The 55468-nt window shown below is 70.2% G+C and carries 56 protein-coding genes (2 of these 56 cut by a window edge); 32 read left to right on the forward strand and 24 right to left on the reverse strand.

The window, feature by feature from the left end; translation table 11 throughout:
* The 4 genes from OWM54_RS06235 to OWM54_RS06250 all read left to right on the forward strand — a co-directional run.
* Positions 1 to 70: the 3' end of a hypothetical protein gene (locus tag OWM54_RS06235; protein WP_267696885.1), read on the forward strand. Its footprint begins 212 nt before the window's first position; the window shows 70 of its 282 coding nt (coding positions 213-282); its start codon lies beyond the left edge, outside the window; the stop codon is at positions 68 to 70.
* 415 nt (positions 71 to 485) lie between these two features.
* Positions 486 to 647 (forward strand): hypothetical protein, encoded by a 162-nt coding sequence (locus OWM54_RS06240; RefSeq protein WP_267696886.1) that lies wholly within the window; start codon positions 486 to 488, stop codon positions 645 to 647.
* A 315-nt stretch (positions 648 to 962) separates the two neighbouring features.
* Positions 963 to 1697: a TIGR02269 family lipoprotein gene (locus tag OWM54_RS06245; RefSeq protein ID WP_267696887.1), complete on the forward strand. Its 735-nt coding sequence runs from the start codon at positions 963 to 965 to the stop codon at positions 1695 to 1697.
* Positions 1697 to 2455 (forward strand): double-CXXCG motif protein, encoded by a 759-nt coding sequence (locus tag OWM54_RS06250; RefSeq protein ID WP_267701097.1) that lies wholly within the window; start codon positions 1697 to 1699, stop codon positions 2453 to 2455. Before OWM54_RS06245 ends, OWM54_RS06250 begins: the two co-directional genes overlap by 1 nt.
* A 305-nt stretch (positions 2456 to 2760) precedes the next feature.
* On the opposite strand, the gene OWM54_RS06255 is transcribed toward OWM54_RS06250, so the two are convergent.
* Positions 2761 to 3426, reverse strand: a complete 666-nt coding sequence (locus OWM54_RS06255; RefSeq protein ID WP_267696888.1) for an SET domain-containing protein — start codon at positions 3424 to 3426, stop codon at positions 2761 to 2763.
* A 96-nt stretch (positions 3427 to 3522) separates the two neighbouring features.
* Here OWM54_RS06255 and OWM54_RS06260 point away from each other — a divergent pair, with 96 nt between their 5' ends.
* Positions 3523 to 3897 (forward strand): DUF423 domain-containing protein, encoded by a 375-nt coding sequence (locus OWM54_RS06260; protein ID WP_141326455.1) that lies wholly within the window; start codon positions 3523 to 3525, stop codon positions 3895 to 3897.
* 10 nt (positions 3898 to 3907) lie between these two features.
* Here the strand turns inward: OWM54_RS06260 and OWM54_RS06265 are convergent, their stop codons facing one another.
* On the reverse strand, positions 3908 to 4216 hold the full coding sequence (locus OWM54_RS06265; protein ID WP_141326453.1) for a hypothetical protein: 309 nt from the start codon (positions 4214 to 4216) through the stop codon (positions 3908 to 3910).
* 165 nt (positions 4217 to 4381) lie between these two features.
* Between OWM54_RS06265 and OWM54_RS06270 the strand changes: the two genes are divergently transcribed.
* Complete coding sequence (locus OWM54_RS06270) at positions 4382 to 5659, forward strand: metal-dependent hydrolase family protein (protein WP_267696889.1); 1278 nt, start codon at positions 4382 to 4384, stop codon at positions 5657 to 5659.
* Here the strand turns inward: OWM54_RS06270 and OWM54_RS06275 are convergent.
* Together OWM54_RS06275 and OWM54_RS06280 are read right to left on the reverse strand one after the other, a co-directional pair.
* Complete coding sequence (locus OWM54_RS06275) at positions 5647 to 6963, reverse strand: glycosyltransferase 87 family protein (RefSeq protein WP_267696890.1); 1317 nt, start codon at positions 6961 to 6963, stop codon at positions 5647 to 5649. The two genes, OWM54_RS06270 and OWM54_RS06275, sit on opposite strands and share 13 nt — an antisense overlap.
* 91 nt (positions 6964 to 7054) lie before the next feature.
* Positions 7055 to 8002, reverse strand: coding sequence for a 1-phosphofructokinase family hexose kinase (locus OWM54_RS06280; RefSeq protein ID WP_267696891.1), 948 nt, complete (start codon positions 8000 to 8002; stop codon positions 7055 to 7057).
* 127 nt (positions 8003 to 8129) lie between these two features.
* Here OWM54_RS06280 and mug point away from each other — a divergent pair, with 127 nt between their 5' ends.
* A complete protein-coding gene (gene mug / locus OWM54_RS06285) occupies positions 8130 to 8687 on the forward strand; it encodes a G/U mismatch-specific DNA glycosylase (RefSeq protein ID WP_324289052.1) in 558 nt (185 codons plus the stop codon).
* 15 nt (positions 8688 to 8702) lie between these two features.
* On the opposite strand, the gene OWM54_RS06290 is transcribed toward mug, so the two are convergent.
* Complete coding sequence (locus OWM54_RS06290) at positions 8703 to 9536, reverse strand: 3'(2'),5'-bisphosphate nucleotidase CysQ family protein (RefSeq protein ID WP_267696892.1); 834 nt, start codon at positions 9534 to 9536, stop codon at positions 8703 to 8705.
* 198 nt (positions 9537 to 9734) lie between these two features.
* Here OWM54_RS06290 and OWM54_RS06295 point away from each other — a divergent pair, with 198 nt between their 5' ends.
* Complete coding sequence (locus tag OWM54_RS06295; RefSeq protein WP_267696893.1) at positions 9735 to 10232, forward strand: DUF3592 domain-containing protein; 498 nt, start codon at positions 9735 to 9737, stop codon at positions 10230 to 10232.
* 63 nt (positions 10233 to 10295) lie between these two features.
* Here OWM54_RS06295 and OWM54_RS06300 read toward each other — a convergent pair whose 3' ends face one another.
* The 5 genes from OWM54_RS06300 to OWM54_RS06320 form a co-directional block, all read right to left on the reverse strand.
* The gene (locus OWM54_RS06300; protein ID WP_223746524.1) at positions 10296 to 10862 is read right to left on the reverse strand and encodes a hypothetical protein; all 567 of its coding nucleotides are present in this window, start codon (positions 10860 to 10862) and stop codon (positions 10296 to 10298) included.
* Between the two features lie 216 nt (positions 10863 to 11078).
* Entirely contained in the window at positions 11079 to 11642 is a 564-nt protein-coding gene (locus OWM54_RS06305; RefSeq protein ID WP_223746523.1) for a hypothetical protein, read from the reverse strand.
* Positions 11643 to 11687: 45 nt separating this feature from the next.
* Positions 11688 to 12026 (reverse strand): hypothetical protein, encoded by a 339-nt coding sequence (locus tag OWM54_RS06310; RefSeq protein WP_267696894.1) that lies wholly within the window; start codon positions 12024 to 12026, stop codon positions 11688 to 11690.
* Between the two features lie 627 nt (positions 12027 to 12653).
* Positions 12654 to 13220: a hypothetical protein gene (locus tag OWM54_RS06315; protein WP_267696895.1), complete on the reverse strand. Its 567-nt coding sequence runs from the start codon at positions 13218 to 13220 to the stop codon at positions 12654 to 12656.
* Between the two features lie 216 nt (positions 13221 to 13436).
* Complete coding sequence (locus OWM54_RS06320; protein ID WP_223746520.1) at positions 13437 to 14000, reverse strand: hypothetical protein; 564 nt, start codon at positions 13998 to 14000, stop codon at positions 13437 to 13439.
* Positions 14001 to 14328: 328 nt separating this feature from the next.
* On the opposite strand from OWM54_RS06320, the gene OWM54_RS06325 reads away from it, so the two are divergent.
* Positions 14329 to 14811 (forward strand): GNAT family N-acetyltransferase, encoded by a 483-nt coding sequence (locus OWM54_RS06325; RefSeq protein ID WP_223746519.1) that lies wholly within the window; start codon positions 14329 to 14331, stop codon positions 14809 to 14811.
* Positions 14812 to 14823: 12 nt separating this feature from the next.
* Here the strand turns inward: OWM54_RS06325 and OWM54_RS06330 are convergent, their stop codons facing one another.
* Positions 14824 to 15456 (reverse strand): response regulator, encoded by a 633-nt coding sequence (locus OWM54_RS06330; protein ID WP_223746518.1) that lies wholly within the window; start codon positions 15454 to 15456, stop codon positions 14824 to 14826.
* Positions 15457 to 15626: 170 nt separating this feature from the next.
* Between OWM54_RS06330 and OWM54_RS06335 the strand changes: the two genes are divergently transcribed.
* The 6 genes from OWM54_RS06335 (at position 15627) to OWM54_RS06360 (ending at position 20975) form a co-directional block, all read left to right on the forward strand.
* Positions 15627 to 16286, forward strand: coding sequence for a hydrolase (locus OWM54_RS06335; protein WP_223746517.1), 660 nt, complete (start codon positions 15627 to 15629; stop codon positions 16284 to 16286).
* A 103-nt stretch (positions 16287 to 16389) separates the two neighbouring features.
* Positions 16390 to 18246: an amidohydrolase gene (locus OWM54_RS06340; RefSeq protein WP_267696896.1), complete on the forward strand. Its 1857-nt coding sequence runs from the start codon at positions 16390 to 16392 to the stop codon at positions 18244 to 18246.
* Positions 18236 to 19891 (forward strand): MFS transporter, encoded by a 1656-nt coding sequence (locus tag OWM54_RS06345; RefSeq protein WP_267696897.1) that lies wholly within the window; start codon positions 18236 to 18238, stop codon positions 19889 to 19891. Before OWM54_RS06340 ends, OWM54_RS06345 begins: the two co-directional genes overlap by 11 nt.
* Positions 19888 to 20115 carry a DUF1427 family protein gene (locus OWM54_RS06350; protein ID WP_046712631.1) on the forward strand — a complete coding sequence of 76 codons (228 nt, stop codon included), beginning with the start codon at positions 19888 to 19890 and terminating at the stop codon, positions 20113 to 20115. The genes OWM54_RS06345 and OWM54_RS06350 overlap by 4 nt, the downstream gene beginning before the upstream one ends.
* Positions 20112 to 20270, forward strand: a complete 159-nt coding sequence (locus OWM54_RS06355; RefSeq protein WP_046712630.1) for a XapX domain-containing protein — start codon at positions 20112 to 20114, stop codon at positions 20268 to 20270. The genes OWM54_RS06350 and OWM54_RS06355 overlap by 4 nt, the downstream gene beginning before the upstream one ends.
* Before the next feature lie 108 nt (positions 20271 to 20378).
* Entirely contained in the window at positions 20379 to 20975 is a 597-nt protein-coding gene (locus OWM54_RS06360) for a tRNA-uridine aminocarboxypropyltransferase (RefSeq protein WP_141327100.1), read from the forward strand.
* A 1-nt stretch (position 20976) separates the two neighbouring features.
* Here OWM54_RS06360 and OWM54_RS06365 read toward each other — a convergent pair whose 3' ends face one another.
* Entirely contained in the window at positions 20977 to 21720 is a 744-nt protein-coding gene (locus OWM54_RS06365) for a class I SAM-dependent methyltransferase (protein WP_267696898.1), read from the reverse strand.
* Between the two features lie 95 nt (positions 21721 to 21815).
* Positions 21816 to 22406 (reverse strand): DUF4291 domain-containing protein, encoded by a 591-nt coding sequence (locus OWM54_RS06370; protein WP_223783146.1) that lies wholly within the window; start codon positions 22404 to 22406, stop codon positions 21816 to 21818.
* Between the two features lie 344 nt (positions 22407 to 22750).
* Here OWM54_RS06370 and OWM54_RS06375 point away from each other — a divergent pair, with 344 nt between their 5' ends.
* The 3 genes from OWM54_RS06375 (at position 22751) to OWM54_RS06385 (ending at position 25488) form a co-directional block, all read left to right on the forward strand.
* The gene (locus OWM54_RS06375; protein ID WP_267696899.1) at positions 22751 to 24973 is read left to right on the forward strand and encodes a M4 family metallopeptidase; all 2223 of its coding nucleotides are present in this window, start codon (positions 22751 to 22753) and stop codon (positions 24971 to 24973) included.
* A gap of 119 nt (positions 24974 to 25092) precedes the next feature.
* On the forward strand, positions 25093 to 25311 hold the full coding sequence (locus OWM54_RS06380) for a hypothetical protein (RefSeq protein ID WP_267696900.1): 219 nt from the start codon (positions 25093 to 25095) through the stop codon (positions 25309 to 25311).
* Between the two features lie 24 nt (positions 25312 to 25335).
* The gene (locus tag OWM54_RS06385) at positions 25336 to 25488 is read left to right on the forward strand and encodes a hypothetical protein (protein WP_267696901.1); all 153 of its coding nucleotides are present in this window, start codon (positions 25336 to 25338) and stop codon (positions 25486 to 25488) included.
* A 14-nt stretch (positions 25489 to 25502) separates the two neighbouring features.
* On the opposite strand, the gene OWM54_RS06390 is transcribed toward OWM54_RS06385, so the two are convergent.
* Both OWM54_RS06390 and OWM54_RS06395 read right to left on the reverse strand, forming a co-directional pair.
* Positions 25503 to 27185: a glutamine--tRNA ligase/YqeY domain fusion protein gene (locus OWM54_RS06390; protein WP_267696902.1), complete on the reverse strand. Its 1683-nt coding sequence runs from the start codon at positions 27183 to 27185 to the stop codon at positions 25503 to 25505.
* Between the two features lie 50 nt (positions 27186 to 27235).
* Positions 27236 to 28339: a glycosyltransferase gene (locus OWM54_RS06395; protein WP_267696903.1), complete on the reverse strand. Its 1104-nt coding sequence runs from the start codon at positions 28337 to 28339 to the stop codon at positions 27236 to 27238.
* A gap of 220 nt (positions 28340 to 28559) precedes the next feature.
* On the opposite strand from OWM54_RS06395, the gene OWM54_RS06400 reads away from it, so the two are divergent.
* Positions 28560 to 29456 (forward strand): alpha/beta hydrolase, encoded by an 897-nt coding sequence (locus OWM54_RS06400; protein ID WP_248546418.1) that lies wholly within the window; start codon positions 28560 to 28562, stop codon positions 29454 to 29456.
* Positions 29457 to 29466: 10 nt separating this feature from the next.
* Here OWM54_RS06400 and OWM54_RS06405 read toward each other — a convergent pair whose 3' ends face one another.
* Positions 29467 to 30234 carry an arginyltransferase gene (locus OWM54_RS06405; RefSeq protein ID WP_267696904.1) on the reverse strand — a complete coding sequence of 256 codons (768 nt, stop codon included), beginning with the start codon at positions 30232 to 30234 and terminating at the stop codon, positions 29467 to 29469.
* A 192-nt stretch (positions 30235 to 30426) separates the two neighbouring features.
* On the opposite strand from OWM54_RS06405, the gene OWM54_RS06410 reads away from it, so the two are divergent.
* The 3 genes from OWM54_RS06410 (at position 30427) to OWM54_RS06420 (ending at position 33126) form a co-directional block, all read left to right on the forward strand.
* Positions 30427 to 30681 carry a hypothetical protein gene (locus tag OWM54_RS06410; RefSeq protein ID WP_141327083.1) on the forward strand — a complete coding sequence of 85 codons (255 nt, stop codon included), beginning with the start codon at positions 30427 to 30429 and terminating at the stop codon, positions 30679 to 30681.
* A 148-nt stretch (positions 30682 to 30829) separates the two neighbouring features.
* The gene (locus OWM54_RS06415; protein ID WP_046712620.1) at positions 30830 to 31681 is read left to right on the forward strand and encodes a glycosyltransferase family 2 protein; all 852 of its coding nucleotides are present in this window, start codon (positions 30830 to 30832) and stop codon (positions 31679 to 31681) included.
* On the forward strand, positions 31678 to 33126 hold the full coding sequence (locus tag OWM54_RS06420) for a pyridoxal-dependent decarboxylase (protein WP_223746506.1): 1449 nt from the start codon (positions 31678 to 31680) through the stop codon (positions 33124 to 33126). Before OWM54_RS06415 ends, OWM54_RS06420 begins: the two co-directional genes overlap by 4 nt.
* Before the next feature lie 54 nt (positions 33127 to 33180).
* Here OWM54_RS06420 and OWM54_RS06425 read toward each other — a convergent pair whose 3' ends face one another.
* Positions 33181 to 34497 (reverse strand): carbamoyl-phosphate synthase, encoded by a 1317-nt coding sequence (locus OWM54_RS06425; protein WP_267696905.1) that lies wholly within the window; start codon positions 34495 to 34497, stop codon positions 33181 to 33183.
* A gap of 133 nt (positions 34498 to 34630) precedes the next feature.
* Positions 34631 to 35449, reverse strand: a complete 819-nt coding sequence (locus OWM54_RS06430; protein ID WP_267696906.1) for a methylase — start codon at positions 35447 to 35449, stop codon at positions 34631 to 34633.
* 83 nt (positions 35450 to 35532) lie between these two features.
* Here OWM54_RS06430 and OWM54_RS06435 point away from each other — a divergent pair, with 83 nt between their 5' ends.
* From OWM54_RS06435 to thrS, 5 genes are all read left to right on the forward strand, one after another.
* Positions 35533 to 36552 carry a hypothetical protein gene (locus OWM54_RS06435; RefSeq protein ID WP_267696907.1) on the forward strand — a complete coding sequence of 340 codons (1020 nt, stop codon included), beginning with the start codon at positions 35533 to 35535 and terminating at the stop codon, positions 36550 to 36552.
* A 51-nt stretch (positions 36553 to 36603) separates the two neighbouring features.
* Positions 36604 to 38466, forward strand: coding sequence for an OPT/YSL family transporter (locus tag OWM54_RS06440; protein WP_267696908.1), 1863 nt, complete (start codon positions 36604 to 36606; stop codon positions 38464 to 38466).
* A gap of 155 nt (positions 38467 to 38621) precedes the next feature.
* Positions 38622 to 38888, forward strand: a complete 267-nt coding sequence (locus tag OWM54_RS06445; RefSeq protein WP_223746501.1) for a hypothetical protein — start codon at positions 38622 to 38624, stop codon at positions 38886 to 38888.
* 125 nt (positions 38889 to 39013) lie between these two features.
* The gene (locus OWM54_RS06450) at positions 39014 to 39394 is read left to right on the forward strand and encodes a hypothetical protein (RefSeq protein WP_267696909.1); all 381 of its coding nucleotides are present in this window, start codon (positions 39014 to 39016) and stop codon (positions 39392 to 39394) included.
* Positions 39395 to 39660: 266 nt separating this feature from the next.
* Complete coding sequence (thrS, locus tag OWM54_RS06455; RefSeq protein WP_223746499.1) at positions 39661 to 40863, forward strand: threonine--tRNA ligase; 1203 nt, start codon at positions 39661 to 39663, stop codon at positions 40861 to 40863.
* A gap of 61 nt (positions 40864 to 40924) precedes the next feature.
* On the opposite strand, the gene OWM54_RS06460 is transcribed toward thrS, so the two are convergent.
* Positions 40925 to 41341 (reverse strand): CBS domain-containing protein, encoded by a 417-nt coding sequence (locus tag OWM54_RS06460; protein WP_223746498.1) that lies wholly within the window; start codon positions 41339 to 41341, stop codon positions 40925 to 40927.
* 211 nt (positions 41342 to 41552) lie between these two features.
* On the opposite strand from OWM54_RS06460, the gene msrB reads away from it, so the two are divergent.
* A complete protein-coding gene (gene msrB / locus OWM54_RS06465; RefSeq protein WP_141327068.1) occupies positions 41553 to 41975 on the forward strand; it encodes a peptide-methionine (R)-S-oxide reductase MsrB in 423 nt (140 codons plus the stop codon).
* Positions 41976 to 42121: 146 nt separating this feature from the next.
* Here the strand turns inward: msrB and purL are convergent, their stop codons facing one another.
* The 5 genes from purL to OWM54_RS06490 form a co-directional block, all read right to left on the reverse strand.
* Positions 42122 to 46033 carry a phosphoribosylformylglycinamidine synthase gene (purL, locus tag OWM54_RS06470; protein ID WP_267696910.1) on the reverse strand — a complete coding sequence of 1304 codons (3912 nt, stop codon included), beginning with the start codon at positions 46031 to 46033 and terminating at the stop codon, positions 42122 to 42124.
* A 163-nt stretch (positions 46034 to 46196) separates the two neighbouring features.
* Entirely contained in the window at positions 46197 to 47360 is a 1164-nt protein-coding gene (locus OWM54_RS06475) for an NAD-dependent epimerase/dehydratase family protein (RefSeq protein WP_267696911.1), read from the reverse strand.
* Positions 47361 to 47447: 87 nt separating this feature from the next.
* Positions 47448 to 48707, reverse strand: a complete 1260-nt coding sequence (locus tag OWM54_RS06480; protein WP_267696912.1) for a hypothetical protein — start codon at positions 48705 to 48707, stop codon at positions 47448 to 47450.
* Between the two features lie 11 nt (positions 48708 to 48718).
* On the reverse strand, positions 48719 to 49558 hold the full coding sequence (locus tag OWM54_RS06485; RefSeq protein WP_267696913.1) for a metal-dependent hydrolase: 840 nt from the start codon (positions 49556 to 49558) through the stop codon (positions 48719 to 48721).
* Positions 49559 to 49595: 37 nt separating this feature from the next.
* On the reverse strand, positions 49596 to 51035 hold the full coding sequence (locus OWM54_RS06490; RefSeq protein WP_223783160.1) for a hypothetical protein: 1440 nt from the start codon (positions 51033 to 51035) through the stop codon (positions 49596 to 49598).
* An 881-nt stretch (positions 51036 to 51916) separates the two neighbouring features.
* Here OWM54_RS06490 and OWM54_RS06495 point away from each other — a divergent pair.
* The 4 genes from OWM54_RS06495 to OWM54_RS06510 form a co-directional block, all read left to right on the forward strand.
* The gene (locus OWM54_RS06495) at positions 51917 to 53182 is read left to right on the forward strand and encodes a hypothetical protein (RefSeq protein WP_141332117.1); all 1266 of its coding nucleotides are present in this window, start codon (positions 51917 to 51919) and stop codon (positions 53180 to 53182) included.
* A 93-nt stretch (positions 53183 to 53275) separates the two neighbouring features.
* A complete protein-coding gene (locus tag OWM54_RS06500) occupies positions 53276 to 54103 on the forward strand; it encodes a hypothetical protein (protein WP_223746493.1) in 828 nt (275 codons plus the stop codon).
* 89 nt (positions 54104 to 54192) lie between these two features.
* On the forward strand, positions 54193 to 54525 hold the full coding sequence (locus tag OWM54_RS06505) for a hypothetical protein (RefSeq protein WP_267696914.1): 333 nt from the start codon (positions 54193 to 54195) through the stop codon (positions 54523 to 54525).
* Positions 54522 to 55468, forward strand: partial view of a hypothetical protein gene (locus tag OWM54_RS06510; RefSeq protein ID WP_267696915.1) — the 5' portion only. 211 nt of this gene lie beyond the right edge of the window; 947 of the gene's 1158 nt are visible here — the first part of the coding sequence; it begins with the start codon at positions 54522 to 54524; its stop codon lies beyond the right edge, outside the window. Before OWM54_RS06505 ends, OWM54_RS06510 begins: the two co-directional genes overlap by 4 nt.

Genomic DNA, 55468 nt, shown 5'->3' on the forward strand with positions numbered 1-55468 from the left:
CAAGTACGGCTCGCCTCTCAAGAGGCTCTTCGTGGTGGAGGACGGAGGCGACTACTACATCGGCGAGTAGGCCCCCTACTCATTGGGCGGCCACTCGCCTTCCCAACGGGTAGTCGTTCGCGCAGGCAACGCATGAGCATGTCGAGGACGGACGGGCTGGGGAGTCGCTCGCAAGGTCGCGCAAGGGGCGCGCCCATTCAATGGAATCAACTGTGGCCCGGAAGAAGGCCGTCGCGGTCGAAGGCATCAAGGCTCGGGATTGGTGGATTGATTTGCCTGCCAAGCCCTCCCGGCGTGCATTGCCCAATCGGATGTGATTGCGGCGGCCCCTCAGTCGTTCAAGACCGTTGCCGAACTCGCATACAAGCAGGCGGACGCGATGAAATTGGCCAGCGAGCCCCAGGACGAAGACCCGGCGCTGAAAGCCCACAAGCTGGATGCCGCAAAGGCCCTGGCAAGGGATGCGTGGCGGACTCCGTAGCCAGTTGCCTGACACGACTTTGGTGGTGGAGGGCACGTCTGTCGAGGCCGTGATGGAGGAGTTCAAGGACTTGGCTGAGTCGGTGTCCCAGACCGAGGACGTGGTCGAGCGTGTGATTGTGATTACGCTGGGCGTCTACGTCATCACTGCCGAATCGGTGGACTAATACGACTTGGGCACATCCGTGAAGGCAGCTCAGGCGGAGTTCTGGGTCTGATGGCCCTTGGAGTTACACCGGTCTCCTGGCTCTCCCGAGGGGCTCCACACAATGTGAGGGAGAGCCACGAGCCCGACGCAACTCCACTCGGCACGGATGTCGCGGCGGCGGACTTGCTCGGGAGTCGGGGCGGGCGATAGCGGCGCATGAGGGCCTCCTCACACGAGAAGGGGCGCCTGAAGTGCCCGATGGTGGTTCGCCGCTGGTGTCCTGCTCAATGATTGACGCCTACCACTCCCTGGCGATGGCCCATGTCTGCATTCCATGCTCTCCTTTGAAACCGGGGGCTGCATGAACGCAATCTGGAAGCGGATGTGGGTGGCAGCCGCATGGCTGCTCATCGGTTGCGCTACGACCGACTCTGGCCATGTGGCACTGCTCGGCGACGAGGCCGGGCCGTCCGCCTCGGAGTGCGCGGCGGAGGCCGACGAGGCTGGCTGCACCGTCGTCGCGTGCGAAAGCGAGACGTGTGGCCTCTACAGATGCGAGGACGTGGCCTCACCGCCGCTGGCGCTGCGCGGGAGTGCCCCCGCGAGGGCCGCGCGAGCCCCGCAGCGCAACTGGCTCCCCTCGATGCCCATGGCCGGCCGGGAGCCGGTCATGGTCTTCAAGTGGAATCGCGCCGAGGAATTGCCCAGTCAGGCCCGGCTGCGGAAGGCCTATTCGGAGTGGGCATCCCGTCCGAAAGAGAAGCACCACATCTTCCCACGGGCGCTAGAGGGGTACTTCGCGGAGCGCGGCATCAACATCCACGAGTACGCCCTCGCCATCGACGTGGCCCACCACAAGCGAATCCATGAGGGCCAGTACGGTGGCCCCTGGAACAGGGATTGGCGCGAGTTCATCGCGAGGGTCGAAGAAGACGGGAGCCCCGCGAAGAGGTGGGAGTTGATGGAGCAGGCGGGCTACATGGTGCAAAAGTACGGGCTCGTGGGCATGCCCATGTCGTACTGGCAGAAGCTCGGTGACTGGAGCCTCGCAGGAGACGGAGGGAAGTGATGCGCTTCTTTCGGCTAAGGACGTCCCTCGCGGGCACGAAGCACCAGGGCAGCTACATCGCGAAGCGGCGATGGCGCCTTCCCGGCGCGGTCTGCCCGACGTGTGCTGGCGAGTACGCGTCCTTGGGGGTGGATGCCCCGACAGTGGACCTGTCGGCCCACCCCGGAGAGAAGGAGTACCGCAAGGCTCGGCAGGTGCCCTGGGCGGAGTACGTGAGGCTCCGTGATGGCGTACTGCCGTACCTGCCAGAGGGCACCGTGGTTAAGCCCGGAATGGGCCTGGGGCCCCTCGTGGGGAGGACAAGCGGCAGTCTCCCGCCGCTCGTTCTGCAGGACCCGTGGACGCTGCTGGTCCACGGCGATGTGCTCGAGCAGATGACCGCGGCGGGACTCACGGGGCTCAATCCCACGGAGAGCCGCATCGCTGGGAACAAGCGCGGGCCGCTCTATGAGTTGGGGCTCGCCCACCAGGGCGCACTGGGCGCAGGGTGCCAGCGCGTCTACCACGGCGAGCCGTGCGTCACGTGCGGTCAGGCCGAGTACAACACCCCCAAGCCGTGGTGGCTCGACGAGAGCACCGTGCCGACGCTCGACGTGGCCCGGTTCGCCGTGATGCCGATGGTCATCCTCGTGAGCGAGCGCTTCGCCGAATTCGTCGCGCGGCTCGCCGAGAGCGGCGTCACGGTCGAGGATGTGATGGGCCCGCCTGCGCCGAAGCCGGCGCGCAAGGGTGCGCCGCCGGAGCCTCTGGTCATGTGAGGACGAGTGGCCGCCCCCTGAATGGACGCGGCCCACCCTCCTACCCCGTGGAGGTGGCGCTGGTCACCGCGCTCGTGCGAGTTCCCGCGCATCCACCAAGTCCGGCGCTGCGAGTGCGTCGAGGACTCGGTCACGCGGATGGCAAGGGTGCCCACATCGCATACCTCGTAGTCCGTCTGCGCAACTCCGGCCAATTCGGACTCATCGTCTCAGCAGTTATCCGCGCTCGGGACGCGGTCGATGGGTTCCTCCATGAACCTGGGCGAGACCCGACAACACCGTTGCCGGGCCTCATCCACCACGCCTCACCCCGCCAGGCGCTTGCGACCACCTGCGGACTTCTTGCCCTTCGTCGACTTCGCTGGCTTCGACGTCTTGCCCTTCACGGGCTTCTTCGCCGAGCGCGTCTTGGATACGGACTTCGTCCCCGACTTCGTCCCCTTCTTCGCACCAGACTTCTTCTTCGCGGACTTCGCCTTCTTCTTCGCGGGAGCGGGCTTCACCGGGGCGAGGATCGTCCCCCGGCACTTGGGCGAGCCACAGCGGCACACGTACAGCGCCTCGGACTCCGCATCCATCTCCGGGGTGCGCTCGTAGGCGTAGTCGTAGACCAGCTCCTCCCCGACCTCGATGTCGCGCAGGGCGAAGATGTAGATGCGCTTCTTGTCGATGAGCGCCTCGCAGTTCGGATCACACGAGTGGTTGATGTAGCGCGACTCGTTGTGGAGCGTGCCGGCGTCGAGCACCGTCTTGCTGTCCAGGTTGAACAGGAAGGTGTGGTGGCGGCCCATCGCCTCGTCGTCGTAGCGGCGGTCGGCCTCCGCCTGGTTGATGCGCTCACCGACGTACTCGATGAGGCGCTCATCCTTGCGGATGCGACGCGTGGCGAAGGCGCCCGTGCCCTGGATGGACGACGGACGCAGCTCGAAGGGGAGAGGCTTGGAGGAGGGAACGAAATTGGGGGATGTCATGCGGAGTATGAGCGGCCCGGAGTTCACGTCGGCCGGGACGCTCCATCAACTGCCGGTGTAGCGTGCACCAGTCGGACTCTCGATGAAAGGCGCACGATGATGCGGTGGTGGCTCGTCCTGGGTGCTGTGAACGCGTTCCTGTCCGTGGCGGCGGGAGCTTTCGGGGCCCATGGCCTCAAGTCCCGGCTCTCCCCGGACCTGCTCGTCATCTTCGAGACCGGCGCGCGCTACCACATGTACCACGCGCTCGGCCTCGTCGCCGTCGGCCTGCTGGGCACCCTGCGCCCCGCGCCCCTGCTCAATGGTGCGGGCTGGGCCATGCTCGTGGGCATCCTCCTGTTCTCCGGAAGCCTCTACGCGCTCGCGCTCTCCGGCGTGCGCGCCCTGGGCGCCATCACCCCCCTGGGCGGCCTGGGCTTCCTCGCCGGCTGGGCCCTGCTCGCCGTCGCCGCCTGGCGCTCCACGCCCTGAGCCGCCCGAGTCATTCGCGAACCAGCGGCGGCATCGGGTACATCAGGTCCAGCTCCCGGTTGTTCCGGATGCCGCACGCCTCGCGCTGCACCATGAGGTTCCACCGCTGGACCTCCGCCTCCTTGCGGACCTCCCGGTAGCGCGCATGGCGCGCCGCACGCGCCGTCCCCTGGGAACTCAGCAGCTCCCGCTCCGCGAGGGCCAGCGCCGCGAGCGCCTTCTCCAGCTTCTCGCCGGTGCGCCTGAGCGCGGACGCCTTCTCCTTCTGGAACTCGACCTCGACCGGCAACAACGCGTTGACGTTCTCGTTTCGGGCCATGCCCTCCCTCTAACCATCCGCGCGCCCACCGGCAGCGCCGTCGATGAGCCCCGCTGAAGCGGCCCCTCAGCCCCGCTTGTCCCCACACCCCCCGGGCGGCGAAGTGGCCCCTCTCCTGGTGGCGCGTCATCATCCCCTCCCCCACACCCACTCCCCGGCACCGCCATGCGCGCCCTCCTCCTCGCCCTCGTCGTCACCACGGCCTCGGCCCAGCAGCCCGCGAGCCCCACGCCGCCCAAGAGCTACGTGCTCCGCCCCACGAGCGTCTTCGACGGCGTCACCGCGAAGCCCCACGCGGGCTGGGTGGTGGTCGTCACCGGTGAGCGCATCACCGCCGCCGGCCCCGCGGGCCAGGTCCAGGTCCCCGAGGGCGCCGAGGGGGTCGACCTCGCCGGCGCCACGCTCCTGCCCGGCTTCATCGAGGGCCACTCCCACCTCTTCCTCCACCCGTACAACGAGGCGAACTGGAACGACCAGGTCCTGAAGGAGGCCCTGGCCCTGCGCGTGGCCCGCGCCACCCAGCACGCGAAGGCCACGCTGCTCGCGGGCTTCACCACCGCGCGCGACCTGGGCACCGAGGGCGCGGGTGACGCGGACGTCGGCCTCAAGCAGGCCATCCAGCAGGGCATCATCCCCGGCCCCCGCCTGCTCGTGGCCACGCGCTCGCTGGTGGCCAGCGGCACCTACGGCCCCAAGGGCTTCGCCCCCGAGTGGCACGTCCCCCAGGGCGCCGAGGAGGCCGACGGCGAGGACACGCTGGTGCGCGCGGTGCGCGAACAGATGGGCCGGGGCGCGGACTGGGTGAAGGTCTACGGCGACTACCGCTGGGGCCCCGGTGGCGAGGCGCGCCCCACGTACTCGCTCGAGGAGCTGAAGCGCATCGTCGACACCGCGCGCGACGGCGGCCGCCCCGTCTCCGTGCACGCCAGCACACCCGAGGGCATGCGCCGCGCGGTGCTCGCCGGCGCGGAGAGCATCGAGCACGGCGACGGCGGCACGACGGAGGTCTTCCGCCTCATGGCCCAGCGGGGCGTCTTCTTCTGCCCCACGCTCGCGGCCGGCGACGCGCTCTACCGCTACCACGGCTGGAAGAAGGGGGTGGACCCGGAGCCCGCCGCCATCCAGGCCAAGAAGGTCAGCTTCCGCGCGGCGCTCGCGGCCGGGGTCCCCATGTGCGTGGGCGGGGACTCGGGCGTCTTCGTGCACGGAGAGAACGGGCGCGAGCTGGAGCTGATGGTGGAGTACGGCATGACGCCGGTGCAGGTGCTCCGGGCGGCCACGTCCGGCAACGCGCGGATGCTGCACCGCGAGGACTCGCTCGGGCAGGTGAAGCCCGGGCTCCTCGCGGACCTGGTCGCCGTGGACGGAGAGCCCACGAAGGACATCTCCGCCGTGCGCCGCGTGCGCTGGGTGATGAAGGGCGGCGTGCCCTACCGTCGCTGAGCGGCGAGCCCCACGCTCGCGGGGTCCACCGGCTCCGTCGCCGCGGGGATGAAGTCCACCGACGGCACGGAGGCGTCCGGCGCGGAGGCGCTCACCGAGGCCCGGCGCCACGCATCACGCACGAGCAGCACCGCCGCGGCCATCAACAGCCCGTTGCGCGTGAGCAGGAGCAGCGTCTGCGGGATGCCCAGCCCATGCTTGTACGTGGGGCCCACGAAGACGCCTCGCGACAGGATGGCCGCCACCAGGACGAGCACCGCCACCGAGCGCGAGCCGGACAGGAGCGACAGCGCCGCGGCGCCCATCAGCCACGTGAGGAACTGGGGACTGATCACCGGGTTCAGGATGATGAAGGCCACCAGCGGCCCCAGCGCCAGCCGGGCCAGGTCCTCCACCCGCTCCGGCATCTTGCGGCGCACCGACCACATGCCCAGCGCGGCCATGCCCAGCGAGCCGGCCACCCACAGCCAGCGCGTCGTCGCCCTCACGCCCTCGGCCACGGCGCCGTGCAGCTCGTACGCCGCCGGCGCGTGCACCCAGAGCACCCCCTTCACCAGCCCCAGGTGGTGCGCCGCCCACAGGAGGGACGCACCCAGCGACTCCACCTGCAGGCCCCGGTCGACGTGGAACGACGCGAAGCCCCACCACGGCCACACGAAGCTCAGCGGCACCAGCGGCGCCACGCCCAGCGTCAATCCCATCACCAGCTTGCCCAGCGTGCCGCGCTTCCAGCACACCGCCACCGCGAGCGGCACCAGCACCACGGGGTAGAGCTTCGTCACGATGCCCACCGCGAGCGCCAGGCCCGCGAGCGCGTCCCGCCGCCGGGCCAGCGCCACCAGCGCGCCCAGCGTCAGCACCGCGGGGATGAGGTCGTAGCGCTTGAGGTAGTAGAGCGCCGCCGCCCACGACGTCACCGAGTACGCCAGGCACGGGACGACGGAGCGCCACTCGCGGCCCCAGCGCCGCGCGCCCTCGCGCAGGAGCGTCCACTTGATGAGCCCGTCCATGATGGCCAGCTGCAGGCCGAACACGGGGACGAACTCCCACTGCGTGGAGCGCAGCCACGCGGCCGGCACGAACCAGAGCAGCGCGTAGGGCGGATACTCGAAGCGGAAGTCCTGGTTGGGCGTGGCCCCGGTGAGGAACGCGCGCGCCGTCCGGAAGTAGAGGTCCAGGTCACCGACGCGCGGCGAGAACGCGTACACCACGAGCGGCGTCACGCCGACGAGGAGCGCGACCCAATGCCAGGGGCCGAGGCGGACACGGGAATCAGCGGGGAGCGGCGGAGTGGGGGCGGACACGCGAGCGCACTCTGTCCAATCCCGGCCATCCTTGTCGAGACATGCCGCCGCCCCGCCCGGCGGGCGTGCGAGGAGGCAAGGCCCACCCGGGTTACGAACGCGCCACGGGCAGCGCCTTCACCAGCGTGAACAAACGCTCGACGTCGGCCCGGGCGCACAGGTCGGTCCCCTGGGACAGGAGCGCCGCGGTGCCGGAGGCGATGCCCCAGCGCAGGGCCTCCTCCAGGGACTGTCCCCGGGCGAGCGCCAGGGTCACCCCGGCCACGAAGCTGTCCCCGGCTCCGACGGAGCTGTGGGTCTCCACCGGAGGCGGCGAGGCGCGGAGCTGGACGTCGCGGGAGGTGAGCAGCGCGCCATCGGCGCCCATGGACACGGCGAGCACCTCCGCGCGGCCCCGGGCGACCAGCTCCCGGGCGGCCGAGGCCTGGGCGTCCAGGTCCTCCACCTGCATGCCCGTCAGCTCCCGCAGCTCGCGGCGGTTGGGTTTGGCGAGGAACACGCCCTCCTCCAGGGCGGCGGCGAGCGCCTTGCCGCTGGTGTCCACCACGCAGCGCACGCCCAGCTTCTTGGCGAGTCGCGCGACGCGCGCGTAGAAGTCCTCGGGGACGCCCTGGGGCAGGCTGCCGCTGGCGACGATGAAGGCGGCGCCCTGGGACACCTCGCCCACCGCGTCCAGGCAGCGCTGCCATTCGCGCTCGGTGAGGACGGGGCCGGGGAGGATGAAGCGGTACTCGCGGGCGCTGTTGCCCTCGGCGACGGTGAAGCTCTCGCGGGTGGAGCCCTCCACGGGGATGGAGCGGCGAAGGAGGCCCTTCTCCTCCAGCAGCTCCTCGAGCAGCAGCCCCGTGGCGCCGCCGCGGGTGTAGACGGCGATGGACTCACCGCCGAGCTCGCGCACCACGCGGGCCACGTTGATGCCGCCGCCGCCCGGGTCCCTGCGCACCGAGCCGCAGCGCAGCTTGTGCTCCGGCGTGACTTCCGGCACGGACGTCGCGACGTCGATGGCGGGGTTGAGCGTCAGCGTCACGATGTGAGCCATGTGCGGGGTCTCCAGCAATCAGAAGGGGACGTCCCCACGGGGACGCATCGCGACAGAGTGCCCCAGCGGACGCGTCGGGCGCCAGCGAAGCGTTGTCACGGCGTGCGAGGGGTGCGAGAAGCGCCCCATGCCCGCATCACGGCGACCCACGCGCGAGGAGCTCGATGCCGCCATGGGCCACACCATGCCGGACCTCATCGGCCCGGGGTTGCGCGTGCTGTTCTGCGGCATCAATCCCAGCCTGTACTCGGTGGTGGTGGGGTACCACTTCGCGCGCCCGGGCAATCGCTTCTGGCCGACGATGCACCAGTCGGGCTTCACGCCCCGGCAGTTGTCGCCGTCGGAGCAGGGGGAGCTGTTGGACTTCGGGTTGGGCATCACCAACGTGGTCGACCGGGCCACGGCGACGGCGGACCAGCTCGACGACTCGGAGCTGAGGTCGGGCGCGAAGTCCCTGGAGGCCAAGGTCCGTCGCCATCGGCCGCGCTTCCTCGCGGTGCTGGGCGTGGGGGCGTACCGCACGGCCTTCGCGAGGCCCAAGGCGAAGCTCGGGCTCCAGCCGGAGACGCTCGGCGCCACGCGCCTGTGGGTGTTGCCGAATCCCAGCGGGCTCAACGCTCACTACCAGCTTCCAGACCTGGCCAGACTCTTCGCGCAGCTCCGCCAAGAAGCGGATGAAGCCTGACGCACGTCGGCGCCCCTACTCCAGCAGCCCCGCCTCGCGAGCGAAGCGGGTGACCACCGGCTGCACGTGAGGAAAGGCCGCGGCGTTGCAGGCCAACAGGCCGCGCACGTTCTGGAGCTCCGCGGTGTTGTAGCGATACGGCGTGCCGCCCAGGTCCGTGAGGATTCCGCCCGCGGAGCGCAGCACCGCCTCCGGCGCGCAGTTGTCCCAGCGGTAGCTCTTGGAGCTGACGTGCAGGTACAGGTCCGCGACGGACTCCGCGAGCAGGCCGCACTTGATGCCCACCGAGCCGGACTCCTGCTCGCGGGTGATTCCCAGCCGCGCCACCACCTGGTTCGTCAGCTTCGAGCGATGCGAGCGTGACACCACCAGGCGCAGCGCCGAGGGCTCCGCCACGTCCGACACCCGCAGGGCCCGGCGCGCGCCCGCCTCCTCCACGAAGCCGCCCTCCCCCACCACGCCCGAGTAGAGCTTGTCGCCCACCGGCCGGTAGACGACGCCCAGCCGCGCCTCGCCGCCGATGGCCAGACCGATGTGGATGGCGAACTCACCGTTGCGATGGACGAACTCCTGGGTGCCATCGAGCGGGTCCACGAACCAGCACCGCTCGAAGCGGGTCGCCACCGCGTCGTTCTCCGACTCCTCCGCCACCACGCCGTCCTTCGGGAAGGCCCGGTGCAGCGCGTCCACGATGAGCGCATTGGCGCGGGTGTCCGCCTCCGTGACGGGCCCCTGTCCGCCCGCCTTGTCCTCCACCGCGAAGGGTGTGGCGTAGACCTGGAGCAGCACAGCGCCTGCTTCACGGGCGATTCGACGGGCGGTTTCCAGCTCGGTGTCGAGGGAGGGCATGGTCCCCACAGTCTGCCCCCGTTGACGCGTTCCGGGGAGCCCCAAGCGAACGGACGTGGGGCGAACCGCCCCGCGCGGGGCGAATTGCCCCATCGCCGGATGATGGCCCCGAGGAGAGATGCTGGCGCGGCTTCTGCACTGCAGGAAGCGAACCGTGAGCCCTGGGGCCTCCCTGGGCCAGCGCGAGGACAGGCCGAGATGATGAAGGGATTGATGATGGGGTTGATGCTGCTGTTCGGCGTGATGCTGGCCTACGGAGGCGGGCGCCTGCTGTACCGCGCGCATGCGAGCGAGCAGTGGCCCACCACCGAGGGCACCGTCGTCTCCTCGTCCGTGCAGACGATGCACGACCGGCGCAACACCCGCTTCCACCCCGAGGTGCGCTACGAGTACACGGTGGGCGGCAGCCACTACACGTCCGACACCGTCTCCTTCGGCGGCAACGACACGGGCGCGCTGCCGGACGCGCAGCGACTGACGCGCCGGTATGCCTCCGGCACGAAGATGGCCGTCCACTACGCGCCGGACGACCCGGCCATCGCGTGCGTCGAATGCGGTGGCGCGGGCGTGTCCAGCTACGTCGTGATGTTCGGCGGCCTCGCCGTCGCCGGCGTCGCGGGGACGAGCATGGTGGACATGATCAGCGCCGACGCCCGCGAGCGTCGGCGCAACAAGGGCAGGCAGCTCTCCGCCTGACTCACGGACCTTTTGGTCACAGGGCGGGACGCGGGGCCACCGGCGCTTCGTCCCCCAAGAGACCTACAGCACCTTCGTGAGCACCAGGGTCTGGTTGCCGCTCATCCTGGGAAGGCCCTCAGGGGAACGGCACGCGTCCAGGTCCGTGGAGGCGAAGGTGACGGTGTTGACGGCCTGCGCGCCCTCGAACTTCCCCGACAGCACCGTCCCCGACTGCACCACCACGAGCAACGGTCCGTCCACGCGCGCCGAAATCTGCGTCAGTCGGAACGTCGAGACCTCGCCCGTGTTCCAGACGACCTGCCCCGCCGGCACCGGTAGGATGCCCAGCAGGTCCGCGCAGCTATAGCCCTGCCGGATGCCGTCCGTCCCGGACGTCCCGGACGTCACGCGCTCTCCCAGCACCGTGACGCAGTTGCTGAACACACTCTCACCATTGGTACGGACATCCTGAGGGAAGTCCCGCAGCGGCGGGGTGTAGCGGATCTGGATACCGCCCACCGGACACGTCACCACCGCCAGCGTCAGGACCTCACGCGGCGAGGCTCCTCCCTCAACGCTCGGCTCCGCGGACACCTGGCCACTCACGAGCAACAGCGACATCATCAGGCACGAAGCAATCTCACGCATGTCACACACCCCTTCCGATGACAGAGGTCCCAGGGCTTCCCGGTCCCATCCGCATCGACGCAATCAGGAACAGCGCCTAACAACAGGACACAAGACACACTCATCTCACCGCGCCACGAACAGACAGCCATTGCTTCACCAGGCGACAGGCCGCGGTGTTCTTGACAGACAGCATCGTCCCTTCGAACGATGGACGTGCTGCCTCCGCCCGGCGACTCAGAGCACCCGGGTCAGCACGAGCGTCTGGGTAGCGCTCATGCCACGGAGCCCTTCGGGACTGCGGCACGCATCGAGGTCGGTGGAGGTGAAGGTGACGTTCATGACCACCGTGGCCCCCTCGAACTTCCCCGACAGCACCGTCCCCGTCTGAACCAACACGAACAGAGGCCCATCGGCTCGCACCGCTCCCTGCGTCAGTCGGAACGTCGAGACCTCTCCCGTGTTCCAGGTGAGCTGATTCGTCACAGGGACGATCTCCAACAGATCCGAACAAGAGGCGCCCCTCTTGACGAAGTCCGCCGCGCTCGACGTCGACCTGACGTCCTCACCCAGCAGCGTGTAGCAGTTGCTGAACCCTCCCGCCCCCTGGATGCGTACGTCCTGAGGAGTGTCCCGCAGCGGCGGGGTATACGTGGTCTGGAACGCTCCCACGGGACAGGTCACCACCGCCAGGGGCAGCAGTTCCTCCCGGTCGCGGTCCACCTCGCCTCGCGGCTCCGCCGACGAAGGACTGCCCGCGAGCATCATCCATCCCATCAGACATGAGGCCATTCCGCGCATGTCACGTCTCCTTCTCAGCATCGTGAGCCAACTTGCCGACGGCGCTCACAGCAGCCCCGTCAGGACGAGCGTCTGGGTTCCCTCCAGTCGAGCCAACCCTTCGGCGGACGAACAGGCCTCCAAGTCCGTCGAGAGATAGGAGAACGTCCGGACGACCGTCGCCCCTTCGAACTTCCCGGACCGGACCGTCCCCATCTGCACGAAGACGAGCGAGAGCCCCTCGGTGCGCACTGTCACCTGGGTCTGCGCGATTTCGGAGATCTCCCCTGTGTTCCAGGTCAGGCGCGCGAGGACCGGGACAATGGCCAGCAAATCCAGACAGCTGTACCCAGGACGGAACGTCTCCGTCCGGTTGCTCGCCGAAGAAACCTGGGCCCCCAGCAATCCGATGCATCCTCTGAGTTCCCCCGCCCCACGGACCGTCACGTCTTGGGGTTCGTTTTTCAAGGACGGAGAGTACTCGCTGACCGTCGTCCCCAACGGACACGTCAACAACGGCAACGCGGGAAGGACTCCTTCGCCCGACGCGCCGAACGCCGGACCACTGCCAAGCATCGCCAGCACCCACAGCCATGAAGCAAGTCCACGCATGTCCCCCACCTCACAGCGCCAGTTGCGCTCTCTTCGGGTCAAGGCCTTTCGCGCCAGACGCCCATGACACCAGACATCAAGCACGCGCGACGCCGCCCACGCTCGCGCGCACAAAACAGACATCGCGCGTGTCCCGACAGACAATGGACGGTGTCGGGACATCCCGTCCTCATCATGACGACGCACCGACGAACCCAGGACAAGGCCCGCGTCCCAGTCCGCCGCTCCGCAGTGGTGACGAGCGCCGTGCACGCACCTCGCGCCCGTGTGAGGCTCGCCGCCCCGCACCCTCGCGCGGCCTGCGGAGGAGCCTCGCGTGACCGGCCCCCTCCGTCCCCACATGGCCCTCCGACGATCCCGCCCTGGCCTCATGGGCGCGGCGCTCGCCCACCCCAGATCCAGGTGCGTGAAACGGAGTGCTTACAGCACCTTCGTGAGCACCAGGGTCTGGTTGCCGCTCATCCTGGGAAGCCCCTCGGGGGAACGGCACGCATCCAGGTCCGTGGCGGCGAAGGCGATGGTGTTGACGGCCTGCGCGCCCTCGAACTTCCCCGACAGCACCGTCCCCGACTGCACCACCACGAGCAACGGTCCGTCCACGCGCGCCGAAATCTGCGTCAGCCGGAACGTCGAGACCTCGCCCGTGTTCCAGACGAGCTGCCCCGCCGGCACCGGTACGATGCCCAGCAGGTCCGCGCAGCTGTAGCCCTGCCGGACGCCGTCCGTCCCAGTCGTCCCGGACGTCACGCGCTCTCCCAGCACCGTGACGCAGTTGCTGAACACCCCCTCACCCTGGATACGGACATCCTGCGGGGTGTCCCGCAACGGCGGGTTGTAGCGAATCTGGACGCCGCCCACCGGACACGTCACCACCGCCAGCGTCAAGACCTCACGCGACGAAGCCCCTCCCTCAACGCTCGGCTCCGCGGACACCTGGCCACTCACGAGCAACAGCGACATCATCAGGCACGAAGCAATCTCACGCATATCACACACCCCTTCCGATGACAGAGGTCCCAGGGCTTCCCGGTCCCATCCGCATCGACGCAATCAGGAACAGCGCCTAACAACAGGACACAAGACACACTCATCTCACCGCGCCACGAACAGACAGCCATTGCTTCACCAGGCGACAGGCCGCGGTGTTCTTGACAGACAGCATCGTCCCTTCGAACGATGGACGTGCTGCCTCCGCCCGGCGACTCAGAGCACCCGGGTCATCACGAGCGTCTGGGTGGCGCTCATGCCACGGAGCCCCTCGGGACTGCGGCACGCATCGAGGTCCGTGGAGGTGAAGGTGACGTTCATGACCACCGTGGCTCCCTCGAACTTCCCCGACAGCACCGTCCCCGTCTGAACCAGCACCAGCAGGGGCCCATCCGCCCGCGCCGTCACCTGCGTCAGACGGAACGTCGAGACCTCTCCCGTGTTCCAGGTGAGCTGAATCGTCACCGGGAGGATCTCCAGCAGGTCAAAACAGTCGTAGTTCGGCCTGACGAAGTCCGTGGCACTCACCGACGATGTCACCCGCTCACCCAGGAGCGTGTAACAGTTGCTGAATCCGCCCTCCCCCTGGATGCGTACATCTTGAGGGGTCTCCCGCAGCGGCGGCGTGAACGTGGTCCGAAAGGCCCCCACGGGACAGGTCACCACCGCCAGGGGCAGGAGCTCCTCCTGGGCGCGGTCCACCTCGCCTCGCGGCTCGGCCCACGACGGACTCCCCAGGAGCATCATGAGCCCCAGCAGACACGAAGCCATTCCGCGCATGTCACCCACCTCCGGCGTCGAATATCGTCGGCCTCCCCAGCGCCGACGCGGCATCCACACCGGAACAATCACTAACACCAACCCCCAAGAACAAGCGAATCCCGACGGATTCCCATCCCACAAACCAGACAACAACCTTGTCCCTTCCGCCAATGGACGCGCCCGCCACCTCAGGGCAGCATCTGTCATTGTCCTTCCAGACAATGGACGCGGTGGACATCGCCCCCGTCCACCACCCCACAGAGATGACGCGAGGGGTGCACGCGCCTCGGGCCTGTGTGAGGCTCGCCGCCCCGCGCCTCTTGCGCGGCCCGCAGAGGAGCCCCGCATGACCATCACCCTCCGTCCCGCACAGCCCTCGGATGAACCCGCCCTGGGCCGCATGGGCGCGGCGCTCGCCCAGCTCCACCACGACTTCGACAACCAGCGCTTCATGATGCCCGACGACGTCGAGGCCGGTTACCGCTGGTGGCTGGGACGCGAAGCGAAGAAGCCGGACGCCGTCGTCATCGTCGCGGAGATGGATGGCGAGGTCGTGGGCTACGCCTATGGCCGCGTCGAGCCCGTGGACTGGAACGCCCTGCTGGACCGCTCCGGAGGCTTCCATGACCTCTGGGTGGACGCCAAGGCGCGCAAGGCGGGCGTGGGCGCCCAGCTCGCCGAGGAGCTGATGCGTCGGCTCACCGCCCTGGGCGTGCCGCGCGTCGTGCTGCACACGGCCGCGAAGAACGAGGCCGCCCAGCGCATGTTCGCCCGCCTGGGCTGGCGCCCCACCATGGTGGAGATGACCCGCGAGGCCACCAAGCCCTGAGCCCGGCTCACCTCACAGGTCGATGATGCCCCGGCGCATCGCCACCACCACGGCGTGCGTCCGGTCCCGCGCGGAGAGCTTCGTCAGCACGTTCTTCATGTGCGTCTTCACGGTCTCCTCGGAGATGCCCATCTGCGCGGCGACCTCCTTGTTCGCGTTGCCCGCGGCCACGCGGATCAGCACCTCCCGCTCGCGCGCCGTCAGCTCGTCATCCGCCACGTGCTCCGCCAGCTCCGACGCGATGTCCGCGGCGATGCGGCGACGGCCGGCATGCACGCTGCGGATGGTCTCCACCAGCTCCTTGCGCAGCATGCTCTTGAGCAGGTAGCCGGACGCCCCCGCCTTGATGGCGCGCAGCGCCTGCGCATCTCCCTTGTACGTCGTCAGCACGATGATGCGCGCCGCGGGGAACTCCGCGCGGATGGCCGTGATGGCATCGATGCCGTTCATCCCCGGCATCTGCACGTCCATCAGCGTGATGTCCGGCGTGTGCGCCCGGTACGCCCGCAGCGCCTGCTCGCCCGTCTCCGCCTCCGCCACGAGCGTCATGTCCGGCTGACCGGCAATCATCCCGCAGAGCCCTTCACGCAACATCGGATGGTCGTCGACCACCAGGATGCGGATGTTCGCGTCCTTCGAAGTCATGCGTCGCAAGGTACCCCCGTCGTCGCCCCGTGAAAAGACTCACATCCGCGAGGCTGCCCATCGAAACGGCGCATCCCCCATTCGGGTGATGCCGACACGGGCCTCCCCGTGTTTCATGACAATGACTGAAATCAATTCCCTGACACCCCCGAAGCCCCGCGAGACGCCCCATGCCCAACGCCTCCCCCACGCCCGGCAAGAGCCTGCTCACCCCGGACAACCACGCGCTCATCCTGGTGGACCACCAGTCCCAGATGGCCTTCGCCACCCACAGCATCGAGCTGCCGCTGCTGCGCAACAACACCGCGCTCGTCTGCAAGGCCGCCGCGGGCTTCCGCGTCCCCACGCTGCTCACCACCGTCGCGGAGAAGAGCTTCTCCGGCCCCCTGTTCCCCGAAATCAAGGAGGTCTTCCCCGAGGCGAAGGTCATCGACCGCACCACGATGAACTGCTGGGAGGACCCGAACGTCACCGAACAGGTCAACCGCTTCGACAAGGCGCGCGTCGTGTTCGCCGGCCTCTGGACGGGCGTGTGCATCGTCGGCCCGGTGCTGTCCGCCATCGACCAGGGCTTCCAGGTGTATGTCATCACCGACGCCAGCGGTGACGTGTCCCAGGAGGCCCACGAGCGCGCCGTGCAGCGCATGGTGCAGGCCGGCGCCATCCCCATGACCAGCCTCCAGTACCTGCTGGAGCTCCAGCGCGACTGGGCGCGCGGCGCCACCTACGCCATGACCACGGGCGTCGCGGTCGCCCACGGCGGCGGCTACGGCCTGGGCGTGCAGTACGCCAAGAGCATGTTCAACGCCTCCGAGGGCGGCGGTCACTGACGTCCGCCGTGCCCCCTTCGTACCCCGGCGGCGGACTCGAAGCCCCCTCTCGAGCGCTCCGCCGGGCCGTCGTCCCGCCTCCCCCTCAGCACGAGCTCCCCTCATGGCCGACCTGATTGTCCGCAACGCCCGCGTCACCACCCTGGACCGGGACCTCCCCCAGGCCCAAGCCCTGGCCGTCACCGACGGCGTCGTGGAGGCCGTGGGAGACGAGCGAGACATCATGGCGCTCGCGACAGCCTCCACCCGGGTCATCGACGCGGGCGGGCGCAGGCTCATCCCCGGCCTCAATGACAGCCACATCCACCTGATTCGCGGCGGGCTCAACTACAACCTGGAGCTGCGGTGGGACGGCGTGCGCTCGCTGGCGGACGCCATGGCGATGCTGCGCGAGCAGGCGGCCCGCACGCCCGCGCCCCAGTGGGTCCGCGTGGTGGGCGGCTTCAGCGAGCACCAGTTCGTCGAGAAGCGCCTGCCCACGCTCGCCGAGCTCAACGCCGCGGCGCCCGAGACACCGGTCTTCATCCTCCACCTGTATGACCGGGCCCTGCTCAACGGCGCCGCCCTGCGCGCGGTGGGCTACGGCAAGGACACGCCCGAGCCGCCCGGGGGCCGCATCGAGCGCGACGCGCGCGGCAACCCCACCGGCCTGCTGCTGGCCAGCCCGAACGCCCTCATCCTCTATGCCACGCTCGCGCTGGGCCCCAAGCTGCCGCCGGAGTACCAGCTCAACTCCACGCGCCACTTCATGCGCGAGCTCAACCGGCTGGGCGTCACCTCCGTCATCGACGCGGGCGGCGGCTTCCAGAACTACCCGGAGGACTACGACATCATCCAGAAGCTGCACGCCGACGGCGAGCTGACGGTGCGCATCGCGTACAACCTCTTCACCCAGAAGAAGGGCTCCGAGCAGGCGGACTTCGAGCGCTGGACCCGTATGCTCTCGCCCCGGCAGGGCGACGACATGATGCGCCACAACGGCGCGGGCGAGATGCTGGTGTTCTCCGCGGCGGACTTCGAGGACTTCCGCGTGCCCCGCCCGGAGCTGCCCGCGGGCATGGAGGGTGAGCTGGAGTCCGTCGTCCACCTGCTCGCCAGCAAGCGCTGGCCCTTCCGCATCCACGCCACCTACGACGAGAGCATCAGCCGGGTGCTGGACGTCTACGAGAAGGTGAACCGCGAGGTGCCGCTGGACGGCCTGCACTGGTTCATCGACCACGCGGAGACCATCTCCGAGCGCAACCTCGAGCGGGTGCGCGCGCTCAGCGGCGGCATCGCCGTGCAGCACCGTATGGTCTACCAGGGCGAGTACTTCCAGGAGCGCTACGGCCAGGACGCCCTGCGCCGCACGCCGCCCGTCCGGAAGATGCTGGAATCGGGCGTGCCGGTGGGCGCGGGCACGGACGCCACGCGCGTGGCCAGCTACAACCCCTGGGTGGCGCTGTACTGGCTCGTCACGGGCCGCACGCTGGGCGGCCTGTCCATGTACGGCGAGGACAACCTGCTCGAGCGCGAGGAGGCCCTGCGCCTGTGGACGCACGGCAGCGCGTGGTTCTCCCACGAGCAGGAGAAGAAGGGACTGCTCAAGCGGGGCTACCTCGCGGACTTCACCGTGCTGTCCTCGGACTACTTCCAGGTGCCCGAGGAGTCCATCCAGCACATCACCAGCGTGCTCACGGTGGTGGGCGGCCGGGTGGTGCACGGCACGGGAGACTTCGAGCCGCTGGCGCCCGAGCTGCCCCGGCCCATGCCGGACTGGTCCCCGGTGAACCGCTTCGGCGGCTACCAGGGCGGCACGCTGGCCCAGGCCCGCGAGGCCCTCGCCAACGCGTCACACGCCCACGGCGACGGCTGCGCCGTGCACGGCCACGGGAGGACACACGCGTCGCGCCACGAGGTGCCCACCTCCGACGCGACGGGCTTCTGGGGAGCGCTGGGGTGCCTCTGCTATGCCTTCTGAAGCGAACGTCGCGGTGAGCCCCGCTCCCGTGGCCCAGGAGGTGGGGGCCCTGGCGCCCCTGCGTCACGCCACGTTCCGCACGCTGTGGCTCGCGGTGCTGGCCAGCCACATCGGCACCTGGGTGCACGACGTGGCCGCGGCGTGGTTCATGTCGGAGCGCACCGGCTCGCCGCTGATGGTGGCCGCGGTGCAGTCGGCCACCACGATGCCCGTCGTCGTGTTCGCGCTGGTGGCGGGCACGCTGGCGGACATCGTCGACCGGCGGCGCTACCTCATCACCATCCAGGTGTGGATGCTGGTCATGGCCACGCTGCTCGCGTGGGCCTCCATGGTGGGGGAGATGACGGAGTGGACGCTGCTGGGGCTGACGTTCGCCCTGGGCATGGGCGCGGCCATGGCCATGCCGGCGCAGGCGGCCACCACCGCGGAGCTGGTCCCCAGGCCCCTGCTCGCGCCCGCCGTGGCGCTGAGCTCCATCGGGATGAACATCGCGCGCTCGGTGGGCCCCGCGCTCGGTGGGCTCATCGTCGCGCGCTTCGGCGTGGGGTGGGCCTTCTCCATCGACGCCGTCTCCTATCTGGGCGTGCTGCTGGCGCTCGTGTCCTGGCGGCGGGCGAAGGCGGAGTCCACGCTCCCGTCGGAGCCCTTCGGCACCGCGCTGCGCGGAGGGCTGCGGTACGCGGCGCGCTCGGGAGACTTGCGCTCGGTGCTGCTCAAGTCGGCCTGCTTCTACGCCTTCGCCAGCGCGCTGCCCGCGCAGCTCGCCATCGTCGTGCGCAAGGAGCTGGGCGCGGGCGCGGGCACGTACGGGCTCTTGCTCACGTGCATCGGCGCGGGCGCGGTGGCGGGCGCCGTCGTGCTGCCCCGCATGCGGGCGCGGTGGGGCGTGGACCGGTGGGTGCTGGGAGCGACGCTGCTCTACGCGCTCACCATGGTGACGGTGGCCTTCGTGCGCAGCCTGCCGGTCTTGGGTTTGGCCATGGTGGCCAACGGGCTGGCGTGGATCAGCGTGCTGTCCTCGCTCCAGACAGCCACGCACCTGTCGGTGCCCACCTGGGTTCGCGCCCGCGCGCTGTCGCTCTACATCGTGGTGTTCTCCGCGGGAATGGCCGGCGGCGGCCTGGTGTGGGGCTCGGTGGCCCAGCGCTTCGGCGTGCCCGTGTCGCTGACGGTGGCGGCGGGCGCGGCGGTGCTCGCGGGTTTCTTCTCGCTGCGCTTCCGCCTGGGCCAGGCCATGGCTCGCGACACCGCGCCGTCCGCCCACTGGCCCACGCCCCAGGTCTCCGAGGACGTCGAGAAGGACCAGGGCCCGGTCCTCGTGACGGTGGAGTACCGCGTCGCCCCCACGGGTCGCGCGGCGTTCCTCCCCCTGGTGCACCAGCTGGGCGACACGCGACGGCGCGACGGCGCGGTGCAGTGGGGCGTCATGGAGGACACGGCGGAGCCCGGGCGGTTCCTCGAGTACTTCGTGCTCGGCTCCTGGATGGAGCACCTGCGCCAGCACGAGCGCGTCACCCGCGAGGAGAAGGCGCTGCAGGAGCAGCTGCGCGCGCTGCACCAGGGCGCGCATCCCCCCGTGGTCCATCACTACGTCGGCGCCGCGCCGATGGTCCCCCGCCGCACCCCCTTGGAGAACGACGCGTGAACTGGAAACTGTGTGTGGGACTGCTGCTGGGCCTGGGCATCGGCTTCGGCTGTCGCTGGCTGGGGGTGCCCGTGCCCGCGCCGCCGGCGCTCGTCGGCGCGCTGCTCGTCGTCACCATGACGACGGGCTACACGCTCACGGACCGGCTGCTCGCCTCGCGCCCGTCGCGCAATCACATCCACTGCGGTGGGCCCACCGGCGAGACCCAGGAGAGCAGGTCATGACCCTGGCCCTCGTCGGCGTCGCCCTGGCGCTGCTCATCGGCGCCGGATGCCGCCTGCTCGACATCCCCCTGCCCGCCCCCCCGAAGCTCCAGGGCGCCCTGCTCGTGGTGGCCATGACGGTGGGGTTCCTCCTGGGGGAGCGGCTGCTGGGCTGAGCCCTCCGGCCTGTATCAATCACACCGGGGGAGCGGGCCGGGCCCCACCTCCCGGCGGGGCGAAACAACGCTTCTCTTCCGGGGAGCCACGGAACAGGATGTCGGAGGATGTCTTCGCGCGTTGCCCTCCGCCCCCGATGTGACCGCTGCTATCTCCCGTCGCACCTGTGTCTGTGCGCGGAGATTCCCCGCGTGCAGACGCGCACGCGGTTCCTCCTGGTGCAGCACGCGCTGGAGATCCGCAAGAAGAGCAACACCGGCCGGGTGGCCGCGCTCGCCCTCACCAACGCCACCCTGCTCACCCACGGCTCGCCCGCCGACGTCCTGGACAGCTCCCTGTTCGCCGAGCCCGGCACGTGGCTGCTCTTCCCGGACGGGCCCGAGCTCCCCGAGGACACCCCGCCGCCCCGGCAGGTGGTGGTGCTGGATGGCAGCTGGTCCCAGGCGCGGCGGATGAGCCAGCGGCTCCCCACGCTGCGCCTGCTCCCCCGGCTCGTGCTGCCGCCGCCGCCCCCGGGAATGCTCCACCTGCGCGAGCCGAGCCACCCTGCGGGCATGTCCACCCTGGACGCGATAGCCCGCGCGGTGGAGCTGCTGGAGGGGCCCCAGACGGCGGCCCCCCTGGCGCGCCTCGCCCAGCTGCGCGTCCAGCGCATCGCCGAGTGCGGCTCGCTCAACCGCGAGGCGATGGGCCCCAGCCGCTGAGTCACGGCCTCGGGATGAGCACCATGTCCTCGTCCTGCTCCAGCTGGTAGGTGCCGTCCGGACGCAGGCAGGCCTCCGCGTGCAGGCGCAGCTTCCGGTCCATCTCCCGCGACGCCTCCGGCCCCATCGCCGCGAGCTGCTCGGCCGTGAAGCACCCCTCCAGCACGAAGAAGCGGCAGAGGGTGAACATCTCCTCGAAGGTGCGCGCGGTGAAGCCGCTCATCGCCGGGAGGACCTCGTGCGAGAGCGACATGCGCCCCAGGGTGTCCAGGAGCAGCTGCCCGAAGTTCAGCGTGTCGGCGAAGTCGCGGCACAGCTCGAACGTGGGCCCGCGCCCCGCCGCCATGATGATGAGGGCGTGGCCTCCGGGACGCACGAACGACAGGAGCCGGTCGATGAAGCCCGGCCAGTCCGAGGGCGGCACGTGGTACAGGACGTGGGAGCACAGGACCAGGTCGAAGCGCTCGGACGAATCGAACCGCTCGAAGGGCTCGATGAGCACCTTCGCCTTCTCCAGCCGCAGCTGCGCCACCTGCTCCGGGTTGGGTTCGAGCAACGTGAGCGAGCCGAAGCGCGTCGCCAGCGCCTGGGCCACCTTGCCGGAGCCCGCGCCCACGTCCAGGAGCGACGGCGCCTGGGACATGCGCGCAGACAAGCGCTCCTCGACGAGCCGCGCGATGTTCTCCGGATGGCGCGCGGTGGATGCGAGCAGACGGAACGCGGTGGCGTACTCCCGCGGGGACATCGTGATTCCCATCGTCAGACCCCCAGCTCCAGTTGAACGGCCCCTCCCCCAGCCAGGGAAGGTGCCCCGAGCGTACAGCGGACGCTGCCCGCCGTTCACATCCCCAGTCGGCGCACCAGCTCCCGCGGCACCGGATAGACGGCCTCGCGGGGCAACAGCCGGGTGGCCTGCTCCGCGCGCCCCTCGTCCAGGTGCTTGCGCAGCTTGTGCACCAGCGGCGTCACGTCGGTGATGGAGACCACCCAGTCCTCCACGTAGCGCTGGATGATGGCGCGCCCCAGCCCCACCTGGATGCTGTCGTGCGGCAGCCCCGCGCCACGCAACGAGCGCTCCGGGTCCCACTGGACGTGGACGGGCGCCACCTCGAAGGCCTTCCTCCAGGCCTCCGGTGAGCCGTGGGCGCCGGGCTCGTACGCGGTGAGCACGCCCACCGCCAGCGCCGCCTCCCACCCCGCGCGGTGGATGCGCACCGCCAGGGTCCGCTCCTGCCCGCTCTTGCGCCCCCAGTTGGAGCGGTGCATCAGCCACAGGAAGCTGGGCTTGATCCAGGTCATCCGCCCCACGGAGAACGGCGGCCCGAAGCGCTGCGTCGCCACCGCCACGTCCGCGATGGCGTCCGGATAGGCCTGATACATCACGATGGAGCCCCGGTCGAAGTCCGCGCGAACCTCCCGCCGCGCGCTCATGACACCCGCCTCCACCCACATCCTCGTCGCATGACGCGCACCGTAGCAGCTTCGCGTCCTTTCATTCCCTGAGAATCCCAGACATGGCGGACCCTGTCCTGGAGTCCCAGACGAGCGGGTGATGGAACACGCGTTCCCAGGTCCTCCGGACACCGCGAGCGACCAACATCAGGCAACGGACGCTGTCGCGGAGGGAGGTGTTCAGGACAAGCAAACTCCGACGGGGAGGGAGAGGGCACTGCCGGGGCCTCGCGATAGATTGCCATGGGGTTGCCGGTACCGAATTCTCCTTCGGGTTGTGATTGCACAGGCTGGCGACTTCATCTCTCGCTGGGGGGTAGTGCATGTTTGTGAAACGGGGACGCGGTGTCCTGGGTGCCACGCTGTTGAGCCTGACACTGAGCGCCTGCACCGATGCCGACACACCGAAGGACCTACACGACGACGACGCCACCCAGGCAGCAGCGGCCCTCGCCCAGGGCCATGAAGTCCTCTCCGCGGACCCGGACCAGGTCCCCACCTTCCTCCGAGGCAGGTTCGGTGAGGTCCCCACCGGCAAGCTCGCCCTCAAGGGACTTCAGACCCACTCCCTCGCGCCGGTGCTCGCCCGGGTGGCGCCGCTCTTCAAGCTCGACACCGAGCAGCTCTTCTTGAAGAAGGCCTACGTCGGCTCCGACGGGGACACGCACTACCGCTTCGGCGTGCGCTACCACGGCGTGGAGGTGCTGGGCGCGGAGCTGCGGCTGCACGCGCGCGACGGCCAGGTCTTCGCCATCAACGGCAACGCGCGAGGAGGCCTTGCCGCCCTCAAAAGCGACCCCATCGGCGTGGACCTGGCGAAGGCCAACGCCCTGGCGGACAAGGGTTCGGTGCCGGGCCTCGTCGTCCGCAAGGCGCCCGCGCTCGTCTACTGGAGGGACCAGGACCAGCTCATCCTCTCCTGGCGGGTGCTGGTGACGGGCGCGAAGCAGGACGGCACGCCCGTGAAGGAGTCGGTGCTCGTCAACGCCCGCTCCGGCGAGGTGTTCGAGCGCTTCAACCACATCCACTCCGCGCTCGACCGCATCGTCTACGACGGCCAGAACACCAACGACCTGCCGGGGACGGTGGCGCGCCGGGAGGGAGAAGCGCCGCACGCGGACCCCGTCGTCAACGCGGCGTACGACAACACGGGCGCCGTCTGGCGCTGCTACAAGGAGCTGTTCGACCGCGACTCCTACGACGACCTCGGCGCGACGCTCCACTCCACCGTCCACCACCGCGTCAACTACGTGAACGCGTACTGGGACGGCGAGCAGATGGTCTTCGGCGACGGTGACGGCACCACCGCCATCAACCTGGCCTACGGCCTGGACGTCATCGCCCACGAGCTGACGCACGCGGTGACGGAAGTCGACTCGGACCTCATCTATTCGGGTGAGTCCGGCGGCCTCAACGAGTCCATCTCCGACATCTTCGGCGCCGTCTGCGAGTGGCACAGCGAGGGCAAGGTCATCAACGAGGGCACCTACCTGGTGGGCGAGGACGTGTGGACGCCCGAAGTGCCCGGCGATGCGCTGCGCTACATGAACAACCCCACCCAGGATGGGGACTCGCTGGACGACTACCACAACTACAGCAACGGCGTGGACGTCCACTACAGCTCGGGCATCTCCAACCTGGCCTTCTACCTGCTGGCCCAGGGCGGCACGCACCCGCGCTTCCCCACGCGCCCGGCCGTGACGGGCATCGGCATCGAGATGGCGGGCCGCATCTTCTACAAGGCCAACCGGGACCTGCTGATGCCCAACTCCACCTTCGACGCCGCGAGGATCGCCACCGAGCAGGCCGCCGTCCAGCTGGGCTACGACGCGTCCGTCGTCGCCTCCGTCGCCGCGGCCTGGAAGGCCGTGAACGTGGGCGTGGTGTTCGAGCCGACCGACCCCTTCGAGCTGGAGCGCAACGTGCCCGTCGTCCTCTCCGGCACGGCGAGCGGCGCCAAGGAGTACGGCTGGGCCGAGGTGCCCGAGGGCGCCACCAACCTGCGCTTCACCCTGTCCGGCACCACGGGCGACCCGGACCTGTACATCCGCCAGGGCAACTACCCCACGACGGGCCTCTATGACTGCCGGCCCTACCGCTCCGGCGCCAACGAGGAGTGCGTCTTCCCCACGCCCACCGCCGGCAAGTGGTACGCGATGGTCAACACCTATACGCCCTACACCAACGCCTCGCTGGTGATGAAGTTCGACGGCGGCTTCTTCCCGCTCGAGCCCAACGTGGTGGTGAGCGGACTGTCCGCCCCCGCCAATGGCAGCCATGGCTACATCGTGCAGGTGCCGGCGCGCGCGAACGGGAAGCCGCGCAGCGTCACCGTGCAGTTGCTGGGCGGCACGGGCAACGCGGACCTCTACGTGCGCATGGGGGCCATCCCCAACCATTACGAGTACGACTGCCGCGGCATGAAGGAGACCAACGCCGAGAAGTGCGTCATCCCCCAGGTCACCTCCGGCAAGCTGTATGTCTGGGTCGTCGGCGCGAAGGGCGGCTATCAGAACACCGCCATCCTCGTGTCCTATCCTCCCTGACACGTGACACCCGCCCTCGCGGCCTCCACCTCCGCCCGGACCGACGGGCGGCGGTGGACGGCCACGCGGGGCCCCGTGGCGTGCGTCCGCGCCCCGAGCGGGTCTACACTGCCGGGGCCATGCTCACGCTGACCGACAGGGCCGGGTTGTCTCCCGAGGCGCGCGCGGCGCTGGAGCGCGAGCTGGCGCCGCTCACCCTGCTCCAGGACGTGGTGCGCTGGGGCTTCGCGAGCACGCCGCCGCGCGACGTGACCGAGGTCGTCGTCCAGGACGAGTTCACCCACGACGTGGTGCTGCCCTGGAAGGACGGGGGCTACCTCGTCTTCGACACCACCTGACTGGGCGGTGTGATTGCGGTCTCCGTGTGGGACCGTCGACCCAGCGCCGATGACCTCCTGGACGCCCGGCTCCAGGCGGGCTGGACGCCCACGCCCACGAGCACCGTCGAGGGGGACGTCATCCTGGGTCACGCCGCGTGCAGGGTGCCGCCCGGCAAGGGCCCGGCGACACCCTGAGCGTGCGTCCTCGACTACTTGCCCTTCTCCTTCACCCACGAGTCCTTCAGGGACACGGTGCGGTTGAAGACGGGCTTGCCGGGCTGCGAGTCCTTCGGGTCCGCGAAGAAGTAGCCCAGCCGCTCGAACTGGAAGCGCGACTCCGGCGCCGCGTCGGCGAGCATCGGCTCCACGCGCGCCGAGCGCAGCACCTCCAGGCTGTTCGGGTTCAGGAACGTGGTGAAGTCCGTCGCGTCGTCCGAGTCCGGGCTCTCCACGGAGAAGAGCCGGTCATACAGCCGCACCTCCGCGGTGGGCGCGTTGCCCGGCACCCAGTGCAGGGTGCCCTTCACCTTGCGGCCATCCGGCGAGTCCCCGCCGCGCGTGGCCGGGTCATAGGTGCAGCGCAGCTCCACCACCTTGCCGTCCGCGTCCTTGATGACCTCCTTGCAGGTGATGAAGTACGCCGAGCGCAGGCGCACCTCCTTGCCCGGCGCCAGCCGGAAGAAGCCCTTGGCGGGGACCTCCATGAAGTCGTCCGCCTCGATGTAGAGCTCGCGCATGAACGGCACCTGGCGCGTGCCCATCTCCGGCTTCTGCGGGTGGTTCTGCACCTCCAGCATCTCCACCTGGCCTTCGGGGTAGTTCTCCACCACCACCTTGAGCGGCCGCAGCACCGCCATGGCCCGGGGCGCCGTCTCGTTCAGGTCCTCCCGGATGCACAGCTCCAGCACGCCCATGTCGATGAGCTGCTGCGTCTTGCTGACGCCCGCGCGCGTGGCGAAGTCGCGGATGGACGCGGGCGTGAAGCCCCGGCGGCGCAGGCCGCTGAGGGTCATCATCCGCGGGTCGTCCCAGCCGGAGACGTACTTCTCCGTGACGAGCTTGAGCAGCTTGCGCTTGCTCATCACCGTGTAGTTGAGGTTCAGCCGGTTGAACTCGTACTGGTACGGCCGGTCCCCTTTGATGAGGCTGTCGACGATCCAATCGTACAGCACCCGCCGGTTCTCGAACTCCAGCGTGCAGACGGAGTGCGTGATTCCCTCAATCGCGTCCGACAGGCAGTGCGCGAAGTCGTAGAGCGGGTAGATGGGCCACGCCTCGCCGGTGCGGTGATGGTGCGCGTGGCGGATGCGGTAGATGGGCGGGTCGCGCAGCACGGGGTTGGGCGACGCCATGTCGATTTTGGCGCGCAGCGTGTGCTTGCCGTCGGGGAACTCCCCGCCGCGCATGCGCGAGAACAGGTCCAGGTTCTCCTCCACGGAGCGGGTGCGGTACGGGCTGTCACGGCCCGGCGTGGTGAAGTCGCCGCGGTACTCGCGAATCTCCTCCGGCGACAGGCTGCACACGTACGCCTTGCCCTGCTTGATGAGCTGCACGGCGAAGTCGTAGAGCTTCGGGAAGTAGTCGGAGGCGTAGAACTTGCGGTCCGCCCAGTCGAAGCCGAGCCACTTCACGTCGCGCTGGATGGCCTCGACGTAGTCGGTGTCCTCGGTGACGGGGTTGGTGTCGTCGAAGCGCAGGTTGCACAGCCCCTCGTATTGCTTCGCCAGCCCGAAGTTGAGGCAGATGGACTTGGCGTGGCCGATGTGGAGGTAGCCGTTGGGCTCGGGCGGGAAGCGGGTGTGCACGCGTCCCGCGTGCTTTCCCGTGCGCCGGTCTTCCTCGATGATCTCCTGGAGGAAGTTCAGGCCCTGCGTCTCGTTCGTCGTCGTCATGATGGGGGCGAATCCTCGTGAAGCCGCCCGGGGCCGGCAAGGGATTCCTTTCAGAGCGAGTCCAGGAGCGCCTCCCAGGCCCCCAGCGCCTTGGCCGAGGACAGCTCCTCCGCGCGGGCCCGGGCCTTCCGGGCAAGGTCCTTGCGGTGCACCTCGTCCGAGACGGCTCGGGCCAGCGCCTGGGCCAGCGCCGGGGCGTCCTCCACTGGAACCAGCACGCCGTGCCGCCCATTCTCCAGCACCTCCGCGGGGCCGGACGGGCAGTCGGTGCTCACCACCGGGCACCCCAGGGCGAGCGCCTCCAGGAGCACCATGGGCAGCCCCTCGAACCGGGAGGACAGCGCGAACACCGCCGCGCGGCGCATCAGCGCGTGAGGATTGGACGCAAAGCCCGGCATGAACACGCTCGACTCCACCCCCAGCGAGCGCGCCAGCGCCTTCAATTCGGTCTCCAGCGAACCCACCCCCAGGATGAGCAGGTGGTGGTCCACGCCCTCCTGGCGCGCCAGGGCATGGGCGCGGATGAGCACGTCGAAGCCCTTCTGGGGCTCCAGCCGGCCCACGGCGATGACCACCGGGCGCTCGAAGACGGGGCCCGCCCAGTCCGGCACCGGCCCGTCCGCGGCGGCGCGCACCACCTCCCCGTCCACGAAGTTGGGGATGACCTGCAGCCGCTCCTCGGGCACGGGGACCAGGGACTGGAAGGAGCGCGCCGTGTCATGGCCACACGCGACGATGCGCTGCATGCGCGGGTAGAGCAGCCGCAGGCCCCACAGCTGGCGGCGCGGCTGCTCGCGGTGGAAGGCGCCCCAGTCGAAGTGGATCATCCCCACCACGGGCTTGCCGAGCAGCTTCCCGGCCAGGCAGGCCAACAGCGCCGCGCGCCCCTCCTGCCCCGCGACGATGACGTCCGCCTCGCGGGCATGGCGCAACAGGTGCCACAGGTACAGGGGCAGGTTCTGCCGGTGGTAGTCGTAGGAGTCGGTGGCCCAGGAGACCTCGGTGTTCGCGGGCAGCCGGTCCTCGCGTCCTGGTGGCGGTCGGTGGTGGAAGAACAGCCGGGTGGCGAAGCGCCGGGGGTCCAGCCCCGCGAGGACGTTGCACACCGAGCGCTCGATGCCGCCTCCGCCCAGGAACACGAGCGTGAACAGCACTCGCTTCCTCCCAGGGTCTTTCGAGGCGTCTCGTGGCACCGGCACCAGCATCCAGCCCCCCACTCCCTGAAGGCGGGTGCACCGTAACCCAAGGGTGTCACGGCCGCCAACAAGACGGACGGCTGCAACGTCTCCTGGCGACACATCGCGCGCCTCCCGGCGTACGCTCCGCCGGCGCCCGGGCAGACCGCCGGGCTCTCCCGTCCTGTCACGCTCCGTGATGACCGCGCTCCGTCCACGACTCGTCTTCCCCCTGGTCCTGCTCCTCGGCGTGCTCGCGTCCGTGGGGCTGCTCGTCGTGAAGGGGCACCGCATCGGCCAGGGCCTGCTGCACCCGCCCCACGTGCCGGTGACGCGGCCGTCCGCCGCGCCGGAGCTGGACGCGATGCGGGACGTCGCCTTCACCAACGCGGACGGGCTGACGCTGCGCGGCTGGTACGTGCCCTCGCAGAACCGCGCCGCGGTGGTGCTGGTGCATGGCTTCGCGGACAACCGCGCGCAGCTGCTCTTCGAGGCCCGCGCGCTGGCCCGGGCCGGCTACGGCGTGCTGCTGTTCGACCTGCGCGCCCATGGGGAGAGCGGCGGAGACCGCGTGACGTGGGGAGACCTGGAGCGCCGCGACGTGACGGCCGCGCTGGACTTCGTGGCGGCGCGGCCGGACGTGGACCCCGCCAGGCTGGGGCTCTTCGGCTTCTCCATGGGCGGCACCACCGCGCTGCTGGTGGCCGAGCACGACGCGCGCGTGAAGGCGGTGGCCGCCGCGGGCGCGTACCCCGCGCTGGAGGCGGACGTGTACTCGGGCTACGGCAGGTGGGGCGCACTGAGCGCGGAGCCGGTGCTGTGGACGCTGCGCCGCGCGGGCGTGGACGTGGACGCGGTGCGCCCCATCGACGGCATGTGCCAGCTCAAGGGCCGCCCGCTCCTGCTCGTCAACGGCGACGTGGACCCGGACGCGCCCGCCAAGCTCCAGGCCAGCCTGTTCCGCGCGGCCTGCGAGCCCAAGACGCTCTGGGTCGTCGAGGGCGCGGGCCATGGCGAGTACGCCCGCGTGGCCCCGGAGGAGTACGCGCGCCGGCTGCGCGAGCACTTCGACCGGGCGCTGTTGGGCGCGGGATGAGCCACGCGGCTCAGGGGCCGGGCTCGGGCTCCGGCGCGTCCGACGCGGGCACCCAATCCGGCTCCGCGTCCAGCGCGGGCCGCCCCTGGAGCAGCTCGTGCGGACGGAAGCCGCCCTTGTAGCGCAGGGACGCGCACGCCTGGACGCGGAAGCCCAGGTACACGTGGGGGATGCCCCGCGCCTTGGCCAGCTCCACCTGGAACACCACGTTGGCCGTGCCCGGGGACAGCCGCGCGTAGTCCGGGTCGTAGAAGAAGTACACCGCGCTCCACGCGCGCGGCGTCTCGTCGCAGATGCCCAGCGCCACCAGCCGGGGGCCGCCCTCCGCCGCGTCGTCGTACCAGGCCACCTCGCGCGCGGAGGGGTGCGGGAAGGAGAACTGGAGCGAGTACTCGCGCACCGTGAGCGGCGAGGGCTCCCACTCCCGCGCGGCCTCGCGCTCCGCGTGCCAGGCCCGGTAGAGCGCCAGCCGCTCCTCGTCGGCCTTGGGCACGCCCACCTCCACCCGCAGGTGGGCGCACGCGGCCCGGGCGCGGCGCTGGCTGCGGTTGGGCCGGAAGCCCTCCACCGGGACGCGCAGCGACACGCACTCCTGGCAGTCCGCGCAGGCGGGCCGGAAGTACACCGGCCCGAAGCGCCGCCAGCCGCGCACCAGCAGGTGCTCGTACTCCTCCGGCGACACGTCCCGCAGCACCAGGTTCTCCAGCGAGGCCTGCCGCTCGGGCAGGTAGCTGCAGGGGCGCGGGGGCTCGACGTCGTGTGCCAGCAGGAGGGCCATTTGCGTCCATGTTCCTGTCCGGCCCTCGGTCCGGCGTCAAGTCGCCGGAGGGCTCCCGGACGCCCACCGTGGCCGGCGGGCCGCGCCCCGCACGCCCTCCTGTCACGCGTCCGACGGCCCCCCGCCCTACCAGGTCCATGGCATGACGACTGCAACCTCTCCCCGTCAACCCCCACGCGAAGGCGGAAGCACATGGCGAGAGACTGCCTGCAGCCCTGGATGGACCGGCTGGCCCATGTCGACGTGGAGGTCCAGGACACCTCGCCCCGCGCCCGGCTGGGGGGCCGCGAGTGGGATGGCCAGGGCCTGGCGATGCGGCGCCCCCGAGTGGAGGCCCGCCTCGCGGAGCAGGACATCGTTGCCCCACGGACGGCGATTTCCCGGCAGGTCGAGCAGGACCCCGGGTGGGATTCCGACGACTTCGATTTCGCGGTGGCGAGCTACTGACGCCCGCGCCGCTTCTCAAGCTCATCCATTTTGAGAACGCACGTTCCCGCAACCCTTGCGCGTGGAGCAGGCGTGCGCGCAAGCCTGGCGGCGGCGCCAACCCGGAGGCGTCTTCTCAGGCCCCGGCGCGAACGCATATAAGCCTGACATGTCCGCAATCGATGTCTCGGTGGTGATGCCCACCCACCGACGAGAGAAGGAAGTGGTGGAGGCCATCCGCTCGGTGCTCCGCCAGGAGGGGGTCCACGTCGAGGTCATCGTGTTGGATGACACGCCGGAGGGCACCGCCCGGGCGTCGGTGGAGGGGCTGGGCGACTCGCGCGTGCGCTACGTGGTGAACGACCCGCCGTCCAAGGGGCGCCCCGCGGTGGTGCGAAACCACGGCGTGACGCTGGCCCGGGGCCGCTACCTGCACTTCCTGGACGACGACGACATGCTCGCCGAGGGCGCGCTGCACGCCATGGTGAGCGCGCTGGACGCGCGGCCCGACGCGGGCGTGGCGGTGGGCTGGGTGGTGCCGTTCGGTGACGACGCGGACTGGCTCAAGGACAAGAGCGAGTACTTCCAGTGGGCGGCCAAGGTGGGCGCCAGCACGCCCAACAGCGCGTGGACGGTGGCGCACATCCTGTTCCGCGGGACGCTGTACGTGAACTCCGCGTGCATGGTGCGCCGCGAGCACTTCGCGACGCTGGGCGGCTTCGACGCGTCCATCCCCGTCTACGAGGACGTGGACTTCTACCTGCGCGGCATCCGCGCCTTCGGCCACGTCTACGTGGACCGCCCCATCCTGCACTACCGCACCGGCCGGCCCTCGCTGATGCACAACCTGGGCAAGGACGGCACGCTGGTGATGCAGTCCAACGAGATGATCCACGGCAAGTACCGCAAGACGAACGGCGCGCTGGAGTACCGCGCGCTGCAGCTGCTCATGCGGACCCTGCCGTTCGACATCGCCAAGAAGCTGCCCTTGTGGCTGCCCAAGCAGGGCCGGGTCTCATGAGCTTGAAGAGTCGGTTCGTCGGCACGGCCAAGCGTCAGGTGAAGCAGACGCTCAGGCCCGTGCTCCAGCGGGCCATGGCGCCCGCGCGCACGCAGATTCCCGCCTCGTACTGGGGGCTCCAGCACGTCCCCGGCCAGGGGCTGAGCCTGGAGGGCGTGGCGCTCAAGTCGCTGGTGCAGCGCTTCGGCTCGCCGCTGCACGTGGTGCACCTGGCGGCGCTCCAGCGCAACGTGGAGCGCTTCCTCGCGGTGCCCCCGGGACGCGCGGGCGGGTGCGAGGTGTTCTACTCGTACAAGACGAACCCGATCCCCGGCGTGCTGGAGGTGCTGCACGGGATGGGCGTGGGCGCCGAAATCATCTCCGCCTACGAGCTGTGGCTGGCGCTGCGGCTGGGCGTCGCGCCCGAGCGCATCGTCTACAACGGCCCGGTGAAGTCGGAGGCCTCGGTGCGCGAGGCCATCGGCCGGGGCATCCAGCTGCTCGCCGCGAACCACGCGGAGGAGCTGGGCCTGTTCGCGCGCGTCGCGGCGGAGCTGGACCAGCGTCCGCGCGTGGCGGTGCGGGTGAGCACGGACAGCGGCTGGGCGGCGCAATTCGGCACGCCCATCGCGGGCGGCGCGGCGCTCAGGGCGTATGCGCAGGCGCGGGCGTCGTCGCACCTGGACGTGGTGGGCCTGCACGCGCACCGGGGCGCCACCATCCGCACCGAGGGCGAGCTGACGGGCTTCGTGGAGGCGGTGCTCGGCTTCACGGACACGCTGCACCAGGAGCTGGGGCTGGACCTGGAGGTGCTGGATCTGGGCGGCAGCCTCTGCACGCCGTCGGTGGAGCACATCGCCGAGCGCGACTGGCGCCTCAACCTCACCTTCTTCCGGGACGTGCCGGCGCCGGACCCGGCGGCATCGCTGGACATCTCGCGCTACGTGGCGCTCGTGGTGGAGATGGTGGAGTCGCACTACGCGAAGAAGGGGCGCGCACGGCCGCGCATCTTCCTGGAGCCGGGCCGCGCCATGACGGGCGACACGCAGCTCTTGCTCGGTAGCGTGCACACGCTCAAGGCGGGCGAGGACCGGACGTGGGCGGTGCTCGACGCGGGCGTGAACCATGCCGAGTGCGTGCGCAACGAGTACCACCAGCTCTTCCACGTGGACCGGCCGGACGCGCCCGCCGAGCGCGTCTACACGGTGGTGGGCCCCATCTGCACGCCGGGCGACACGCTGTACCACGCCAAGCGACTGCCCCAGCTGGTCGAGGGTGACACGCTGGCCATCATGGACGCGGGCGCGTACTTCGTGCCGTTCGCGACGTCCTTCTCGTATCCGCAGCCGGCCATCATCGCGCTGGACGGCGGCGAGGCGCGGCTGTTGCGCCGGGCGGAGACGTTCGAGGACCAGGTGGCGCTCGACACGGTGGCGAAGAGCCCGGGAAAGCCCGAGGCGGCCTGAGCGCTGCGTCGAGGTCCGCCGCCCGTGCGCTGACACACGGGCGGCGAGGGCCTGCTAGCGGTTGAGCACCATCATCCGCAGGAAGGCGCGCGGGTGGCGCGCGGAGCCGTAGAGGATCTGCGCCACCTCCACCGCGGACGGCATCGGGTCATCCGAGTCGATGAGCGGGTCCACCGCCACCTGACGGTGCGTCCGCAGCCAGCGTCGCCACTGCTTCGCCTCGTCGGCGGGCAGCGCGCCGGACAGCCGCTGGAGGTTGAGCAGCATCTCCAGGGCGATGCGGTTGCAGAACACCTCGCCGCGTCCCGTCCATGCGCGCGCCGACTGCCCCACGCGCTCCAGCGCGTCAAAGTCACCCAGCGCCGCGTGATAGGCCATGAGCGGCAGCGGCAGCCCGCGCGCGATGTCGAAGCCCATCTGCCCGTAGTAGCGCGGGTTGAAGTCGATGAGCAGGAAGTCGTCCTTCGTCTGGATGAACTCCACCTCGAAGACGCCGTGGTAGCCCAGCTTCGCGCACAGCTTGCGCAGGCCGTCGGCCAGGTCCTGGCGCACCGGCGCGGACTCGAAGCACACGCCCACGCCCAGGCGGCGCGGACGCTGGAGCACCTTCATGGCGCCGCGCACCTCGAACAGCGCGCCCGTGCGGTCCACGAAGCCCGACAGGCTGTAGATGCCCTGGGCCGCCTCGGGGTGGAACTCCTGCACCATGGGCCGCGCCACGGCCGGGTCGAACTTCACCAGCATGGGCGCGTAGCCGTCGCGCGCGAAGGCGCGGTACTCCTCCACGAGCTGCGAGGGCTCCGCGACGGGCAGGCCCTTGCGGTGCGTGGAGTAGAGGATCTGCGTCGTCGGCTTGATGAGGACGGGGAAGCGCGCCTCGCGGGAGATGCTCTCCAGGTCCGCCTCGGACTCGGGGAACCAGGTGCGCGGCAGCGTCAGCCCTACCGACTGGCCCGCCTCGAAGAGCTTGCGCTTGTTGAGCAGCCCGTAGACGGCGTCGATGCCGGGGTCGTAGAGGTGGAAGTAGCGCGACAGCTCCTTCGCGTGCACGGACACCAGCCACGCCAGCTCGTCGCTCGTCGGATACAGCACGTGGCTCATGGGCGCCCGGGCTCCGAAGTCGAGGAGCCACGCGAGGAACGCCTCGGGCTGGGACTCGGGAGGGCACTGCACGCGCTGTCCGACGAAGCGCGACCAGCTCGCGGGGCCCAGCCGTCCGGGGTCCGCCACGGTGACGCGGATGCCATTGCGCCCGAAGCACCGCGCGGCGGCGAGCGTCCCATAGAAGCCAGCGGAGAAGAGCAGCGCGGCCGGCCGCTCTCCCACGCGCTCTGTCGCCGACTGCTGCACCTTCACGTCTTCTGCCTGCACCTGTGCTGTCTCCCGTTGGAGGGCCCCACACCATATCCGCCCCCTCCGCCATTTGCCCCTCCCTCTTCGCGGCGCTTGATTGGAGGGCGAATCATCTGGGGTGGATGGGGATGGGGTTGCCCGGCCCCATGCGTCAGGACGCCACACCTGTCGGCGGCCGCCATAGCAGGTAACCGGAGTCGAGCAGCCATGAGTCCGTGGAGACGCCGTCCACCTGATGACACAAACGTGAGACAGACTCGCGGAAGGCATCCGCGGGCGCGGAGTGGCCGGCGTCGCGAGCCTGTTTCCACGCGTCGACCCAGGACATGAAGAAGGCGTGGATGGGCTCACCGGGACGCACGCGGCGGCGCAAGTCACGCGGCAGCCAGTCGCGGAACAAGAGCGGCGCGAAGCCCTGGCGGAAGTCGGTGTGGAAGAGCAGGGCCTCGCGAGCGGGCGGCGACTCGGGAGCGCTGTCGGAGCGACGCAGCAGGTGCGCGGTGAGAACGGAACCCTCCGGGTCCGAGCTGCCCTCCACGAGCAGCCCCGAGGGGAGCAGGAAGCGGCTGAGCGCGTGGTGCACCTCGGCGACGCGCTCCACGGGTCCCTGTCGCAGGAGGTTCATGGCCCGCACGAGGCGGGCGGGCTCCTCCGGGGACAGCGGCAGCGCGAAGCCGCCTTGACGGAAGTGGGTGCGAGGCCCCGCATGGGCTCGAGCGGCGAGGGCCCGCGCGTCATCGAGCTCCACGCCGATGACGACGAGCTCGGGGTGGAGCGCGCGAAAGGCGCTGGCGCTCTCGAGCGTCGTCCACGGATGTTCGCCGAAGCCCACGTCCACGAAGACGGCATGGGCCCACGGACCGTCGACGCGTGACAGCAAAGTGGGCTCGAAGCGGCACAGGAAGGCATCGAGCGCGCGCAGCCTTCCGGGTGCGGTGCGCCCCCGCGTCTTCGCGTCGAGCGTGGACATGTCCTGGTCTTCGATGAGGCGGCCCCATCGCGTCAAGCACCCCGGTTTTCGTCTGGAGCGCGGAGGCTTTAGGCTCCACCTCCGTGCGCCCCGCGTCCGCCCTCACCTGCCCCGGCTGTCAGGCGCCCCGAGTGCAGGGGGCCGAGTGTCCTCGCTGCGGTATCATCTACGCCCGCGCCGAGGCCCGCGCCGCGCGCAAGGCCGAGGAGGAGCGCGCCCAGCGCGAGGCCGCCGAGCAGGCCCCCGCGCCCTTCGAGGTCGACCCCGCGTGGCTCGCGCCTCCGGAGCCGCGCTCGGAGGTCCTGCCCGCGAGCACACCGTCAATCGACGCGGGTGAGGAGGACGCCGTCCACGAGCTGCGCCTGCGCCTCGTCGTCGTGCCCCTGGCATTGCTGGTGGGCTATCTGGTGGCCACCGGCTCCGCGCGCTTCATCGTGCGGCTGCTCACCATGTACGTCCACGAGGTCGGGCACGCGGTCACCGCGTGGCTGTGCGGCATCCCCGCCATCCCGGCCCCGTGGGTCACGCCCACGGGCTCCGAGCGCTGGTACTCGCTGGCGGCGATGCTCGCGGGAGCCCTCGGCTTCTGGGCGTGGCGCGGCTGGAAGCTGCGCCGCTGGAACTGGATGGCCTGGAGCACGGTGCTGCTCGTCGCCCAGGCCTTCTGCACGCTGGTCATCCCCCTGTGGCGCACCGAGGTGTTCATCGTCTTCGGCGGAGACGCGGGGATGCTGATTCTGGGCACGCTCCTGGTCGCGTCCTTCCACGCCCGGCCCGGCGGCCACCTCCACGCGAGAGGCCTGCGCTGGGGCTTCGTCTTCATCGGCGCGCTCGCCTTCTGGGACGGCTTCCACACCTGGTGGCGAGCGCGGACCGACGCCGAGGAGATCCCCTTCGGCCGCATGGAGGGCGTGGGCCTGAGCGACCCGAGCCGACTGGTCGAGGACCACGGCTGGTCCGAGGGTGACCTCATCCGTCGCTACGTCACGCTCGGCATCGCCTGCCTCGTGACCCTGGCCGTCTTCCACGGCCTCCAAATCTGGAAGGAGCGGGCCCGGCTTCGCGCCGCCCTGCGAGCGCTCCCCTTCTTGAATGGGCGATGAAACGTCCCGGGTTGTGACAGCGGCGTGGAACGCCGGTAGCCTCCCGGCCCAATGGCATCTCCCGTCCAGCCGCTCCCCCACCCGGAGCCCCCCTCGTCCTCGACGCCCCCCGACTCCGACAACCTCCAGCCGCGCTTCGGCTGGCTGCCTCCCGTCGGGACCTGGAAGTACCACCTGCTCTTGAGCGCGGTGGCCCTGTTCATCCTCGGGCCCCTGGGTGGCATCGCCGCGTCGTACATGAACTTCAGCGTGGGCTTCTTCGTCGGAGGCCAGGTGCTCGCCGGCATCCTCGGCAGCGCCGTCACGTACGGCTACGGCGCGGAGGGCAAGCACGGCGCCAACTACATGCAGACGATGGCCGCGTCGGTGGCCTCGCTGTGCGCCATGTCGGTGCTCATCCAGGCCATGGTGTGGCTGGGCATGGAGATGCCCCCCGCGTGGCACCTGATGCTCTTCGTCGGCTGCGTGGGCATGTTCGCCGTCGGCGTGGGCATGCTCTACACGCCGCTGCTCGTGGACCGGCTGCAGCTCGACTACCCGTCGGGCTTCGCGGTGGCCAACATCCTGCGCGCGCTGACCGACAAGCGGCTGCTCAAGGCCTCCATCTCCAAGCTGGGCGGCGGCACGCTGCTGGGCGCCATCGCCGCGTGGATGACGGAGAAGATCGCCGTCGTGGCCGCCATCGGCACCAGCGCCGCCACGCTGGGCGCGGGCATGATTGTCGGCAGCCGCATCACCATCCCCGCGGTGTTGATGGCCGTCATCGGCGCATGGCAGGTGCCGCACCTGCGTGAAATCGGCTGGCTCGGTCCCGAGGACCCGTTCCGCAAGATTGGCTTCCTCATCGGCCTGGCGATGATCTGCGGCGCGGCGGTGGTGGACCTGTCGCTGCTCGCGGTGCAGGCGGTGGCGCGCGTGAAGGCCCAGGCCGACGCGCCGAAGGACGAGGAGCCCGCGTGGAAGAAGGTCAACCTGCCCCGGCTCTTGGCCTGGGTCCTCGGCTGGGGCGCGGCGACGCTGGTGGTGGGCACCGCGGTGCTGGGTCAGCCCCTGGGCTGGCTGCTCTTCGGCCTCGCGCTGGCGCTGCTGTTCGTGCTCATCAACGGCATCTCCTACGGCATCACCGACCAGAACCCCATCTCCAGCGCGTTCGTCATCTCCATCATGATGATGTCGCTGCTGGGCCTGAAGAACCCGCTGGTGGCGCTGATGGCCGCGACCATCCTGCTCATCTCCACCTCCGTGGGCTGCGACATGCAGCAGGACCGCTCCACCGGGTGGCGCCTGGGCACCAACCGCGTCATCCAGTTCCGCTACCAGGTGATGGGCGTCATCATGGGCGCGCTGCTGTGCGTGGGCCTGGCGCGCGTGTTCATGACGGCCTACCCCGCGCTCGCCATCAACCAGCTCGACAACCCCAACGCCGAGGTGGGCCAGTGGGGCTCGGCGATGACGTACAAGCTGGTGGGCGCCATCCGCGACCTGGGCTCGCTGTCGGACACCAAGGTGAAGGCGATGCTGCTCGGCCTGGGGCTGGGCTTCGGCATCCAGGCGCTGCGCAAGGTGCTGCACGCCAACCCGGGCTACCAGCGCTACATCAAGGGCTCGCGCGCGGGCTTCGCGGTGGGCTGGACCATGGACTCGCTGGTGCTGGCCAGCCCCTATGCGTCCTCCTTCGGCGGCTTCGTGGCCTTCCCGGTGGCGCTGTGGTTCGGCGCGGGCGGGGTCATCGCGTCCGTGTGGAACACCGTCACGAAGAAGCGCGCGCCGGCCTCCGCGGGCAGCCCCGCACAGGGCGAGGCGCTCCCCGAGGACATGAGCACCATGTCCCTGGCGGGCGGCGGCCTCATCGCGGGCGAGTCGCTCTTCTTCCTCATCGCCGGGATGATTGGCCTCGCGTCGCTGCTGGCGTGAGCCGGTCGGTGGCGGAGCCGGGGCCCGAGGCGCCCGGCTCCGCGACGCCCTTGACAGTTGCGGGAAGCCCCCATTCCTGACACACCCGAAGTGAACATGGCACAGTCCCTCGCACGGTGCGGCCGGAGCCCGTGAACCCGATTCGAGGGCGTCCCATGAAGCGTGTCTTCGTGTTGTGTGTGTCGTTGTTCAGCATGGCGTGGCTGGGCTGCGGTGGCCCCACGTCCGAGGCGGACGGGGAGCGCCTCTCCACCGAGCCCACGCAGGAGGTCTCCCAGGAGCTGGTCACCTGCCCGGGGGACCTCCCTCAGTGCGCCATCTACGAGGGCCAGCGCTGCGTGCGCCGGGTGGACTGCTGCGATGGAGAGTTCCTCCTGTGGTGCGCCTGCGATCCAACGACGCGGCGCTACCACTGTCTGTAGACGTCCGCTCGCGAGCACTTCACCGCGGGGCGCGGCTCGCACAAATACGCGCTCTCATGGGAAAACATGGAAACGACCCTCATGGGTCGCAGGCGGTCCCACGTCGTTCTTCCGCGGGAGTCCTCATGAAGCGCGTGCTGGTGATGATGGTGGCAATCCTCGGCGTCTCGTTGCTGGCCTGTGGTGGCGAGGCGCTCGAGGTGCAAGTCGATGAAGGCCCGGCGGACGTCGAGCTGGCGCAAACCCGCCAGGAGCTCGTGACCTGCATGACGGACTGCCCGAACGGGACGTTCATCTCCTGCACGGGAAGTACCTGCAGCACCCTCGAAGGCCGGAGCGTGACGTGTGACGGGGTCAGGAAGCTCTGCCCGCCGGCGGTGTGTCCGGGCGACTATCGCTCGTGCTCGGCGATGGATGGACAGAGCTGCCGGGCCGGCACGCAGCCGTGCTGCCGTGGCGATGTCGAGGGCTATTGTTACTGCATCGCCGGCCGCTACGACTGCTGAGTCCCCTGACCCGTGAGGGGTTGCCCGCGGGTCTGGTTGACAATTTCCAGGCCCGCTTGCATCTTGTTCGCGTGAGCATCGTCAACGTCACCACGACCACCCGCACCACGACTCGCTACGGCGAGGTGTGGAGCGGTGCGCGTCGTGAAGTGAGCTGACGACCGCACGGCTTCTCGCCCCGCCTTCACCGGCCGGGGCAACCGTGTGTTCGCTCAGCGCTCCGTCCGGCAAGGCCTTCCCAAACCTTCCGTACCGGAGACGAAGCAATGCTCGACGAAAACGACCACCGCGCCCTCGGCCAACGCCTGGACCTCTTCCACCTGCAGGAGGAGGCGGCGGGAATGGTCTTCTGGCACCCCCGAGGGCTCTTGTTGTTCCGCCTGCTGGAGGAGCACATCCGCCAGCGCATGCAGCGCGAGGGCTACCTCGAGGTCCGTACGCCGCAGCTCTACGCGCAGCCCCTGTGGGAGCGCAGCGGCCACTGGGAGAACTTCCGCGAGAACATGTACCTCGTGGAGGACGGCGGGCGGCCGCTCGCGCTCAAGCCGGTGAGCTGCCCGGGCCACATCGAGCTGGTGCGGCGCATGTCCCTGAGCTACCGCGACCTGCCCCTGCGCATGAGTGAGTTCGGACTGGTCCACCGCAGCGAGCCGGGCGGCGCGTTGCATGGCCTGTTCCGGCTGCGTCAGTTCACGCAGGACGACGGGCACATCTTCTGTGCCCCCGAGCAAGTGGTGGAAGAGGTCGTGAACTTCGCGCGCTCGCTGCGCGAGTTCTACGCGGGCCTGGGCTTCCACGACGTCCAGGTGGCCTTCTCCGGGCGTCCCGCCTCCCGCGCGGGGAGCGACGCCGTCTGGGACCAGGCCGAGGCCTGGCTCTCGGACGCGGCGAGACAGGCGGGGTTGGAGTGCAAGTACCAACCGGGTCAGGGGGCCTTCTACGGCCCCAAGCTGGAGTTCGTCTTGAAAGACAGGCTGGGGCGCGAGTGGCAGTGCGGGACGATTCAGCTCGACCTCGTGCTGCCCGAGCGCTTCGACCTGCGATACCAGGACTCCCAGGGCCTGCGGGTGCGTCCGGTGATGCTTCACCGCGCGCTCCTGGGCAGCCTGGAGCGGTTCATCGGCGTGCTGCTCGAGCACCACCAGGGCGCCCTGCCCGCGTGGCTCGCGCCCGAGCAGGTGGTGGTGGCGCCCGTGGGTGACGCCGCGCAGGAGTACGCGCGCGACGTCGCCTTCAGCCTGCGGCGGGCGGGCTGCCGCGTCCGCGTGGACGCGCGGCAGGAGTCGCTGTCGCGCAAGGTGTTGGACTCGCACCAGGGAGGTGTCCCCTGGCTCGTGGTGGTGGGCGCGCGCGAGGTGCAGGCGAAGGGCCTGCGCCTGCGACAGCGGGATGGCGCCCAGCGGGATGTCTCGTGGGACGCGGGCCTCGCGGAGCTGGTGTCCGCGTGTGTCCCCGGAGTCCCGGCGTGATGAAGCCCCGAGGGGCGCGAGAGCGGTCTGCTCCTCGCGCCCCTCGGTTCCTGGAGGACGGCTACGCGTGTTGCAGGTGCTCCAGCACCACGCCGGCGCGCAGCACCTCCGCGGGCACGGTGGCCAGGTCATCCAGGCTCAGGATGCCCAGCGGGCGACGGGCCTCGTCCACCACGACGAGCCGGCGCACCATCTTGTCCTCCATCATCTGCTCGGCCACATCGAGCCCCGCGTCCGGCTCGCAGGTGATGAGGGCTGTCGTCATCACCTCACGCACGCGCGTGGTGTTGGGGTCCTGGCCCAGGGCGGTGGAGCGCACGGTGATGTCGCGGTCCGTCAGCATGCCCACCAGTTGTCCGCCCTCGGTGACGGGGAGCGCGCCGATGTTGCATTCGCGCATCCGCAGGGCGGCGACCCGCAGCGGCTCGTCCGCCTCGATGGTCTCCACGTTCCGCGTCATCAGTTCGAAAATCCGCATGGCGCCTCCGCTGACGGGTTGAGGGTAGGACTGCGTCCTCAACCATGAGGTCGGCGCGGCCCACCGGCAGGAAGGCACCCGGGCTCGGCGGAGCAGCGGGCGGGCACACGGCCGCCGTCATTCCAGGTTGGCCAGCGAGCGCGACGATTGGGCAGGATGCGCATCTGACTGAAGCTCCCGGGCGTGGACCCGGGCAAAGGAGCGTGACGGCATGGTCGACAAGCTCACCCTCAGCGATGCGCAGTGGCGCGAGCGCCTGACGCCCGAGGAGTACGACGTCCTGCGCAGGCACGGCACGGAGCGTCCGGGCTCGGGGTGCTTCCTGGGCACGAAGACGCCGGGCACCTATGTGTGCGCCGGCTGTGGCAATCCGCTGTTCAAGTCGGGCACCAAGTTCGAGTCCGGCACCGGCTGGCCGTCCTTCACCCAGGCGGTGGGACCGGACGCGGTGACGCAGATCGATGACCGCTCGTACGGAATGGTCCGCACCGAGGTGCGCTGTGCCCGCTGCGACGGCCACCTGGGGCACGTCTTCCCCGACGGCCCCCCGCCCACCGGCCTGCGCTACTGCATGAACTCGGTGGCGATGAAGCACGTGCCCGAGGGCCAGCCGCTGGAGCTGGTCCGGGCGTAAGCGCTGCAAGCCCCCGGCCCCGCTCGGTTCATCGAGCCCGGGCCGGGTGTTCGTCGCGAGCGCGGAGCAGGAGCGGGGACGACCTGACACCTGCCGAAACCTCGGCCCTGGCTCGCGGCATCGAGCCGGGACCTTCTGACAGCGCCTCAGCCCAGCCAGGCGCGGGCGTTGCGGAACATGCGCATCCACGGGCCGTCATCGCCCGTCCACTCGCGGGGCCGCCACGAGTGCTGCACCAGCCGGTGGACGCGCTCGGGGTGCGGCATCGTCACGGTGAAGCGGCCGTCCTTCGTGGTGACGCCCGCGATTCCGTGCGGCGAGCCGTTCGGGTTGGCCGGGTACGTCGACGCCACCTGGCCGTGGTTGTCCACCCAGCGCGTGGTGATGAAGCCCGAGCCGTTGACGCGCGCGGCCTCCGCATCGTCGGAGAACTCCGCGCGCCCCTCGCCGTGCGCCACGGCGATGAGCATCCGGCTGCCCTCCATGCCCTGGTAGAAGAGCGACGGCGTGCGGGCAATCTCCACCAGCCCCAGCCGCGCCTCGTACTGCTCCGAGGCGTTGCGCACGAAGCGCGGGAAGTGCTCCGCGCCGGGGATGATGTCCTTGAGCCCGGACATCATCTGGCAGCCGTTGCAGATGCCCAGCCCGAAGCTGTCCGAGCGCGCGAAGAAGCCGGCGAACTCGTCGCGGGCGCGCGGGTTGAATAGGATGGACTTGGCCCAGCCGCCACCCGCGCCCAGCACGTCTCCGTAGGAGAAGCCGCCGCACGCCAGCACGCCGTGGAAGTCCTTCAGCGACACCCGGCCCGCGAGGATGTCGCTCATGTGCACGTCCACCGCGAGGAAGCCCGCGCGGGTGAACGCCGCCGCCATCTCCTGCTGGCTGTTGACGCCCTGCTCGCGCAGCACCGCCACGCGGGGACGCGCGCCCTTGCCCACGAAGGGCGCGGCCACGTCCTTGGACACGTCGAACGTCAACAGCGGCGACAGGCCCGGGTTGGACGCGTCGCACTTGGTCGCGTACTCCTGCTCCGCGCACAGCGGGTTGTCGCGCAGCTTCTGCAGCTCGTAGCTGACGCGCGACCAGACGCGGCGCAGGTCCATGGTGCCCTCGGACAGGAGCACCCGCTCACCGTGCCGGACACGGACCTCCAGCTTCGGCGTGGGCCGCCCCAGCTCGTGGCAGTGCACCCCCAGCCCGTGCTGCTCCAGCACCTCGCACACGCGCGCCACGTCGCCCGCGCGCACCTGGACCACGGCGCCCAGCTCCTCGTTGAAGAGCGCCGCCACCGCGTCGGGGCCCAGCTTCGTGAGGTCCACGTCCACGCCGCAGCGGCCCGCGAAGGCCATCTCGCACAGCGTGGCCCACAGGCCGCCGTCGGAGCGGTCGTGATAGGCGAGCAGCCGCCCCTCGGAGCTCAGCGCCTGCACCGCCGAGAAGAAGCCCGCGAGCAGCGCGGGGTCCTCCACGTCGGGGACCTTGGGGCCCACCTGCGCGTGCGTCTGCGCGAGGATGGAGCCGCCCAGCCGCTGCTGCCCGCGCGCCAGGTCCACGAAGACCAGCCGCGTGTCCAGCTCCACGTCCACCAACTGCGGCGTGAGCGACTTGCGCACGTCCAGCACCGGCGCGAAGGCGGAGATGATGAGCGACACCGGGGACGTCACGGTCTTCTTCTCGCCGCCGTCCTGCCACACGGTGCGCATGGACATCGAGTCCTTGCCCACGGGGATGGTGAGCCCCAGCGCCGGACACAGCTCCATGCCCACCGCGTTCACCGCGGCGTAGAGCTGCGCGTCCTCACCCGGGCTGCCCGCCGCCGCCATCCAGTTGGCGGACAGCTTCACGTCGGACAGCTTGCCGATGCGCGCCGCGGCGATGTTGGTGAGCGCCTCGCCCACCGCCATGCGCGCGGAGGCCGCCGCGTCCACCACGGCCAGCGGCGTGCGCTCGCCCATGGACATCGCCTCGCCCGTGGTGCTCGTCACCGTGGACAGCGTCACCGCGCAGTCGGCCACCGGCACCTGCCACGGGCCGACCATCTGGTCCCGGGCCACCTGCCCCGACACCGAGCGGTCGCCGATGGTGATGAGGAACGACTTGTCCGCCACCGTCGGGTGGCTCAGCACGCGCTCGGCCATCGACTTCAAGTCCGAGGGCAGCGACAGCGGGGCGTGCTCCAGCGCGCGCGTGGTCGCGTCGCGGTGCATGCGCGGCGCCTTGCCGAACAACACGTCCATCGGCAGGTCGATGGGCGGCGTGCCCAGCCGCTCGTCGGACAGCTTCAGCACCTGGGACTCGGTCGCCTCGCCCAGCACCGAGAAGGGCGCGCGCTCGCGCTCGCAGAACGCGGTGAAGCGCGTCAGGTCCTCCGGCGCCACGCCCAGCACGTAGCGCTCCTGGGCCTCGTTGCACCAGATTTCGAGCGGCGACATGCCCGGCTCCGCGTTGGGCACCGCGCGCAGCTCCAGCCTCCCGCCCAGCGCGTTGTCGTGCGCCAGCTCCGGCAGCGCGTTGGACAGGCCGCCCGCGCCCACGTCGTGGATGGAGCGGATGGGGTTCTTCTCGCCCAGCGCGCAGCACTGGTCGATGACCTGCTGACACCGCCGCTCCATCTCCGCGTTGTCCCGCTGCACGGAGGCGAAGTCGAGGTCCGCCGCGCTCGCGCCCTGCGCCATGGAGGACGCCGCGCCGCCGCCCAGGCCGATGAGCATCGCCGGGCCGCCCAGCACGATGAGCTTGTCACCGGGCTTGAGCTGGCCCTTCTTCACGTGCTCGGCGCGGATGTTGCCCAGGCCGCCGGCGATCATGATGGGCTTGTGGTAGCCGCGCACCTCCACGCCCTCGGGCGTGGACACCTGCGCCTCGAAGCTGCGGAAGTAGCCCGCGAGGTTGGGCCGGCCGAACTCGTTGTTGAACGCGGCCCCGCCCAGGGGGCCATCCATCATGATGTCCAGCGCGGAGACGATGCGGTCCGGCTTGCCGTAGGGCTGCTCCCACGGCCGCTCGTGGCCGGGGATGCGCAGGTGGCTGACGGTGAAGCCCGTCAGGCCCGCCTTCGGCTTCGCGCCGCGACCGGTGGCGCCCTCGTCGCGAATCTCTCCGCCCGCGCCGGTCGCCGCGCCCGGGTACGGCGAAATCGCCGTCGGGTGATTGTGCGTCTCCACCTTCACCATGATGTGGGACGGCTCGCGCACCGTGCCCCACTCGCCCGTGTCCGCGTCCGGGAAGAAGCGGTCCACCGTGAAGCCCTCGATGACGGCCGCGTTGTCCTTGTAGGCGGACAGCACGCCTTCCTGGTGCTGGGCGTAGGTGTTCTTGATGGCCTGGAAGAGCGAGCGCTCCTGCGGCTTGCCGTCCAGCGTCCAGCTGGCGTTGAAGATCTTGTGCCGGCAGTGCTCGCTGTTGGCCTGCGCGAACATCATCAGCTCGACGTCCGTGGGGTTGCGCGAAAGCTCCGTGAAGCGCGCCACCAGGTAGTCGATTTCATCGTCCGCGAGCGCCAGCCCCAGCTCGCGGTTGGCCCGGTCCAGCGCGCCCTTGCCGCCGCCCAGGATGTCCACCGTGGTGAGCGGCCGGGGCTCGTGCGTGGAGAACAGCACGGCCGCGTCCTCCATCCGCGTGAGCACCGCCTGCGTCATCCGGTCATGCAGCACCGGCGCGAGCGCGTCCACCTGCTCGCGCTCCAGCGGACGTCCCTGCGGACCCGCCACGAAGTACGCGAGGCCGCGCTCCAGCCGGCGCACCTTCGCGCCCAGGCCGCAGTTGTGGACGATGTCCGTCGCCTTCGAGGACCAGGGAGAGATGGTGCCCGGACGCGGCACGACGAGCAGCAGGCTGCCCGCGCGCTCCCCCGAGGGGACCCTGGGGCCATACTCGAGGAGCCGGCCGAGCATCGCCTGCTCGTCACCGGACAGGGGCTCCGGGGCGTCGAGGAAGTGCACGTGCTCCGCGTAGACGGACGACACGGAGGGCACCTGCTCGCGGCACTGCGCGAGCAGCTTGGCGAGCCGGAATTCGGAGAGGACGGGAGCGCCGCGCAGGAAGTGCATGCTGGACATGGGAAAGGGTAGGCCCTGGGTAACAGCCGGGGCGTCCTTATCACCGTGTGTCGCGAGGGCGAGCACAGACTTCGTGCCAGCCCGCTCGCTGCCCGGACGGACAGGGGGCACGGTGGGTGCCCCTCACACGTCAGCGCTGGCGCGGCACGTAGGAGAGCCGGAATTACCCGCCCTTGCCGGAAGCTGCGGGCACGGGCTTCGGCGCCTCCTGGGCCTTGCGCCACAGCGCGAGCAGCTCCGCTTCACGCTCCCGTGGCAGGCCCGCGCGCGGCTTGTCGCGCCGCTCCTGTGGCAGGCCCTTGAAGTACGCCAGCGTGTCGCGGACGGTGACGTCCACGGGGCGGAACGTGAGCCCGGCCTTCACCGCCTTCGCGTTGGAGCGCAGGTGCGTGCCCGCGCTGGTGCCGGTGGGCGGCATGTAGATGGGCAGCCTCACGTCGCCCGTCTCGCCCTGCTTCTCCAGGAACTCCGCGGGCACCCACGTCACCTTCGTGTCCTTGCCCGTCACCTTCCGACAGGTGTCGAGCATGGCGCCCATCGACCACGCCTCCGCGGGCCCCACGGCGTTGAACACGCCGTTCACCTGGCCCTCGATGAGCAGCACCAGCCACTCGGCCAGGTCGCGCACGTCGATGATCTGCAGCGGGTCCTTCGGCGTGCCGGGCGCCAGCATCTCCCCGCCCTGGTCGAAGCGCACGGGCCAGTACGTGAAGCGGTCCGAGCGGTCATCCGGTCCGACGATGTAGCCCGGGCGGATGTTGGCCACGCGCCCCGGCAGCGCCGCCTCGGCGGCCTCCTCGCACGCGCGCTTGAGCCCGCCGTAGAACTCGTAGTCCTTGCCCATCGTCTCCACGTTGGGGTCCGCGAGCGTCGCGGTGGGGCCGCGCTCGTCCTCGCCCGGCGTCTTGTCGCTGGCGTACGCGGAGACGCTGGAGATGAAGACATACTGTTTCACGTTCGGCGCCAGCAGCGCCGCCGACGCGCGGACCATGCGCGGGTAGTACCCGGACGTGTCCACCACCGCGTCCCACTTGCGGCCCTTCAGCGCCTTCAGGCCCTCGTCCTTGTCGGGGTCTCTATCGCCGCGCAGCTTCTCCACGTCGGGGAAGAGCTCCGGACGCGTCCTGCCGCGGTTGAAGAGTGTCAGCGAGTGGCCTCGCACCCGCGCGGCCTCCACCACCGCGGGCCCGAGGAAGCCCGTGCCTCCCAGGATGAGGATGCGCTTCTTCACCGACATCTTCGACGCGGCCAATGACTCGGGCCCGAGCGCGAGCAGCGACGCACCCGTGGCGGAATACACCAGGAACTTCCTACGCGAGGTCTTCATGACGACGGCTCCAGGGGCCGTGGTGTGCTCGGGGGGACGCGCCGGACAACGCGAGCCCGCCTGTTTCATTCCCGGGCAAGCGTCGGGTCAGCGGTCTCCCAGCGCCACGCCCCATCCCAGCGTCCACACGAACCCATGGGTCCAGTCGTCGGTGAGCGGGCGCAGGCCCTGGTAGCGCGCCTCCGCGCTCGCGATGAACAACGCCCCCAGCGCCGCCTGCGCCCGCAGGCCCACGGGCACCCCGAAGCGCGAGCCCCCCTCCCACGAGAACACGCCCGCCCCCAGCGAGGCCCGCACGTCCACGCCCACCGCGTACGTCGGCCGCCACGCCCACAAGGGTGGCGACGACAACGACAGGCTGAAGCCTCCCGTCGCCAGGGGACGACGTCCCAGCCCCACGCCGCGCATCCACTCGAAGGACAACCGCGACGCGTACGGAAGTGGCAGCCCCGCGCGAAACCCGGCGACGGGTGCGCCGCCTCGCGCGTCGCGTGTCATGCCTCCCAGCAACTGGAAGGACAGCTCCGGCGCGGGGCTGTAGTCGCCAGTCGAAACCCAGACGGCGCCGGGCTCGGCGACCTCCTGGAAGCGCTGAGCCGCCCAGGTGAGGAATGACTGGGTATAGGCAATCGCCGCGGCGGCCCGGTCCGCCATGAACACATCAAAGGCCTCCGGCGAGACACCCTCCGTCTGTCCAAAGACCTTCCCAGACGCGCCATACCCACCGAACGCACCCTGCAGCGCCGCGTCCGGCTCCACCCAGAACGCACGCCAGGCCATCCGCGTCCCATCCTCGGCGCGCAGCGATTGCGTGCGCACCACCTCCAGGGTCTCCCGCGCCAGCGCCAGCTGCGCGTCGGACCCGGACATCGGCGCCACCTCGCGCGTGGGGAGCTGCTCCAGCACGCCGCGCAGGCCCCAGCCCTCGAACCCGTCCGAGAAGCCATGGCTCACCGGCACCACGTGCGGCGGCGAGGCCACGTCCTGGATGTGGTGCGCCAGGTGTCCGGCCCTGTCCCACGCGCGCGCCAGGTCTCCTCCACGCGCCGCGTCCAGCGCCTCCTCCCACAGCTTGCGCACCCGCGCCGCCGAGCCCTCGCGCGGCCCCGAGTCCACCCTCCCCTCCGGCCGGAAGTAGTGGTGCCACCCGGTCCACTTCACGTGGAGGTTGAGGTCCTCCGCCGTCGCACCGTGCAGGACCGCGTCACGGTGCTTCTCCAGGCCCGGCGACGCCTGGGTCGCCCGCTCGATGGCGACCCGCGTCAGGGCCTCGTGGTCCTTCACCCAGAAGGCCCCCGTCCCCATCGGCGCCAACAAGGCCGCGAGGACGGCGAGCCGCGGCGCCACGACACGTCCGCTCAGGCGGCCTCCGCCCTGGGCACGTCGAGCGAGTCCAGGTGGGCGCGCGCGATGTGCAGGTTGTCGTTGTCCAGGGGGTGGAACGACGGCCGCAGGTACTCCTTGAGCCCACGCCAGAGCACCCGCACCAGCACCGGGTCCTTCTGGTGCGCGCGCCGCAGCTCCCGCCAGATGCCACCCCACCCCAGCCCCGGCTCCTGCCTCAGCAGCGTGACGGTGGCCGCGAACCACAGGCCGTACAGCGCGATGATGCCCGCGAACATCCCCGTCACGCGCAGGCCGTAGCCCGGCGCCACCTTGCGCAGCACGTCGAAGGCCACGGCCTTGTGTTCAATCTCCTCGGCGGCGTGCCACTCGATGAGCTGGCGCATCGCGGGGTGGCCGTCCTTGAACACGCCGAGCGTCAGCGTGTTCTCCCCCATGATGGCCGTGTAGTGCTCCAGCGCGGCGGTGATGGAGAGCCGCAGGGAGGCCGGGAAGTACTTGTCGATGAAGCCCCAGACGATGCGCTGGTACGCCCTCATGAAGCCGGTGATGACGTAGCCCTGTGACTCCAGCAGCTCGATGTAGTCCTGGTGCTCGCGGGCGTGCTGGCCCTCCTGGGCGAAGAACGCCTTCACCTGCGCGCGCAGCTCCGGGACGTCGGCCAGCGCGGGGAGGTAGTGGTTGACGCTGCGCACGAAGAAGCGCTCGCCCTGGGGGAAGAGCAGGTTGAGTCCGTTCCACAGGTGCGTCGAGCCCAAGCCGTTGTGGTGCCAGACCCGGGGGAAGGTGGCATCGAAGTGGAACTTCAGGTGCGGCCTGGGGACGATGCGGCCGGGGTCGGGGGGATTGACCATGAGTGGGGGATTCTCGTGCGCCGGAGGGGACGGCGGGTCAGAAGGAAGGGGGCGTGACGGAACGCACCCTTCGGGGGAATTCGCGCTCGAGCTCGGTTCGGAAGGCGATGAGCCGCTCCCGGGCGGTGAAGGGACCGCTGCCAGCGATAGCGCCGAAGAAGCGCTTGCGCACGCCTTTACGCGTCACGCACAGCACCTCCGTGACGCACAGTGCCACCCCGCCGCCCACGGCGGGCAGCGGCCGCATGGTGTTGAAGTGGATGGGCGCGTGCCGCTCCAGCGCGGCCTCGTCCTCCACCTCCAGGGTGATCTTCGACAGGAGCGCGTTGCCGCACAGCGCGGAGGCCACCTGCCGCAGCCCCGGCGTGTAGGCGAAGCCGTGCGTGGTGAGCGACGGCATCCACCAGGGCAGCGACGGCGAGTACAGGGTGGAGAAGATGTCCTCCAGCACGCCGCCCTCCGTCCGGGTGTGCTCGAGCAGGTGGGAGACCCGCGCGGGCGTCACCGGGCCGTCTCGGGTGAGGGAGGGAATCACCGCGATGCGGATGCGCCGCCAGGGCCTTGGCACCGACGTGGGCGCGTCCGGCAACACCGGCACCAGCATCGTCGGGTTGTCCGTGCGCAACAGCCCCCCGTGGGAGCGCCCCAGCGCCCCCAGCACCGCGCACGCCAGGTTGCGGAAGTCGAGCTGCTCGGGCAGCGCCACGCGCAGCAACGGAGAAGGGTCCGAAGGCCCCGTCAACCACTCCCCGCCGTCGGCGCCCCGGGGCCCGCGAGGCAGCTCCGCGGCAATCGCCCGCGACACCTCCATCATCGCCGTGCCGTCCATCACCAGGTGGTCGAACGCCAGCTCCAGCGAGCCCGTGGTCCGCTCCACCCGCGCCCCCAGCCAGGCGCTCGACGTCAGCAGATGGGACGTCCAGGCGCTGTCGCCGTGGCCCGCGGCGTCCACCACCACCTGGGGATGCAGCCCGTCGCGGCGCGCCTCGGAGAGCGAGCAGGGGGCGCGGGACTCGAGGAGCGCCGCCACCGCCTCGGAGGTGAGCGACGCGCCCACCAGGGGGAGCCGGGCCACCCGGAAGCCGCCTCCGGGCACGGTGACGGCCACGGTGAGCACCCCGTCATCCGCGACGCGCTGACGGGCATCCAGGCCCATGCGCCCCAGCCCCGCCAGCCAGACATCCGTGGGCTGGTTGTGCCGGCGTCCCCGCGTGCCCACGTGCCAGCGGGCCACCTGCGCGAGCAGCGCGGACACCCACCCTCCCCCCCGGGTGTCGATGCCCAGCGGCTGCACCGTCATCATGACGCGGCGCGAGCGCGGCTCGGTGGACAGGAAGCGCTCCCACGACGTCAGCTCCGGCACCACGTCCGACACCTGGCTCGCCGGGAAGGTCCGCTGCCAGCCGTCGCACGCCCCCACCAGCACCGACAGCGCCTGACGCGCCACCGGCACGAAGTGCGGGAACTTGTGCGCCATCGACTCCCGCACGCGTGAGCGGGTGTCCCCGGCACGGTGAACAGCGAACGAAGGAAAGGAACCAGAGCCGTCCATGGCACGTGTCCCGCGCAAGCGCACCGGCGAGGTGACCCACTGCATTGGCCGTGGAGTGTACCGGACACTTCCCGCCAACGGGATTCTGTCGCACGTCCTCATGTCGAGACACACCCCGCATTCATACGGGTGGTGAAGGACTCACGCCCTCATCCCCGTTTCATCGCCGGCAGGGAACCGCGACCAGCACCTCACCGAGTCCCAGCCCGCCACACGCACAGCGCGGGCCGCCCCCAAGGTCTCCAGCCGGGCGCAGCGGGACGGGACACTTCCGCTCCCAGCGGCCCGCGTGGACCGTCCACCCGGACGCCCTCCCACGTCCCTGCCAGGAAGGCTCCGGGTCCGTCTTTCGCGCCGCGCACGGGTGTGTCACCCGCCGCGCCAGTGCACGACGCACACCGACGTGCGGTTTCCACGCAGACATCCCATCCAAGCACTTGCATCAGAACGACAGGCTTCACGCGCGTGTGACGTGTCACCCCCGAGGCTCGCGCCGACCCCTCGGGAAACCCAAACAAAATCAAACTAGATTTCACTGACAAAACAACATTGAACGACAAAGTCGCTTTAACCTAACCCGCACTGGCAGTCACACCCGCAATCGGTAGGATGGGTTTGTCCAGGAAGAAGCACCCCGTCTGGACAGAGGGGGGAATCCAGCCACACAGCACCTGGCCCGGCTTCGGTGCCTGCTCGGTGACGGGCGGGTGACCGCGACGCCAGCACGCGGCTTGCGCGCCCATGGCACGCAGGCACGGGACGGGTGCGCCCTCTATTCCTCACGCCACGCAAAAGGAATGCAATCCATGAAGAAGCTTCTCGCTACCACCGCGGCCGCGGCGCTCTCGCTCACCGCGACGCAGGCGCTCGCGGCGCCCATGTCCCCGTCCGCCAAGCCCATGGCGCAGTACTTCTCCCCCACGGTCCAGGACGCGTTCACCCTGCTGGGTGACACGGACAACAACAACCTCGTCTATTACGTCCCGCGCCGCGGCGGCGTGGCCGTGCAGTCGCCCCAGACGACCAACCCCATCCCCCGCTTCCAGATCACCTCCTTCATCCCCATCTTCGGCTACTTCGCGGGCCTGGAGCTGGCGAACCTGGGTGGCTCGTTCTCCACCACCAGTGACCTGGGCGCGCTGAACCGGCTGTCCACGGAGGCCGCCGCGCTGGGCTTCCAGATCGCCCCGGCCCCGGCCAACCGGTCCACCACGCAGTTCGTGCTGTCCGGTTACGCGCCCGTCAACGGTCGCGTGGAGGTCGACTGCGACTTCGAGATCCTCGTCGTCAACGGCCGTGAGGTGCGCGTCCCCGTGTGCTTCACGCACCTGGACCCGTCCCAGCCGTACGACATCAACACCAACGTGATGTACAAGTTCAACACGCTGCCCGCCGTCAGCGGCAGCGTCGTGGCGCAGGACATCGCCTTCCAGGCGACCACCCTGCCCGGCTGGACGCCGCAGCTGCGCGCGCTGATGGCCACCGGCGCCCAGTGGGACAACATCATGACGGCGCAGATCGACTGGGACATCAAGACGCACAACCTCACCCGTCAGGCGCGCTTCACGGTGAACTGGCGCTCGCTGTTCGAGCAGGCCAGCGCGTTCGCGGCCTTCCACCTGAGCTCCTGCGTGGACATCGAGGTTCGCGCCTTCTTCGAGCGCCTGGTGACGTGTTCCGCGGAGAACGCCTGCGGCATCCGCATCGAGTACCTCGGCAGCAACGGCCAGTGGGGCCCCACCGCGCCCAATGACGCCAACTTCATCAACGTCGTGAACGCCGTCCAGGCCCGCCTCCAGGACGAGCTGTTCAACGAGGTGCGCCGCTACACCACGCCGGTCAACGGCCAGGTCTCCAACCAGACCAACTCCATCTTCACCATGCGCGCCAACTACGAGAAGCTCATCCTGGAGCGCAACGAGGTCGTCTACATCCAGTACAACCCGGGTCCCACGGACTTCACCGTCAAGACCAACCTCAACGTCACCTGCCTCATGGATGGCTTCGAGATGGGCCGCGTGAACTGGAACATGAACGACGCGGGCTGCCGCGCGCTGCTGGGCCAGCCGTAATCCGTCGCTGGCGCTGATTCGACTCCGGGGCGGAGGCCACCTTCCTGGCGGCTTCCGCCCCCCCTTTCCATCCTCACCCCAGGCCCTGCACCCATGCGATTGCTCTCGCTCTGTCTCACGCTCGCCCTGTGTCTGGCGGCAGCCCCCGCCCAGGCCCAGACGGACACGCCCCCGCTCGACTACGCGCGCACCCTTCGCGAGTCGGAGATGGTGTTCATCCCGTACATGGGCATGAACCGCGGTCCCATCTTCTATACGCAGTACGCCCAGGTCGCGACGGACTCCGTGGCCACGGTGGGCGGCATGCGGCGGCTGTTCGTGAACCTGCACCCCACCGCCCATACGCTCAACCTGTACAACGGCTTCATCAGCCGTCACGGCATCACCGACGCGCGCCTGCTGCCCACCTTCCCCGCCACCGGTTGCCAGCCGACGCAGGCCATCATCGACCTGCTCCCCGGCATCCCCGCCAGCTACAAGCCGAAGGCCGTGGGCGGCAACTACCCGCTCGTGTGTGGCATCAGCGTCCACTTCCTGCCGGCGGACGAGGCCATGGTGCGCGCCCACATCGCCGCCAACCCCGTCATCACCCTGCGCGTCAACGTGCCGCTGTGCGCGCCCTCCAGCCCGCTGCTCAACGTGCCGGGCATCAACCAGGTGCTGGTGACCAACGGCGCGCTCCAGTCGCAGCCCACCGGGGGCGTGACGGGCAACAGCTGGGACGTGCTCTTCGAGTCCGCGAAGCTCGCGCAGACCAATCCCTCGCTCTTCGTCACCACGGACCCGCAGGTGGGCTGGGAGACGTATGTGAAGGCCTTCACGCTGGACCTCGCCGCCCAGACGGCGACGATGACACCCGCGGTGGCCGGGAGCTCCTCGGCCATCTGCACGCCCGCGCCGCTGGCGCTCGAGCACGGCTGAGACGCCGCGCCCGGACATTCGAACCCTCACATCGGCAGCCGGGGGCGGACATGGCGCGGGCCATGACGCTCCCGGCTCGGGAGCTTTTCATGAAGACACGATGGGTCTGGGTCCTGATGGGACTCGTGGGCGGCATGGCGTGCTCGGGCAAGGACGACCCCGACGAGGGCGAGGCGCCGGGGCAACGCCGCGCGAAGCTCCAGCGCTGCATCGTCACCCGGCTGCCCCGACCCACGGGCTCCGTGGAGCCCACGTGGTCCGTGTCCGGCTTCGCCTTGGTGGGCGCCTACCGGACCTGTGAGCCGGACGCGGAGCGCGCCACGGCCTCGGACTTCGGCCAGGTGGTGGAGGACATCGCGCGATGGGAGTCCGAGGACGTCTCGCGCGTGAGGCTCACGCAGCCGGCGGAGCTGGCGCCGTGAGGCGGCTGGCCGTGCTCGCGCTGGTGCTGCTCGCGGGGATGGCGTCCGCGTCCGCGCGAGGCGGGGTGGCCCAGGAGTGCACCGGGTGCCACACGTCCCAGCGCACCGAGCCCCAGACGCGCTTCGCCAACGGCCTGGGCCGGTGGACCGACAGCCAGTGCTACGGCTGCCACGCGGAGATCAACGACGTGGCCCGCAAGCGCCAGAAGCGAGAGCCGGACCCGCGCTACTTCGCGGTGCCGGTGCGCGAGGAGAAGCTCGCCCACCTGGCCACCACGCCGCTGTCGTACATGAACGCGCCGGAGCTGCTCGAGGAGCCCGGACACGCGGTGCCGCGCATCTCCGCGCGGGGCCTCGCGGCGTTCCTCAGGCGGCCGAGCACGCTCTCGCAGAAGGAGGGCAGCCGCGCCCCCCGGATGATGGCCTACCCCGCGCTCCGCCCGGGCGACGTCCAGGACATCGCCGCGCTGCTGGCCGTGCGCCTGCCGGCGAAGGAGGCGCCGCTGGCCAGGTTGACGCCGCACGAGCGCCCCGCCGCCGACGCGCTGTGGAAGGCGCGCTGCGCCGCGTGCCACACCGGCCCCCGTCCGCTCTCCGGACGCGACGGCGTGTCGCTGGGGCTCTACACGCCCGAGTGGACGTACGAGTACTGCCGCGAGCCCTCGCCCCACGCTCGCCAGGGGCGGCAGATGCCGGAGGTGCCGCTCACGCTCGACGAGGCGAAGCTGCTGCATCGCCTGTTCGACGAGCAGCGACGCGAGAAGGAGCGCGAGCTGGATGCACGCGTCACGGGCCTCGCGGTGAAGCAGGCCGCCGCGCCGGGCCCGGTGCCTCCGACGATGCTCGCGTACCTCTGGGGCCCGTTCTTCCGGGACGCCACGTGCGTGCACTGCCACGCGACGAGCCCTCGCGCCGCCAGTGCCTTCACGGCGGATGCACAGGG

The organism is Myxococcus sp. MISCRS1 (assembly GCF_026626605.1).
Classification (GTDB): Bacteria; Myxococcota; Myxococcia; order Myxococcales; family Myxococcaceae; genus Myxococcus; species Myxococcus fulvus.

Bases quoted from the DNA above. Each gene is read 5' to 3' on its own strand.
- OWM54_RS06315 (WP_267696895.1), bottom strand. From the start codon at position 13,220: ATGCGTGAGATTGCTTCGTGCCTGATGATGTCGCTGTTGCTCGTGAGT.
- OWM54_RS06490 (WP_223783160.1), bottom strand. From the start codon at position 51,035: ATGGCGCACAAGTTCCCGCACTTCGTGCCGGTGGCGCGTCAGGCGCTG.
- OWM54_RS06335 (WP_223746517.1), top strand. From the start codon at position 15,627: ATGCCCAACGCCTCCCCCACGCCCGGCAAGAGCCTGCTCACCCCGGAC.
- OWM54_RS06460 (WP_223746498.1), bottom strand. From the start codon at position 41,341: ATGCGGATTTTCGAACTGATGACGCGGAACGTGGAGACCATCGAGGCG.
- OWM54_RS06415 (WP_046712620.1), top strand. From the start codon at position 30,830: ATGTCCGCAATCGATGTCTCGGTGGTGATGCCCACCCACCGACGAGAG.
- OWM54_RS06265 (WP_141326453.1), bottom strand. From the start codon at position 4,216: ATGGCCCGAAACGAGAACGTCAACGCGTTGTTGCCGGTCGAGGTCGAG.
- OWM54_RS06325 (WP_223746519.1), top strand. From the start codon at position 14,329: ATGACCATCACCCTCCGTCCCGCACAGCCCTCGGATGAACCCGCCCTG.
- OWM54_RS06330 (WP_223746518.1), bottom strand. From the start codon at position 15,456: ATGACTTCGAAGGACGCGAACATCCGCATCCTGGTGGTCGACGACCAT.
- msrB (WP_141327068.1), top strand. From the start codon at position 41,553: ATGGTCGACAAGCTCACCCTCAGCGATGCGCAGTGGCGCGAGCGCCTG.
- OWM54_RS06245 (WP_267696887.1), top strand. From the start codon at position 963: ATGCTCTCCTTTGAAACCGGGGGCTGCATGAACGCAATCTGGAAGCGG.
- purL (WP_267696910.1), bottom strand. From the start codon at position 46,033: ATGTCCAGCATGCACTTCCTGCGCGGCGCTCCCGTCCTCTCCGAATTC.
- OWM54_RS06495 (WP_141332117.1), top strand. From the start codon at position 51,917: ATGAAGAAGCTTCTCGCTACCACCGCGGCCGCGGCGCTCTCGCTCACC.
- OWM54_RS06345 (WP_267696897.1), top strand. From the start codon at position 18,236: ATGCCTTCTGAAGCGAACGTCGCGGTGAGCCCCGCTCCCGTGGCCCAG.
- OWM54_RS06290 (WP_267696892.1), bottom strand. From the start codon at position 9,536: ATGCCCTCCCTCGACACCGAGCTGGAAACCGCCCGTCGAATCGCCCGT.
- OWM54_RS06440 (WP_267696908.1), top strand. From the start codon at position 36,604: ATGGCATCTCCCGTCCAGCCGCTCCCCCACCCGGAGCCCCCCTCGTCC.
- OWM54_RS06390 (WP_267696902.1), bottom strand. From the start codon at position 27,185: ATGACGACGACGAACGAGACGCAGGGCCTGAACTTCCTCCAGGAGATC.
- OWM54_RS06280 (WP_267696891.1), bottom strand. From the start codon at position 8,002: ATGGCTCACATCGTGACGCTGACGCTCAACCCCGCCATCGACGTCGCG.
- OWM54_RS06485 (WP_267696913.1), bottom strand. From the start codon at position 49,558: ATGGTCAATCCCCCCGACCCCGGCCGCATCGTCCCCAGGCCGCACCTG.
- OWM54_RS06340 (WP_267696896.1), top strand. From the start codon at position 16,390: ATGGCCGACCTGATTGTCCGCAACGCCCGCGTCACCACCCTGGACCGG.
- OWM54_RS06475 (WP_267696911.1), bottom strand. From the start codon at position 47,360: ATGAAGACCTCGCGTAGGAAGTTCCTGGTGTATTCCGCCACGGGTGCG.
- OWM54_RS06400 (WP_248546418.1), top strand. From the start codon at position 28,560: ATGACCGCGCTCCGTCCACGACTCGTCTTCCCCCTGGTCCTGCTCCTC.
- mug (WP_324289052.1), top strand. From the start codon at position 8,130: ATGCCCGCATCACGGCGACCCACGCGCGAGGAGCTCGATGCCGCCATG.
- OWM54_RS06420 (WP_223746506.1), top strand. From the start codon at position 31,678: ATGAGCTTGAAGAGTCGGTTCGTCGGCACGGCCAAGCGTCAGGTGAAG.
- OWM54_RS06300 (WP_223746524.1), bottom strand. From the start codon at position 10,862: ATGCGTGAGATTGCTTCGTGCCTGATGATGTCGCTGTTGCTCGTGAGT.
- OWM54_RS06305 (WP_223746523.1), bottom strand. From the start codon at position 11,642: ATGCGCGGAATGGCCTCATGTCTGATGGGATGGATGATGCTCGCGGGC.
- OWM54_RS06375 (WP_267696899.1), top strand. From the start codon at position 22,751: ATGTTTGTGAAACGGGGACGCGGTGTCCTGGGTGCCACGCTGTTGAGC.
- OWM54_RS06370 (WP_223783146.1), bottom strand. From the start codon at position 22,406: ATGAGCGCGCGGCGGGAGGTTCGCGCGGACTTCGACCGGGGCTCCATC.
- OWM54_RS06270 (WP_267696889.1), top strand. From the start codon at position 4,382: ATGCGCGCCCTCCTCCTCGCCCTCGTCGTCACCACGGCCTCGGCCCAG.
- OWM54_RS06430 (WP_267696906.1), bottom strand. From the start codon at position 35,449: ATGTCCACGCTCGACGCGAAGACGCGGGGGCGCACCGCACCCGGAAGG.
- OWM54_RS06380 (WP_267696900.1), top strand. From the start codon at position 25,093: ATGCTCACGCTGACCGACAGGGCCGGGTTGTCTCCCGAGGCGCGCGCG.
- OWM54_RS06295 (WP_267696893.1), top strand. From the start codon at position 9,735: ATGATGAAGGGATTGATGATGGGGTTGATGCTGCTGTTCGGCGTGATG.
- thrS (WP_223746499.1), top strand. From the start codon at position 39,661: ATGCTCGACGAAAACGACCACCGCGCCCTCGGCCAACGCCTGGACCTC.
- OWM54_RS06255 (WP_267696888.1), bottom strand. From the start codon at position 3,426: ATGACATCCCCCAATTTCGTTCCCTCCTCCAAGCCTCTCCCCTTCGAG.
- OWM54_RS06320 (WP_223746520.1), bottom strand. From the start codon at position 14,000: ATGCGCGGAATGGCTTCGTGTCTGCTGGGGCTCATGATGCTCCTGGGG.
- OWM54_RS06505 (WP_267696914.1), top strand. From the start codon at position 54,193: ATGAAGACACGATGGGTCTGGGTCCTGATGGGACTCGTGGGCGGCATG.
- OWM54_RS06450 (WP_267696909.1), top strand. From the start codon at position 39,014: ATGAAGCGCGTGCTGGTGATGATGGTGGCAATCCTCGGCGTCTCGTTG.
- OWM54_RS06360 (WP_141327100.1), top strand. From the start codon at position 20,379: ATGTCTTCGCGCGTTGCCCTCCGCCCCCGATGTGACCGCTGCTATCTC.
- OWM54_RS06355 (WP_046712630.1), top strand. From the start codon at position 20,112: ATGACCCTGGCCCTCGTCGGCGTCGCCCTGGCGCTGCTCATCGGCGCC.
- OWM54_RS06260 (WP_141326455.1), top strand. From the start codon at position 3,523: ATGATGCGGTGGTGGCTCGTCCTGGGTGCTGTGAACGCGTTCCTGTCC.
- OWM54_RS06365 (WP_267696898.1), bottom strand. From the start codon at position 21,720: ATGTCCCCGCGGGAGTACGCCACCGCGTTCCGTCTGCTCGCATCCACC.
- OWM54_RS06410 (WP_141327083.1), top strand. From the start codon at position 30,427: ATGGCGAGAGACTGCCTGCAGCCCTGGATGGACCGGCTGGCCCATGTC.
- OWM54_RS06250 (WP_267701097.1), top strand. From the start codon at position 1,697: ATGCGCTTCTTTCGGCTAAGGACGTCCCTCGCGGGCACGAAGCACCAG.
- OWM54_RS06445 (WP_223746501.1), top strand. From the start codon at position 38,622: ATGAAGCGTGTCTTCGTGTTGTGTGTGTCGTTGTTCAGCATGGCGTGG.
- OWM54_RS06405 (WP_267696904.1), bottom strand. From the start codon at position 30,234: ATGGCCCTCCTGCTGGCACACGACGTCGAGCCCCCGCGCCCCTGCAGC.
- OWM54_RS06500 (WP_223746493.1), top strand. From the start codon at position 53,276: ATGCGATTGCTCTCGCTCTGTCTCACGCTCGCCCTGTGTCTGGCGGCA.